Annotated in this window: 39 protein-coding genes (2 of these 39 only partly in view); 25 read left to right on the top strand and 14 right to left on the bottom strand. The window is 59.5% G+C overall.

Features of this window, described 5'->3' with window-relative positions; genetic code table 11:
- A protein-coding gene (locus HPT27_RS17780) for a S8 family serine peptidase (RefSeq protein WP_172246255.1) crosses the window boundary here: on the top strand, nt 1-1,894 show its 3' portion. It extends 236 nt beyond the left edge of the window; only the last 1,894 of its 2,130 coding nucleotides appear in the window; its start codon lies off the left edge, out of view; its stop codon occupies nt 1,892-1,894.
- Between the two features lie 317 nt (nt 1,895-2,211).
- Entirely contained in the window at nt 2,212-2,931 is a 720-nt protein-coding gene (locus HPT27_RS17785; RefSeq protein ID WP_172246257.1) for a type 1 glutamine amidotransferase, read from the top strand.
- Nucleotides 2,932-3,084: 153 nt separating this feature from the next.
- On the opposite strand, the gene HPT27_RS17790 is transcribed toward HPT27_RS17785, so the two are convergent.
- Nucleotides 3,085-5,661, bottom strand: a complete 2,577-nt coding sequence (locus tag HPT27_RS17790) for a TonB-dependent receptor (protein ID WP_172246259.1) — start codon at nt 5,659-5,661, stop codon at nt 3,085-3,087.
- Nucleotides 5,662-5,908: 247 nt separating this feature from the next.
- On the opposite strand from HPT27_RS17790, the gene HPT27_RS17795 reads away from it, so the two are divergent.
- The 4 genes from HPT27_RS17795 (at nt 5,909) to HPT27_RS17810 (ending at nt 11,077) form a co-directional block, all read left to right on the top strand.
- Entirely contained in the window at nt 5,909-6,589 is a 681-nt protein-coding gene (locus HPT27_RS17795) for a c-type cytochrome (protein WP_172246262.1), read from the top strand.
- A gap of 3 nt (nt 6,590-6,592) precedes the next feature.
- Entirely contained in the window at nt 6,593-8,233 is a 1,641-nt protein-coding gene (locus HPT27_RS17800; RefSeq protein WP_211198097.1) for a cytochrome-c peroxidase, read from the top strand.
- Entirely contained in the window at nt 8,230-9,735 is a 1,506-nt protein-coding gene (locus tag HPT27_RS17805) for a parallel beta-helix domain-containing protein (RefSeq protein WP_172246264.1), read from the top strand. Before HPT27_RS17800 ends, HPT27_RS17805 begins: the two co-directional genes overlap by 4 nt.
- 145 nt (nt 9,736-9,880) lie before the next feature.
- Nucleotides 9,881-11,077: a CDP-glycerol glycerophosphotransferase family protein gene (locus HPT27_RS17810; protein ID WP_172246266.1), complete on the top strand. Its 1,197-nt coding sequence runs from the start codon at nt 9,881-9,883 to the stop codon at nt 11,075-11,077.
- A gap of 65 nt (nt 11,078-11,142) precedes the next feature.
- On the opposite strand, the gene HPT27_RS17815 is transcribed toward HPT27_RS17810, so the two are convergent.
- Complete coding sequence (locus tag HPT27_RS17815; RefSeq protein WP_172246268.1) at nt 11,143-11,802, bottom strand: TetR/AcrR family transcriptional regulator; 660 nt, start codon at nt 11,800-11,802, stop codon at nt 11,143-11,145.
- A gap of 305 nt (nt 11,803-12,107) precedes the next feature.
- On the opposite strand from HPT27_RS17815, the gene HPT27_RS17820 reads away from it, so the two are divergent.
- The 5 genes from HPT27_RS17820 (at nt 12,108) to ligA (ending at nt 20,796) form a co-directional block, all read left to right on the top strand.
- Nucleotides 12,108-12,563, top strand: a complete 456-nt coding sequence (locus HPT27_RS17820; protein WP_172246270.1) for a hypothetical protein — start codon at nt 12,108-12,110, stop codon at nt 12,561-12,563.
- A gap of 99 nt (nt 12,564-12,662) precedes the next feature.
- A complete protein-coding gene (locus tag HPT27_RS17825; protein WP_328820722.1) occupies nt 12,663-13,808 on the top strand; it encodes a beta-ketoacyl-ACP synthase III in 1,146 nt (381 codons plus the stop codon).
- Between the two features lie 319 nt (nt 13,809-14,127).
- Nucleotides 14,128-17,625 carry a chromosome segregation protein SMC gene (gene smc, locus HPT27_RS17830; protein ID WP_172246274.1) on the top strand — a complete coding sequence of 1,166 codons (3,498 nt, stop codon included), beginning with the start codon at nt 14,128-14,130 and terminating at the stop codon, nt 17,623-17,625.
- Between the two features lie 130 nt (nt 17,626-17,755).
- Nucleotides 17,756-18,631 (top strand): cell division protein ZipA, encoded by an 876-nt coding sequence (gene zipA, locus HPT27_RS17835; protein WP_172246276.1) that lies wholly within the window; start codon nt 17,756-17,758, stop codon nt 18,629-18,631.
- A 101-nt stretch (nt 18,632-18,732) separates the two neighbouring features.
- The gene (ligA, locus tag HPT27_RS17840) at nt 18,733-20,796 is read left to right on the top strand and encodes an NAD-dependent DNA ligase LigA (RefSeq protein ID WP_172246278.1); all 2,064 of its coding nucleotides are present in this window, start codon (nt 18,733-18,735) and stop codon (nt 20,794-20,796) included.
- 67 nt (nt 20,797-20,863) lie between these two features.
- Here ligA and HPT27_RS17845 read toward each other — a convergent pair whose 3' ends face one another.
- Nucleotides 20,864-21,115 (bottom strand): SemiSWEET transporter, encoded by a 252-nt coding sequence (locus HPT27_RS17845; RefSeq protein WP_172246280.1) that lies wholly within the window; start codon nt 21,113-21,115, stop codon nt 20,864-20,866.
- Nucleotides 21,116-21,302: 187 nt separating this feature from the next.
- Between HPT27_RS17845 and HPT27_RS17850 the strand changes: the two genes are divergently transcribed.
- On the top strand, nt 21,303-21,779 hold the full coding sequence (locus HPT27_RS17850) for a TonB family protein (protein WP_172246282.1): 477 nt from the start codon (nt 21,303-21,305) through the stop codon (nt 21,777-21,779).
- A gap of 90 nt (nt 21,780-21,869) precedes the next feature.
- Here HPT27_RS17850 and HPT27_RS17855 read toward each other — a convergent pair whose 3' ends face one another.
- Together HPT27_RS17855 and HPT27_RS17860 are read right to left on the bottom strand one after the other, a co-directional pair.
- Nucleotides 21,870-22,679 (bottom strand): ParA family protein, encoded by an 810-nt coding sequence (locus tag HPT27_RS17855; protein WP_172246284.1) that lies wholly within the window; start codon nt 22,677-22,679, stop codon nt 21,870-21,872.
- Nucleotides 22,680-22,717: 38 nt separating this feature from the next.
- Entirely contained in the window at nt 22,718-23,170 is a 453-nt protein-coding gene (locus tag HPT27_RS17860; protein ID WP_172246286.1) for a hypothetical protein, read from the bottom strand.
- 152 nt (nt 23,171-23,322) lie between these two features.
- Between HPT27_RS17860 and HPT27_RS17865 the strand changes: the two genes are divergently transcribed.
- Nucleotides 23,323-23,538 (top strand): hypothetical protein, encoded by a 216-nt coding sequence (locus HPT27_RS17865; RefSeq protein WP_172246288.1) that lies wholly within the window; start codon nt 23,323-23,325, stop codon nt 23,536-23,538.
- A gap of 183 nt (nt 23,539-23,721) precedes the next feature.
- Here HPT27_RS17865 and HPT27_RS17870 read toward each other — a convergent pair whose 3' ends face one another.
- From HPT27_RS17870 to HPT27_RS17905, 8 genes are all read right to left on the bottom strand, one after another.
- Nucleotides 23,722-36,540, bottom strand: coding sequence for a tandem-95 repeat protein (locus HPT27_RS17870; protein ID WP_172246290.1), 12,819 nt, complete (start codon nt 36,538-36,540; stop codon nt 23,722-23,724).
- 272 nt (nt 36,541-36,812) lie between these two features.
- Entirely contained in the window at nt 36,813-37,415 is a 603-nt protein-coding gene (locus HPT27_RS17875) for a response regulator transcription factor (RefSeq protein WP_172246292.1), read from the bottom strand.
- Nucleotides 37,415-38,812 carry an HlyD family type I secretion periplasmic adaptor subunit gene (locus HPT27_RS17880; RefSeq protein ID WP_172246294.1) on the bottom strand — a complete coding sequence of 466 codons (1,398 nt, stop codon included), beginning with the start codon at nt 38,810-38,812 and terminating at the stop codon, nt 37,415-37,417. The genes HPT27_RS17875 and HPT27_RS17880 overlap by 1 nt, the downstream gene beginning before the upstream one ends.
- Entirely contained in the window at nt 38,809-40,980 is a 2,172-nt protein-coding gene (locus tag HPT27_RS17885; protein WP_172246296.1) for a type I secretion system permease/ATPase, read from the bottom strand. The genes HPT27_RS17880 and HPT27_RS17885 overlap by 4 nt, the downstream gene beginning before the upstream one ends.
- Nucleotides 40,981-41,061: 81 nt before the next feature.
- Nucleotides 41,062-42,426 (bottom strand): TolC family outer membrane protein, encoded by a 1,365-nt coding sequence (locus HPT27_RS17890; protein WP_172246298.1) that lies wholly within the window; start codon nt 42,424-42,426, stop codon nt 41,062-41,064.
- Nucleotides 42,427-42,972: 546 nt separating this feature from the next.
- A complete protein-coding gene (ypfJ, locus tag HPT27_RS17895; RefSeq protein WP_172246300.1) occupies nt 42,973-43,818 on the bottom strand; it encodes a KPN_02809 family neutral zinc metallopeptidase in 846 nt (281 codons plus the stop codon).
- Between the two features lie 61 nt (nt 43,819-43,879).
- Nucleotides 43,880-44,938, bottom strand: a complete 1,059-nt coding sequence (locus tag HPT27_RS17900) for a phosphotransferase enzyme family protein (protein WP_172246302.1) — start codon at nt 44,936-44,938, stop codon at nt 43,880-43,882.
- Nucleotides 44,939-45,302: 364 nt separating this feature from the next.
- The gene (locus tag HPT27_RS17905; RefSeq protein WP_172246304.1) at nt 45,303-46,181 is read right to left on the bottom strand and encodes a LysR family transcriptional regulator; all 879 of its coding nucleotides are present in this window, start codon (nt 46,179-46,181) and stop codon (nt 45,303-45,305) included.
- A gap of 152 nt (nt 46,182-46,333) precedes the next feature.
- Here HPT27_RS17905 and leuC point away from each other — a divergent pair, with 152 nt between their 5' ends.
- From leuC to leuB, 3 genes are all read left to right on the top strand, one after another.
- Nucleotides 46,334-47,737: a 3-isopropylmalate dehydratase large subunit gene (leuC, locus tag HPT27_RS17910; protein WP_172246306.1), complete on the top strand. Its 1,404-nt coding sequence runs from the start codon at nt 46,334-46,336 to the stop codon at nt 47,735-47,737.
- 97 nt (nt 47,738-47,834) lie between these two features.
- Nucleotides 47,835-48,482: a 3-isopropylmalate dehydratase small subunit gene (leuD, locus tag HPT27_RS17915; RefSeq protein ID WP_172246308.1), complete on the top strand. Its 648-nt coding sequence runs from the start codon at nt 47,835-47,837 to the stop codon at nt 48,480-48,482.
- Nucleotides 48,483-48,524: 42 nt separating this feature from the next.
- Entirely contained in the window at nt 48,525-49,592 is a 1,068-nt protein-coding gene (gene leuB / locus HPT27_RS17920) for a 3-isopropylmalate dehydrogenase (protein ID WP_172246310.1), read from the top strand.
- Nucleotides 49,593-49,632: 40 nt separating this feature from the next.
- Here the strand turns inward: leuB and HPT27_RS17925 are convergent, their stop codons facing one another.
- A complete protein-coding gene (locus tag HPT27_RS17925) occupies nt 49,633-50,223 on the bottom strand; it encodes a Maf family protein (RefSeq protein WP_172246313.1) in 591 nt (196 codons plus the stop codon).
- A gap of 233 nt (nt 50,224-50,456) precedes the next feature.
- On the opposite strand from HPT27_RS17925, the gene HPT27_RS17930 reads away from it, so the two are divergent.
- The 9 genes from HPT27_RS17930 to pabC form a co-directional block, all read left to right on the top strand.
- Nucleotides 50,457-50,828: a YceD family protein gene (locus HPT27_RS17930; protein ID WP_172246315.1), complete on the top strand. Its 372-nt coding sequence runs from the start codon at nt 50,457-50,459 to the stop codon at nt 50,826-50,828.
- Between the two features lie 73 nt (nt 50,829-50,901).
- Nucleotides 50,902-51,066, top strand: coding sequence for a 50S ribosomal protein L32 (rpmF, locus tag HPT27_RS17935; protein WP_172246317.1), 165 nt, complete (start codon nt 50,902-50,904; stop codon nt 51,064-51,066).
- 38 nt (nt 51,067-51,104) lie between these two features.
- Entirely contained in the window at nt 51,105-52,133 is a 1,029-nt protein-coding gene (plsX, locus tag HPT27_RS17940) for a phosphate acyltransferase PlsX (protein ID WP_172246319.1), read from the top strand.
- Nucleotides 52,134-52,202: 69 nt separating this feature from the next.
- Nucleotides 52,203-53,192 (top strand): beta-ketoacyl-ACP synthase III, encoded by a 990-nt coding sequence (locus HPT27_RS17945; protein WP_172246321.1) that lies wholly within the window; start codon nt 52,203-52,205, stop codon nt 53,190-53,192.
- Nucleotides 53,193-53,231: 39 nt separating this feature from the next.
- A complete protein-coding gene (gene fabD, locus HPT27_RS17950; RefSeq protein ID WP_328820729.1) occupies nt 53,232-54,161 on the top strand; it encodes an ACP S-malonyltransferase in 930 nt (309 codons plus the stop codon).
- Nucleotides 54,162-54,220: 59 nt separating this feature from the next.
- Nucleotides 54,221-54,967, top strand: a complete 747-nt coding sequence (fabG, locus tag HPT27_RS17955; protein ID WP_172246435.1) for a 3-oxoacyl-ACP reductase FabG — start codon at nt 54,221-54,223, stop codon at nt 54,965-54,967.
- 199 nt (nt 54,968-55,166) lie between these two features.
- The gene (gene acpP / locus HPT27_RS17960; RefSeq protein WP_172246325.1) at nt 55,167-55,403 is read left to right on the top strand and encodes an acyl carrier protein; all 237 of its coding nucleotides are present in this window, start codon (nt 55,167-55,169) and stop codon (nt 55,401-55,403) included.
- Nucleotides 55,404-55,505: 102 nt separating this feature from the next.
- A complete protein-coding gene (gene fabF / locus HPT27_RS17965) occupies nt 55,506-56,744 on the top strand; it encodes a beta-ketoacyl-ACP synthase II (RefSeq protein WP_172246327.1) in 1,239 nt (412 codons plus the stop codon).
- A 185-nt stretch (nt 56,745-56,929) separates the two neighbouring features.
- On the top strand, nt 56,930-57,671 hold the 5' portion of the coding sequence (pabC, locus tag HPT27_RS17970; RefSeq protein ID WP_172246329.1) for an aminodeoxychorismate lyase. 83 nt of this gene lie beyond the right edge of the window; the window shows 742 of its 825 coding nt (coding positions 1-742); its start codon is at nt 56,930-56,932; the stop codon falls past the right edge of the window.

Raw genomic sequence — 57,671 nt, forward strand, 5'->3', positions numbered from 1 at the left:
GCTGGCGCCCATCAGCTTTGCCGATCTGACCACGGCCCAAGTGGCGGAACTGACAGCGGCGGGTTATCAGGTGTCGCCGGTTGGCACCAAGAAGCTGCTTGAGACCCGGGTTTTTGCCGACACCATTCCTTACGGCATCGCCAAAGTGCGGGCGCCGGATGCGTGGCCGGTCAGCACCGGCGTTGGCAGCAAGGTCTGCATCATTGATACCGGCATTGATCTGACCCACCCGGATTTGGTGCCCAATTTTGTTGAAGGCATCAGTACCGTCGGGTCCGGCAGCAATGACCCGTCCGATACCCACGGTCACGGTACCCACGTTGCCGGCACTATCGCTGCGGCAATGAATGGCGCCGACGTGGTCGGTGTTGCACCGAATGCCAGTTTGTATATCGCAGCGGTGTTTGGCGCCGGTGGCACTGCGACTGACGAAGACATTCTCGAAGGTCTCGATTGGTGCCTGAGCAAAAACGCCAAGATTTTCTCGATGAGTTATGGCGGCAGTTCCAGCACACCGGTGGAAGAGGCGGCCTATCTGGCTGCGCATGATGCGGGCGTGTTGCTGGTCGCCGCTTCCGGTAACGATGGTCCGTCTGTGCCGATTGGTTATCCGGCGCATTACCCGTTTGTCGTGGCAGTCGGTGCGACCGATACCAATGATGCCATCGCCAGTTTCTCGCAGCGCGGTCCTGAACTGGATGTCGTGGCGCCCGGCGTCAGCGTGCTGTCGGCGCGGCGTGGTGGTGGTACCACGACGATGTCCGGCACATCGATGGCGACGCCGCATGTGTCCGGTGTCGCAGCCGGTTTGTTGGCGGCCAATCCCGCACTGAGCAATGATCAACTCGAAAACATCATCGAGCTGACGGCAACCGATTTGGGTACATCAGGGTTCGACAATGTTTACGGTAACGGTCGGGTCGATCTGGCGGCTGCGCTGGATTATGCGCAAACCGGCAACCTGCCGCCGCATGCGGCGTTCACGCCGACTGTGCTGACCAGCAGTCCGCTGCAAGTGTTGTTTACCGACAAATCAACGGACCCGAATGGCGATGCGATTGTGTCGCGGTTGTGGGATTTCGGTGATGGCACGAGTTCGACCGAGGTCAAGCCGCGGCATACCTATCCCAGTGCGGGTGAGTATTCGGCGGTGCTGCAAGTGACGGATGCGCGCGGTTCGTCCAGCCAAAGCACCAAGCTGGTCAAAGTGGGCCCGGTTGCCAACCCCTACCTGACCCGTGGCGTGCCGGTAACAGGCTTGAGTGGCGCCGCTGACAGCGTGCGCAAGTTCAAGCTGAAAGTACCGGCCAATGCCGAGAATCTGCGCTTCACCTTGGCCGGCGGCACCGGCGATGCCGATCTGTATGTCCGCTTCGGTGCCGAACCGACCGCAGATACCTTCGATTGCCGGCCGTACCTGAACGGCAACAATGAAAGCTGCGCGTTCTCGATTCCGACTACCGGGGTGTATTACGTGTCGCTGGTCGGTTTTACCGCTTACAGCGGCGCCAGCCTGGTCGCCAATTACGACATCGCCGGCCCCACCGGACCGAGCTTTGAAAACACCGCCGATTATCCGATTCCGGATGATGATCCGGCCGGTGTCGAGAGCCCGATCAATGTCAGCCGCAGCGGTCCGTCCGGCACGGTGAAAGTGGCGGTCAATATCGTCCATACCTGGATTGGTGACTTGATTGTCGATTTGGTTTCGCCATCGGGTACGGTATTCAATCTGCACAACCAGAGCGGCGGTTCGCAGGACAACATCAATGCGATTTACAACATTGATGTCGGCGCCGAAGAGTCGCAGGGCGTCTGGAAATTGCGGGTGTCGGATAACGCCTTCCTCGACAGTGGCTATATCGACAGCTGGAAGATTACCTTCCAGAATTGATGTGTTACGACGAACGGCAACAGGAAAAACGCGCGACTCGGGTCGCGCGTTTTTTTGTGCTGAAAAATCGCATTGCTCGGACTTGAACCTGTCTTTGCTACGTTGATCGGCGTCGGCCGCTTGGCTGGCTTCACCTGGTCTTGCCCGTGCATGGTGGCGGCCATGGCCGACGCATGTGACTGACGCAAGCCCCGACCGAACCATCGACCTCGGCGCGGCAATGATTCGTGCACGCACGTCTGGCTCCACCGTTGTCGCTGGCGCCAATTTGGGCTCATACTGAATCATCGATTCCCACTACAAGCCACTTTCCACGCATGGCGACCAAACCGGTTCTGATCATTCAACAAGCTTGGCATGACACGCCGGACTACTTTCTCGATTTCCTGAATCGGGAAGGTATTGCCATCGAGCTGCGCCGGATGGATCGTGGCGAGCCGGTGCCGCTGCGTGCCGTCGATTACGCCGGTATTTGCCTGCTCGGCGGGCCGATGAGTGCCAATGACGGCGCGACATTACCGTGGCTTGATCAACAAATTCAGCTGGCACGCGATGCGGTGCAGACGAACGTTCCGGTGATTGGTCATTGCCTCGGTGGACAGCTGCTGGCGAAGGCGCTGGGCGCGTCGGTGCAGGCCTCGCCGCAGCCGGAAATCGGTTGGAGTGAGATTGCCGTCAGATCGCATCCGGACAGTGCCCGCTGGTTTGGTGCAAGCAAGATCTTGCCGCTGTTTCAGTGGCATGGCGAAAGCTTCGCGATTCCCGCCGGAGCCAACTGGTTGGCCGAAACGGCGGCCTGTCCGCATCAGGCTTACGTGATCGACGGCATCCATTTCGGCATGCAGTTTCATTGCGAAATCAAAGCCGAGAAGCTGCGGCTGTGGCTTGAACATCACCATGACGAAATCGATGCCTGCGCGGCGGTCAGCAGCGTGCAGCAGGGCGAGGCGATACTGGCGGAATTGGATGCCAAGCTAACGGCAAGCCAGCGCGTGGCCGAGCGCATTTACCACGCCTGGATTCAGGCGCTGGCTTGATGAGAGGCGACTGGCAAAATAGCTTGTTCTCTTGCTGACCAGGCGATCTAAAAAAACGGAATCCCAGAAAACCTGCAGCGCCAAAAAAACCAGAAACCCCAGAAAAACCAAGGGCCGCATCGCGGCCCTTGGTTTTTCTACAGAACGCAAATATCAGAACGTGATATTGGCGCTGACCGAGACCATGCGCGGCTTGCCACGACGAACCAGCGGCGAGCCCAGCTGATCGCCCAGACCGCCGATGCTGATGGCATATTCTTCGTCGAGCAGGTTTTGCACTTCCAGCGCCAGTTCCCAGCCGCTGCTGCTCGGCATGTAACTCAGCCGGGTGTTGACCAGATCATAGCCACCAATTTCCGCATCGTAGCCACCGAGTCGGCTGATTTGGCTGCCGGTGTGGGTGTTGTTGAGATACCAGACGATATCGCCGCTACCCAAATCGGCTTGATAGGTGAAACCCAGATTCCATTTGTCCGGCGAGTTGCTCAGCGGATCGCCAACCGGGCTGTCATCTTCGGTCTGGCCCGGGAACTGGCTGACATCGTACTTGGTGATTTCGGTGTTCAGCTTGGAGTAGTTGCCGTGCAGCGTGAAGCCTTCGGTCAACTCCCAGCTGAATTCGGTTTCGTAACCGTCGCCTTCGGCATCAGCATTGCCGATGTTGTAGGTCGGGATCGTGCCGGGCGTACCGGACAGCACTAGCTGTTGCATGTCGGTGTAATCAAACTGGAAGAACGACAGGTTCCAGGTGAAGCGGTTGTCGTTCCAGCTTGATTTCAGACCGGCTTCGTAGTTCCAGATATCTTCCGGCTCGACCGCTTCCAGACGGTTATTGACGACATCGGCACCGAGGCTGTTGAAGCCACCGGATTTGAAACCATTGGCGGCGCTGACGAACGTCATGACGTTCGGCGACCATTTGTAATCAATCACCAAGCGGGGCGTGGTGGCGTCCCAATCGTTGGTGTTCTTGATGCCCGGAATTTCTTCGGCAAACACCAAGCCAAACGGCGTCGGTGCACCCGCCAACGGAATCAGGTTCAGATCGCCGCCGACAATATAGACATAGGTGCCGCCACCGGCATCAATACAGCCCGGCGCCGGACCACCGCAATTCAGCACGGTGCCCATGCCAATCGTGCCGCCCGTCAGATCCAGCGCGTTGGTATAGGCGGAATTGACTTCGAAGGTTTTCTTGTCGACGGTGTAGCGGACACCGAGCGTGATGTCCAACGCATCGGTAGCAGACCAGGTGAAGTCGGCATAGGCGGCATAGCTGCGGAAATCGCCTTCGTCGTGCATTTGTTCAAGCCAGGGATTGCCCAGATTGGCGACGCCATAAGCGGTCGCGGCGGCCAAGCCGGTCGGCAGACCCAAGGCGGTGGCGACACCGTCCCAAACGGCGGGATCTTGCAGGCTGTAGAACAAGCCGCCAATGCCAAACCCTTGCGGAATGCCGGGGATCATTTCGCCAGCTACGTCCATCGGCAAGCCGGGGCCAAAAGGCGGTTCTGCGGTCAAACTGGAGAACAGGAAGAAAGTGTCCAGCGTGTCGGTATTGGCCCAGACGTTGTGCGTCTGCTTGGCATGCTCGTCGGCGAACATCGCACCCAGCGACCATTTCAAGCTGTCGCTGCTGCCGGTCCAGCGGAATTCCTGACTGAATGCCGAGAACTCTTCCACGTTATTGGTGGCGAGATTGAAGCGCGGGCTGTTGCTGCCGTCTTCCTCTTCAAAGTTGTGACTGTCGAAAGTCCGGTAGGCCGTGATCGAGGTGAACTCGCTGTTTTCCATCCGGTGCGCAACTTCAACGCTGGCGCCCCACAGGTTACGGGCTTCTTCTTGCGGAATGTCGGTGCCATAGGTGCCAAACGGATCGCATTCGGAAATGGCGCAGTTGCTGCTGGCACCTTGCACGGCATCCTGCGCGGTGTGTTCGAATTCGCCGCGGAACAGCACGTCGGTATCGGCGCTGGCATTCCACAGCAATTGCAGACGGGCACCGTTGCTGTCTTCAACGCCGAGCCGCGTGTCGCTGCCTTCCTGATCGATGTAACCGTCGCGATGGTGATCGACAAACGATAGCCGGGCATGGACATCGTCACCGTTCGACAGATTGACTGCGCCTTCGACGGTCTGGCGACCGTATTCGCCGAGCGTCAGTCGCAGATTGCCGCCGGTTTCAGTGTCAGGTTTCTTGGTGATGATGTGAATGGCGCCGGCACCGGCGTTGCGGCCGAACAATGTGCCTTGTGGGCCTTTCAGAATTTCGACCCGGGAAATGTCATTGAAATTCATTTGCGCCGCACCGCTGCGGCCGACGTAAACGCCGTCGATATACACCGCGACCGCCGGGTCCGAACCAATGCCGAAGTCGGTGGTGCCGATGCCGCGCAGGTTGAATCGCGGCTGGGTCACCGAGAGGTTGTCGGCGTCCATACCCGGCGTGATGTTGCCGAGATCCTTGATGTTCAGGGCACCGAGATCGCGGGTGGTCTGCTCGTTGTAGGCATTCATGGTGATCGGCACGTCTTGAATGCGTTCGCTGCGTTTTTGCGCGGTCACTTCGATGACGTTGTCAGCGGTTTTGTGGCTTTCTTCGGTGGCTTCTTCATCGGCAGCCCAGGCTGCCGGCAGTGGCAGCAACGCCAGCATCAGCGCTTGAGTCAGGACAGAGCGGGTGAAACGAAGGGAAGCGGGCGGGGTTGTGCGGGTTTTGTTGTTATGCATTCCTGAGACTCCTGAGCGTACTGCTGTTTTTATTAGGACTTAAGTCCTCATTTGATAACCCAGCCGGTTGGACCAGCGCAATCGGATTGATTGTGGTCAGACCATTGCGCAGGAGACAGACCAGACGGTCGCGCCAACGCCTTGTTTGCACGGAAAAAATTGCTGCGCCGCAATATGTTTTTCTGACTCTTGCGGTGAGAAGCATGGCTCGTTAGTATCTCGTACTAAAGAGCGAGATAGTGCACAAATGAACCAGTCACAGTTGAGTTGCCGGCGCGTGAAGCCGGCTTTGCTGCGGTCCTTTTCCGGGTTGCTGGTGATGCTGGCTGCTGTCGGCTTGGCAGCTGCGTCCGCGACGAGCGGCGCTGCGGAAACGTCGCCGTTCAGTGCCTGCGCGACCTGCCACGGCAAGCAGGCAGAGGGCAATCCGGCTGTGCGGGCGCCGGCGTTGGCCGGCCTCGACGAAGTCTATTTGCTGCGTCAGCTGCAGCACTTTCGCGATGGCATTCGCGGTGTGCATCCGGATGACAAAGACGGCGCGGTGATGCGTGCCGCCGTGGTCACGCTCACCAGTGATCAGGCGATGCGCGAGGTCATTGCCAGCATCAAGACCTTCCCGCTGCCAGTGCCGGCTGCGGTTGCCGCCGGTGCCGATTTGACGGTCGGCCGCAATTACTACAATGGCATTTGCTCCGCCTGTCACGGCGGCAAGGCAGAGGGCATTCCGGCATTGAACTCGCCGCGCTTGGCCGGCCAGAGTGCAGAATATCTGCAGCGTCAGTTCAGCCACTTCCGTAATAAAGTTCGCGGTGGCCATGCCAGCGACAAGTACGGCATTCAGATGACCAAGATCACCAAAGCGATCGCGGACGACAAAATGGCCGCCGATGTTGCCGCCTACATTGTCCAGATGGCGCGGACGCCGTAGTTCATGAGCAAGCAGTCCATGAATCCGCAGTCGCCGACAACACAATCGGCGGCAACGCAATCGCTGACAACGCAATCGACGGCAACTCAGTCGATAAAACAACTGTCCATGAACCGGCTACTGAGGCAGCGGCGCTGGCGGAATGCGGGCGTCGGCGTGCTGTTGGCAGGCACGGCCGGTGTGTTGTTGTGGACGATCTACGCCGGCATGACCGCGACAGCGCCGGTACTGTCTGTGCGTTCCGGTTCTTCTGATTCAGTTTCTGCGGCGCCTGCTTTTGCCAGCGTGAATAACGGCGCGAATGCCGACGTGGCGCCAACGCCGGCAACCATCAGCTTGGCAACACATTGTCCGCCCGGTTTTGAATTGACGCCGGCCAATCGCTGCGAATTTCGCAGCCTGTATCAGCAGTATTCGTCGCTGACCGATCGCGGCGTTGGCGGCTTGAAAACCGCATTGCCCGCAGTACGTGATGGTTTCTCGCCGCAGCAAATCGATTTGGGTCGCTATCTGTTCTTTGATCCGTTGCTGTCGGCCGACGGTACGGTGTCCTGCGCCAGTTGCCATCAACCGGATCGCGGCTTCAGCGACGGCCGCCCGCACAGCATTGGCATCAAGCAGCAGGCGGTGACGCGCTCGGCGCCGAGCCTGTGGAATGTCGCGTTTCTGCAGCGCTTCTTTTGGGATGGTCGTGGTCATTCACTGGAAGAGCAGATGCAGGGACCGCTTTATGCCGGTCATGAAATGGGCAACAGCCGGGAAGCGCTGCTGAAGTCACTGAATGCCAATACTCACTACCGTCGCCTGTTTCGGGAAGCGTTTGCCGAGCCAGACTCGGCTGGCGGTGAGATTCGGCTGGATCAGGTTTACGGTGCGTTGGCGGCATTCGAAAGCTCGCTGATTTCGCTGAACAGTCGCTATGACCAATATGCCCACGGTTTTCACGATGCCCTGAATGCCCAGGAAATCGCCGGGTTGAATGTGTTCCGGTCCTTTGTTGCCCGCTGCGCCGAGTGCCACACACCGCCGCTGTTTACCAATCAGCAGATCGCCGTGATTGGCACGCCGGAGCCGGACGGGCTGCCGTTTGATGGTGGTGCCGGCAGCGTCAGCGGTGTCGCCAGTCAGCGCGGTGGTTTTAAAGTGCCGAGCTTGCGCAATGTCGCGTTAACCGCGCCCTACATGCATTCAGGACGATTCGGTTCCTTGCATGACGTTGCCGAGTTTTATACCAAGGGGCGCGGTCACGCCGTGCCGGCGGACGAAAAGCTGGTGCTGCATTGGCATATCTGGGAGCCAAAGCTGTCGGCCGCTGAGCTGGATCAGATCGTTGCATTTCTCGGCACGCTGACCGATGAGAGCTTTGTTCCCCGCGTTCCCAGCGTGTTGCCGTCGGGATTGAGCCCGGCGCTGCCGGTTGGCCAGGCGGTTGCCGGCTCAACGGCAGAAAAAAAGAGCGATGAAATACCAAGTACCAAGGCCCAGATTCTCACCGCAAAAATAGCGGAGCAGTCATTACCAGACGCGGCGGCACTTGCAGTAAATACCGCAGCAAGATTTTCAGCAAACCCTGAAGCAACGCCAGCAGCAAAACCTGAAGCAAGCCCAGTAGCAAATCTTGCGGCAAACGGAGCACAACAATGAAAAAGAATATTTTGATCCTGTTCCTGCTGATAGCGGCCGTCGGGCTCGGCTACTGGCAAGGTCAGCGCGGTCTTGATGCCCAGCGTGGCACGGTTGCGGTCGAGTCGGCCAATGAGCTGCTCAGCGCCGGCCGCGCCGGTGGCGGCACGGCCGACAATGCACTGAACCAGGTGAAGACCGCTGGCAAGGTGCACACCGTCAAGGATGGCGAGAGCATCCAGGCCGCCGTGTTGGCCGCGCAACCGGGCGATACCATTCGGGTGATGCCGGGCACCTATAAGGAAATTGTCTACATCGACAAGGATGACATTGCGATTGTCGGCGTGATCAGTGACAGCAAATGGCCGACGCTGGAAGGCGAGGGCACTCGCAACGATGCCATTCTCTACAGCGGCAATGGCATACGGATCGAGAATCTGAAAATTACCCACTACAAGGGTAATGCCATCATGGGCCAGGCCGGCAACAACTTCGTGATCCGGCACAACTGGATTGTCGATACCGGCGTTTACGGCATTTTCCCGCAGTTCGGTCAGAACGGCCTGATTGAATACAACGTGCTGACCGGTATCGAAGATGCCGCGATTTACGTCGGCATGTGCGACAACATTCATGTGGCTCACAACGAAGTGTTTGGCAACGTGGCCGGTATCGAGATCGAGAACAGCCGGCATGCCGTGGTCGAGAACAACACCGCCTACGACAATACCGGTGGCATTCTGGTGTTCATCACCCCGGGTCTGCCAATCAAGACCACGTTTGACGTGATTGTTCGCAACAACTTCATTTCCGGCAACAACCATCCGAATTTTGGTGCGCCGGGTTCGATCGTGTCGGGTTTGCCGGCTGGCACCGGCATCGTGGTGATGGCGGCCGATGATGTCATCATCGAGAACAACATCATTCGCGACAACAAGAACGTCGGCATCGTGATCACTGATCACGCGTCGTTTGCCAACGTGACCGCCGATCCGGAATCGGAACCGAACCCGGATCGGGTTCAGATTCTCAACAACATCATGACCGGCAACGGCACCGAGCCGATTACCGAAATCAAGGCGTTGATGACGTTGAACCTGACCACCGAAGCGCCGGACATTGTTGCGGTCGGCGGTGGCAAAGACAGCTGCATCATCGACCGTGCCCGCTACCGTTCGATTGGTCTTGGCAATTACACGGAATGCACCCGCACCAACACCAATGATGTCGCTAGCTATTTGCTGCCGCAGCCGGCCGAACGTCGGTCTACCGATACCGGCAACAAGGGCAAGCTGGCGTATTTCGCGATTTGTGCCGGCTGCCACGCCTACAACGCGCGCATGATCGGCCCGCCGACGCTGACCATTCAGGCGCTGTATGCCGACGATGCCCAGGCGATTGCCGACTACATTGCCAACCCGGTCAAGAAGCGGCCAGATTTCCCGGCAATGCCGCCGCAAAGCTATCTTGATGCCGCCACCCGGCTTGAGGTCGCCAAGTTCATGCTGACCGTCGACAAATAACCCGGCCGTAAGCTGAGCATTACTCGACAGGGAAACGGGGCCAGCAGGCCCCGTTTTTCTTGATCTGCTTTTCTTGGCCCCGCTTTTGTCGGCACGCTATCATGGCCGTCCTTTGATTTTGGGGCGTCAGCCGAGTGCACCAGCCATGAGATTGTTTGATCGGGTACGGGAGTTGGCCTGGGGCATTCCGATCACAGTTGCCGGGTGGTTCGTGCCACGGCAGCAGAAATGCTGGGCCGTGCTGATCGGCAAAACCAATCGCTACGAAGGCAATATCCGCTCACTGGCGCATTATCTCGCCAGCCAGCCCGATACCACGGTTTATGTGCTGAACCACAGCATCTATCCGCTGCCGGATTTGTCGGCCTATCCGGCGATAAAAGTGGTCAAGGGCCATACCTGGGCCGAGGCCAAGGCCCGTTTGCACGCCAAACATGTGGTGTTCACCCAGGCCAACAGCAAGGTCCGCTTGAACGGCCGCTACGTGCTGCTGACCGGCATCAATCTGATCAATGTCTGGCACGGAATTCCGTTGAAGGCGCTCGGCAATCTGATCCCCGGTTATCACGGTGGCACCCTGAAAAAGCGGATGCGCGAAGGCGGCGGCTTTCATTCCTTTTGCGTTTCGTCTTTGCTGGAACGTACTTTTTTTGCTGGCGCCTATTTCTTTGACGCCAGCCGGGTCGCGGTGACCGGCATTCCACGCAATGACTTCCTGATCAATAGCCAGATGGCTGATCGGGGGCAGCAACAGATCCAACAGGAAATTGCCGAGCTGCGCGCCGGTCGGCCGATGTTTCTGTATGCCCCTACCTGGCGCGATTATGACGAGTCGGCCATTGGCCTCACCCGCGCCGATTGCGAGCAGTTGTCAGCCTTGATGAAGGCGCATGGTGCGCTGTTGGCGTTTCGGCCGCATCCGCGCGATGACGCGTTATTTGATCAGCTGATTGCCGGCCTGCCGAATCTGCTGCTGGCGAATTCAAGCCGCTGGGAAGATACCAATGCGGTGCTGTCCGGCAGCAGCGCCCTGATCAGCGATTACTCCAGCATCATGATCGATTATCTGCTGCTCAATCGGCCGATAGTCGGTTACTTCTGGGACTATGAAAAGTACACCGCCGAGCGCGGCATGATGTTTGATTTGTCCAGCCTGTTTCCCGGCCCGATTGTCAGCACGGCCGCAGAGCTGACCCAGCAACTGCGGCAACTGCTGGAGAATGGTCTGGCGATGACGGAAATTAACTCGGCCCTGCATCAAAGCATGTTGAATCTGTTTCATGCCCATAAGGATGGCCGCGCATGTGAGCGGATTGTGACTCGCGCTTACACCGTCAAGTAGGTGCTGCGGACGGGATTGTGGCGGGCAGATTCGAAGGAAAAAAACGCGGCAAATGCCGCGTTTTTTCATTTCAGGATTTTCTCGAACAAGCGCCGCACCATGCGTGCGGTTTTCTGCCGTTCTTCCGGACTGTCTTTGGCCAGCACCCGGCGGTACTCCAGATGCAGCACGACGGCGAACAGCAGTTCGGCATCGGTTTCCGGATCGTCACTGCCGGCGGCGGCGAGCAATTTCTCGGCGGTGGCGAGCGTAACGCGATTGCTCTGGTGCAGCGCCTGCGCCAGTGGCGGGTCGCGCAACGCTTCCTGGCGAAAGGCATTTTCAACCAATCGGCGCTCTTCGGCTTTCACTTGATTGTCGATGTGACTGAGCAGAATCGCCGTGACGGCGGCGATCAGGCTCTCCTGCGAGCCCACCGACTGGCTGCCATCGGCAAGCCGCGCCAATGCCGCTTCCATGGCCTGGGTCAGGTTGCCGGTTTCGACCTGGCTCAGTTCCGCGAACGCATGAAACGCCTCCGCGATCAGTTCGTGAATATCGCGGAAGTAATAGGTGGTTGCCGACAGCGGCACCTCGGCTTCCTTGGCGACCGCCCGATGGCGCACGGCGCGCACGCCATCACGTGCAATGACGCGCAATGCGGCCGCCAATATCTGTTCGCGCCGGGCTTTGCCATCAACGCGCTTGGGCAGGCGGGCGCGGCTGGTTTCTGGACTATCCGTCATGACGTGTAATCGATCTTCACGAGTGGCTAAGTTTGCGGTTCGGTTGCGCTCGATACGCGGTATCCGCCCGCTCGCACCGGGGCAGCGGCATCGGCGCTTGACGGTACGTTGTGACCGTCTGTCTTGTGTTGTTTGCTATCAAAATACCGTCGTTAGTGCAGTTTAGTTTGAGAGCCGGGCGCTTGTCTGCAAATTCCGTGGTGACGCTCATCACGACATTGAGCAGGCGGGCCTATACTCAATGCAGATGGACTCTTGGTGTACGGCGGCCAGTCAGGATTCGGCACGGCGAGAAGAGGTCAATCATGCAACGGCGCATGCTGGCAGTGCTGATGGCAATTGCGGGCGTCTGTTCCGGCCACGATGACATTGGTGTTGGTGTTGGTTATGCCGGCATTGGCGATGCTGATGTTGGCAAAGACGGCGTGGGCAACGATGCCGTGTGGGGTTCGGATTGGATGCTGGGCGGTTACCACCAGCATGATCTCCAGCTCAGCGAACGCGTTGGCCTGGCGCTGGATTGGCAAGGCCGCAATATCGCCGGCATGTCGCTTCGTTATTCCTCTGCGTTTGCCAATCCTGTCGCCACGTCTGGTCTGGCCGGTGAAGAGCCTTTGACCTTCCGGTTAACGCTGCGCGGCTGGGAGTTGTTCGAGGCCGATGCCGATGGCGACACCGCCGCCTTTTTTTCTTTTGACCGGATTCGTGATCGGGAGATTCGCCAGCAGCTGGTGATGATTTCGATCAGCAAGCACTTTTAGCGGCGCGGCCGACGCCGACCAGCCGATATTGTCAAGCCTATGCCGGTCGGCTCAGCCGGGCTACCCTATACCAGTCTTTCCAGTCAGGGACTTTCTGTTGTGACCTCAAACGCGACCCATCACGCGACTCCCATTGTCATCAGCGGCACCGGTGTCTATACCCCGCCACACGCCATCAGCAACGACGAGCTGGTGAGCTCTTTCAATGCCTATGTCCGGCAATGGAATGCAGACAATGCCGCTGCGATTGCCGCCGGCTCGCTGGAGCCGCTGGCGGAATCGAGCGCCGAGTTCATCGTCAAGGCGTCCGGCATCCAGTCGCGTTTTGTCGTGGAAAAAGCCGGTGTACTCGACCCGGCCGTGATGGCGCCGCGGCTGCCCGAACGCAGCAATGACGAGCCGTCGCTGCTGTGCGAGATGGCGATTAACGCCGCCAATGAAGCGCTCCGGCAAGCCGGTCGTGAACCGGGTGAGATCGATTTTGTCATCGCCGCGGCGTCGAATTTTCCGCGACCGTATCCGGCCTTGTCAGTGGAAATCCAGCACTTTCTCGGCACCAAAGGCTATGCCTTCGACATGAATGTGGCCTGTTCGTCGGCGACGTTTGGCTTGAAAACGGCGTTCGATGCGCTGCGCAATGGCAGCGCCAAACGGGTGCTGATGGTCAATCCGGAAGTGTGTTCGGGCCATGTCAATTATCGCGATCGCGACAGCCATTTCATTTTCGGTGATGTGGCTTCGGCGGTGGTGATTGAGCGCGCGGACGACAGCAAGGCCAGGCAGCCGTTCGAGATCCTCGGCTGCAAGTTGATCACCCAGTTCTCGAACAATATCCGCAACAATTTCGGTTTTCTGAACCGGACCCATCCGGAAACCCGCGATGCCCGCGACAAGCTGTTTGTTCAGGAAGGTCGCAAGGTGTTCAAGGAAGTCTGTCCGATGGTGGCTGAGCTCATCGTCAGCCATGCCGCCGAACTGGGCTATCGCCCCGAGCAACTGAAGCGGCTCTGGCTGCATCAGGCCAATCTGAACATGAACCAGCTGATTGCCCGCAAGGTGCTCGGGCGCGATCCGGATGGCATCGAAGCGCCGGTGGTGCTGGACCGCTATGCCAACACCAGCTCGGCCGGTTCGATACTGGCGTTCCACTTCCACCGCGACGGGTTCGCCAAGGGCGAGCTCGGTCTCATCAGTTCGTTCGGCGCCGGCTATTCGGCCGGCAGCGTGTTGCTGCGGGCGGGCTGAGCCCGATCCGGGCTAAAACTGTGGCCCGGCTAACAAAAATCGACTTATCCACAGGCATACCGCGTTTTTCACACAGGGCTGTCCCTTCGACGGGACGGCCCTTTCCTTTAAACTACCCGCCTTTCGTTGGGGCGCTTTGTGGATAAGCGCTTGGCCCCCGCGCGACCCGGCCTGAAGGATCAGGGGCGGGTTGTCAGCCGGCCGACCTCATTGTGAGCCGCATGCTGGGTTCACCCGAGGCCCTGACTCAGACCTGCCGTGACTGTTTTCGCCATTGGCGCAGCAGCGGGCATTACATCGTTTGGAACTACACAACAACATGCGTCTGAAGCAGATAAAACTGGCCGGTTTCAAATCCTTTGTCGATCCGACCACGGTGCCGTTCCCGACCAACTTGACCGCAATCGTCGGCCCGAACGGCTGCGGCAAATCCAACGTCATCGACGCCGTGCGCTGGGTCATGGGGGAAAACTCCGCCAAGAACCTGCGCGGTGAAGAATCCACCGACGTGATTTTCAACGGCTCACAGGCGCGCAAGCCGGTGGGGCAGGCCAGCATCGAACTGGTGTTCGACAATTCTGACGGTTCGCTCGGTGGCGAGTGGGCCAATTACGCCGAAATTGCTATCAAGCGTTTGATTACCCGCGATGGCCAATCGAGTTATTTCCTCAACGGCACCCGTTGCCGTCGCAAAGACATCACCGACATTTTCCTTGGCACCGGCCTCGGTCCGCGCTCTTACGCGATCATCCAGCAGGGCACCATTTCGCGCTTGATTGAATCCAAGCCGCAAGAACTGCGGGTATTCATCGAAGAAGCGGCCGGCATTTCCAAGTACAAGGAACGGCGCAAGGAAACCGAAAGCCGGATTCAGCAAACCCGCGAGAACTTGAACCGTCTCGGCGATATTCGCCAGGAGCTGGATCGTCAGCTCAATACTTTGCAACGGCAGGCGCAAGCGGCCGCCAAGTTCAAGGAATTCCGTGAAGAAGAGCGCAGCCTGAAAGCAAAGCTGGCCGGTCTGCGTTATCACGAGCTGGATGAAAAAGTTAAGCAGCATGAACAGGCCATCGGCCATTTCAGTGTCGAAGTCGAAGCCAAGATGGCCGAAGTCACGGCGCTGGAAGCGGGCATGGAAGATGCGCGCAGCAAGCACATCGATCTGACCGATGCGTTCAACTCGGTGCAGGGCAAGTACCACGGCGTCAATGCCGAGATTGTCCGGCTGGAACAGTCGATCAAATACACCCGCGAACGTCGTCATCAATTGCGCGACGACTTGGTGCGGCTGGAACAAAGCCAGCGCGCGGCCAATGAGCACCTGAGTCTCGACAGCGAAAAAATTGCCCAGCTGACCATGGAGGTGGAAGACAACACCCCCGAGTTGCTGCGGCTGGAAGAAATTTCCAATGGCGGTCAGAGCAATCTGGCCGAGCATGAAACCGCCATTGCCGAGTGGCAGGTGCAGTGGGATGAGTTCAACCTGAAGGCGTCGGAAACTGCCCAGAAGGCGCAGGTCGAGCGGACCCGGGTCAGCCATTACGAAACGGTGCTGGCGCGCATCCAGCAACGCACCCAGCGCATTCAGCAGGAAATCGACGCGCTCAATGCCCAGCCGGGCAGCGAAGAAATCCTGCTGCTGGAAGAAAAGCTCGAAACCGCCGAACTGCATGCGGAAGACGTTCGCGCCGGTCACGTTGCCGGCGTCGAAACCATCAACCGGCTGCGCGAACAACGCCGCGAAATCGGCGCCAGCATCGACAGCCGGCGCAATGAGCTGAACCAGCTGCGCGGTCGCAAAGTCGCGCTGGAAGCGCTGCAAAAAGCGGCTCAAGGCCGCAATGACGAGAAATACCTCGGTTGGCTCAAACAGCACCAACTCGACAGCAAACCGCGCGTTGCCGACGGCTTGCGCGTGCAGTCCGGTTGGGAAGCCGCGGTGGAATCGGTGCTGACCGAACAGCTGCAGGCGCTGGTGGTCGACAATCTGGATCAGCTGCTGGGCGCGCTGCGTGAACGGCCGGAAAGCCGCATTCATCTGGTCGAAGCCCGGGCGGTCAATAGCAACAGCTCGCGGACCACGTTGGCCTCACTGATCACCTCTGGTCAGGTGCCGGCGTCGCTGCATGCAGTGTTCACTGCCAATTCGCTTGACGAAGCCTTGCGCCAACGCGACAGCCTCGCCGCTCACGAAGCGTTCGTCACCCGTGATGGCGTTGTGGTGGGTCGCAATTATCTGAAAGCCGGTCGCGGTGCTGATGGCCAGACCGGTGTGCTCGAACGCGCCCAGCAATTGGAAGTGCTGGCGGCCGAGCTGAATGAAAAAGAAGCGCAACTGGCCGAGCTGGAAGAGCAGAGCGAAACGCTGCGCGAGCAACTGCGTCAGGCCGAAGCCAACTGGAATGAGCTTCAGAAACAGCTGACCGAAGCGGAACGGGCCGTGGTCGAGTGCCGCTCGCAACTGCAGCAGTTGCAATCGCGCAACGAGCAACTGCGCCGGCAACGGGATCAGCTGGTCAATGAGCAAACTGATCTGCAGCGCCAGCGCGAAGAAGAAGAAGCCAAGCTTGGCCAGAGCCGGCTCGATTTGCAGAACGCCGTCGAGCAGATGGGTCTGGATACCGATCGGCGCGAAGAGCTGCAAGCCAGCCGGGAAGAATTGCGGCAATTGGTCGACACCGCCCGGCTGTCGGCACGCGATGCCAAAGATGTCTATCACAAGCTGGCACTGCGCATGGAAGGTCTGCGTGCCGAGCTGACCTCGACCCGTAACAGCGAGCAGCGGGTACGCGAACAGCTGGCGGTGATCACCGAGCGTCGTGAACAGCTGGAAATTCAGCTGGAAGACAGTGTCGAACCGCTGGCTCAGATGGAGTCGGATCTGGAAGCAGCGTTGAACAAACGCATCACCGTTGAAGCCGAGCTGACCGAAGCGCGCGAAGCGCTGTCGGAAGTCGATCAGATTGTCCGCGCCCACGAACGCCGCCGGCATGAAATCGAGCAAAACGCGCAGGGCGTGCGCAGCCGGCTGGAACAGCTGCGAATCGAGCGTGGCGAGCTGACGGCTCGCCGCGATCACCAGCTGGAATTCCTGGCCCAGGAAGAAAAAACACTGGAAGAAGCGCTGGCCTTGCTCAGCGAAGGTGATCAGGAGCACGAACTGGCCGGTCGCTTGAGCGAAATTGCCGAACGCATTCAGCGCCTGGGTGCCATCAACCTGGCGGCGATCGACGAGTTCACGGTGCAATCCGAGCGCAAGACTTACCTCGATGCCCAGCACGACGACTTGAACGCGGCGCTGGAAACGCTGGAAGACGCCATCAAGAAAATCGATGCCGAAACCCGGTCCAAGTTCAAGGACACCTTCGATTTCGTCAACAAGACCTTCCAGGAATTGTTCCCGAAAGTGTTTGGTGGCGGTCATGCCTATCTGGAAATGACCGGCGAAGATCTGCTCGATACCGGCATCACGCTGATGGCGCGGCCGCCGGGCAAACGCAACAGCACCATTCACCTGCTGTCCGGTGGCGAGAAAGCGCTGACCGCGATCGCGTTGGTGTTCTCGATCTTCCAATTGAATCCGGCACCGTTCTGTATGCTGGACGAAGTTGATGCACCGCTGGACGACGCCAACGTTGGTCGGTTCTGCAACCTGGTGCGCGACATGTCCAAGCAGGTGCAGTTCATTTATATTTCGCACAACAAGATTGCCATGGAAATGGGCCATCAGCTGTGCGGCGTGACCATGCAGGAACCCGGTGTGTCACGGATTGTCGCAGTGGATATCGAAGAGGCGGCGGCACTGGCAGAAGCCTGAGCCGTGGACACGTTGCTGGCCTGCGCGTGAGCGCCGGCCAGCCGTCCTGCGGGACGAACCACCGTGTGTATGCACTAACGTGGATACACGCTTTGGCTGACGTCAGAACCTGCTGGGTTGGAGTGAATACATGGATTTCGATTTTCGCCCGCTACTGGCCGTTGTTGGCCTGGGGTTGATCGGATATGTAGCCTGGGATGGCTGGCGCACGCGTGCGCGCAACAACTACAAATTCAAGCTGGAGCGGAACGTCCCGCCGGATCTGCCGGTGCGGCCCGACCGCGACGGTTTCACCCAGGATGGCGTTGGTCGGCCGCGCGTACGCGGTCATCGCGACGTGCGTCCTGCCGATGACTTTTCGGCGGCACCGACCAACGAAAAGCGTGCCCATGATAAACGCCATGTTGATGAGCATCGCGCCGAACCGGTCGAGCCCACCTTTGGTGATGCGGTCAGCGCCGTACGCAGCGATGCGATTGAGCGGGGCGTGACGCCGGATTTGTTTGGCGATACCGCGGCTGTCAGTCCGCCGCGCCCGGCCCGTACTGAACCGCCAGCGCGTCCGAGCCGCAAATCCGAACCGGATGTCATTGCGCTGATGGTGCTGGCATCGGAAGGGCAGATGTTTCGTGGCTCCGATCTGGTGCCGTGCATGCTGGAGCACGATCTGCGATTTGGCGACATGGATATTTTCCATCGCCACGCCGATGCCAGCGGTCAGGGCCCGGTACTGTTCAGCGTGGCCAATGCCTTGAAGCCCGGCACCTTCGAGCCGGATCAGATGGACAGCTTCCTCAGTCCTGGCATCAGCCTGTTCATGCAATTGCCCGGTCCGCAGGATCCCCGCTCGGCGTACAACCTGATGTTGAGCACCGCCGAGCAAATCGCCCAGGCAATGGGCGGCGAAGTGCGCGATGCGTCGCGCAAGGCTTTGAGCACCGAAGTCCGTTTGCGCCATCAGGAACTGTTGGCCGAGCACGAACGCCAACTGTTCGCTGGTGTTTGAAGTGAAACGGAATGAATCTGACAACGGCGTCTGCGGACGCCGTTTGTCTTGTTGATAGCGATCGCTTATTCGCTTAGTCGCGGCTGAGGTAAAACACGGCAATGTCGGTGTTCACATCCGATTCGGTATCTGATTCCATTACGCAGCAAGTCGAGCAGCTGCGCGCCAGCCTGCGTGAGCACAACTACAAATATTATGTGCTTGATCAGCCGTCAGTGCCGGACGCCGAATACGACCGGCTGATGGGGCAATTGCGCGAGCTGGAAGCGCAGCATCCAGAGCTGGTAACGGCAGACTCGCCGACCCAGCGCGTCGGTGGTGAACCGATTGCGGCGTTCAAACAAGTCAGGCATGCGGTGCCGATGTTGTCGCTCGAAAATGCCTTCAGCGACGATGAGCTGCGGGCATTCGTCCGCGGTATTCAGGAGCGACTTGGCACCACAGACGCGCTGGAGTTCAGCTGCGAACCCAAGCTTGATGGCCTCGCCATCAGCCTGATCTACGAGCACGGTTTGCTGGTGCGTGCGGCCACACGCGGCGATGGTGAAACCGGTGAAGATGTCACCCACAGCGTTCGCACCATCAAATCGATTCCGCTGCGGCTGAATCCGTCCGGTATCCCGCCTGCGCTGCTGGAAGTGCGCGGCGAGGTATTTATGCCGAAAGCCGCGTTCGAACGCTTCAATGCCAAAGCGCGCGCCACCGGCGACAAGTTGCTTGCCAACCCGCGCAACGCGGCCGCCGGCGCGCTGCGCTCACTCGATCCGAAAGTCGCTGCGACGCGCGAGCTGGCGTTTTACGCCTATGCTGCCGGTCAGGTGATCGACAGTCCGGACTGGCCGATCACGCCGGAGCAAACGCATACCGGTCGCTTGAACATCCTGAAAGCCATGGGTTTGCCGGTTTCAAAAGAAATGGCCGTACGCCATGGCGACGAGGGCTGTCTGAGTTATTACCGCGAAATTGGCGAGCGTCGTAACCGGTTGCCGTTTGAAATTGACGGCGTGGTCTACAAACTCAACCGCATCGACTGGCAGGAGCAGCTCGGCTTTGTTTCGCGCGCGCCGCGCTGGGCCATTGCCCACAAGTATCCTGCGCAGGAGGAGCTAACTGTGCTGGAGGGCGTGGATTTTCAGGTTGGCCGCACCGGCGCACTGACCCCGGTCGCGCGACTCAAACCGGTGTTTGTAGGCGGCGTCACGGTCAGCAACGCGACCCTGCACAACATTGATGAAATCGAACGGCTGGATTTGCGGGTCGGCGATACGGTCATAGTCCGTCGCGCTGGCGACGTGATTCCACAAGTGGCCAGTGTGGTGCTGGAGCGGCGGCCGGAACATGCGCTGCATATTCAGATGCCGAGCGCTTGTCCGGTCTGCGGTGCCGAAACCGTGCGCGAAGAAGGGCAGGCGGCGGTGCGCTGCTCGGCCGGCATTTCTTGTCCGGCTCAGCGTATCGAAGCCATTCTGCATTTCGCTGGCCGGCGTGCGATGGATGTGGAAGGTCTGGGCGACAAGCTGGTGGAGCAGTTGGTCGAACGTGAACTGATCCATACGCCAGCCGATTTGTATGCGCTGTCACCGCAAACATTGGCCGAACTGGAGCGGATGGGCGACAAGTCCGCCATCAAGCTGCATAACGCCATTGAGAAAAGCAAAAGCACGACGCTGCCGCGTTTTCTGTTTGCCTTGGGCATACGCGATGTCGGCGAAGTAACCGCACAGACACTGGCCAACGAGTTTGGCGATATCGATGCCATCATGGTTGCCGATGTCGAGCGCCTGCAGCAGATTCGCGACGTTGGCCCGGTGGTCGCGCAGCGGGTGCATCAGTTTTTTGCCAATGCCGCCAACCGGGAATCGGTCGCGGCGTTGCGTGCGGCCGGCGTGCACTGGCCGGCGGTCGCAGTAATCGACAAGGCCGTGTTGCCGCTGAATGGCAAAGTGTTTGTGCTGACTGGCACGCTGGTAGCGTTCAGTCGTGATGAGGCGGCGGAAAAATTGCAGGCGCTGGGGGCCAAGGTGACCGACAGCGTGTCGAAAAAAACCTCGGTGGTGGTGGCCGGGCCGGGCGCCGGCAGCAAGCTGGCCAAGGCAACGGAGCTGGGGGTTGAGGTCTGGGACGAACAACAGTTGCTGGCGCTGTTTGGCGAACACGGGCTGTGAGTGCTGACGTCTGCGATCTGACGCCGCTTTGCCGTTATACCGACGTCTTTTCGCGCCGCAACCGTTGTTAACCGTAGCGCAGCTTCAACACCAGCACGGTGCCGGCCAGCAGCAAGGTGACCAGATTGGCAATCGTCATCGGCCAGTTGTTGATTTGCAAACCGTAGATCAACCAGAACAGCACGCCGGTAACAAAGACCAAATACATCGGCAGTGAAATGGCGCGGGTGTCGCGGGATTTCCAGGCTTGCCACACTTGCGGCAAAAATGCGCCGGTGGTGCAGCAGGCGGCGAGGTAACCGAGCAGATCGGCGGGCATGAGGGGGTCTCCTGTTGCGGGCTGCGGGCCGTGTTGTCGCCAGCGTTATATTGGCTTTTTTGCTTTTTTGCTTTTTTGCTTTGTTGTTATGTTGAATGGCTTCGTAGAAGCGTTCCACCATAGTAAATGACTGGCGTTGATTCCGCAGCGCCAGTCGCGCCGTCGAATGAAGTAAACAGGGGTTGCCATGAGAGAACGGATGCTGTTGTTGCGCAAAACCATTGCCGCGTCGGCGGTGTTGCTGCTGGCCGGTTGTGCCGCGGATATGCCGACCGAGAACAGTCCGGTTGCCGGTACGCCGGCGCGCGTGTTGCCGATCATCAGCATTGCGCCGGACCAGCTGGCGGATTACTGGCAGTTGGAGGATGAGCCGGAAGTGCGGGCGCCGGTGACCGGTGGCCGCAATCTGCAGTTTGGCTGCGTGCAGGTGAATTTTGGTATTGATGCCGACGGTCGCCCGTTTGATATCCAGATCCGCAAATCGTATCCGCAGGGGCGCTTTGCCGATCATGCGGTGGCGCTGATCAAGGACTGGCAGTTCGAGGCGGTTGCCGGCAATCCGATGCATCAGCCTGTGCGGACGGGCCGCTTGTTGACATTGCAGGCAATGGACAGCGATGTGCGTCTGGTCGGTGCCGAACATGTGGCGAAATTCTGCCGGTGAAACGGCGTTGATCTTTTCTTGTTGGCTATCGCAGCAACCAAAAAAAACGCCGGCATCGCCGGCGTTTTTTATTTCAACAGTGATCTGGGTTCAGGCGCTTTCAGCCGCGCCATCATTGACCACGGCCAGTTCCACCGGTGGCCAGGCGGTGTGATTGATTTGGGCGTCGAGCCAGAGCAGCAGCAGTTTCCAGTCATCGCGATCGCGAGCATAGACTTCGCCTTTGCCGTCGCAGACACCGAGGCTTTCGCCATACAGGCGAACATAGTTCTGGGTGTCGCGCAGGGCGCCGACAAACGGAATATTCAGGCTCAGCAGGAATTTCTGCAGCCGGTCCCAGGCCTTGGTCTGCTGCTTGACCCGGTTGGCAACGACGGCAATCGGCCGGCGCTTTTTGCGCATGGCCGGGCATAGCAGCAATTCGCCAATGAAACGGGCCGAGGCGCGGATATCGATATCGGAAGGCAGCACCGGAATGACGATCAAGTCGTGATCGAGCACCATGTCATCGAGGGCGGGGCCGGTCAGGCCGGGTGGGGCGTCCGTGATCAACCACTGGGTATTGCGCGGCGCTCGCCACTGGAAGCTGCGGGTCATGCGCGCGCTGTTGCCGACCTTGATGCCGTACACCGACGGCAGGGTATTGGGCCGATGCTCGCACCAATGGTGCGAGGAGCCCTGCGGGTCGGCATCGACCAAAGCGGTGGCGCCGCGCCGGGCCAGCCAGGCCGCGAGGTTGGTGGCCACGGTGGTTTTGCCGGCGCCGCCTTTGCTGTTGATCACGAGCACGCGAGTGGCGGTAAGCACCTGCACCGAAACCAAAGGCTCGCCTGTCACCGGCCGCGATGGCAGCGGTGTTATCGAGGGTAGCCCCGAGTCATTGCTTTCCGTTTCATCCATAGCAGGAATCCCTGTCCAACATCGGCGACAGCAGGCTGTCAGGCCGACCGGCGAAGTGCCGCATACCGGCCAGTATAGCGGCAGGCGTCTGATTGGTGGGAATCGCGCTGGGGCAGGGTGGGCAGGATACGGCCCATTTCGCGGCGGACAAACAGTTCGCTGTCCGGCCGGGTTTCCACCGGACCACGTTGCTGCTCGGCCAGGTTCTGCAGCACTTCCTGCAGGGCATAGAGGGACGCGGGGATATCGAAGTCAGAGAAGGTGATCAAGCGTGCCAGTAATTCGCTACCGGCTTGTGGCGCCAATTGGTTACTGCGTACCGCATGAAGCAGCTGGGCGCCGAACTGGGTCAGCAGGCTGGTCAGCGCTGCCGGTTCCAGCTGGTGCTTGCTTTGCCACTGCGCGGCGGCGGCGGCGCATTCGTCGGGCAGGCTGTCCTTGAACGGACGCGTTTGCAACAACGCCAATAATTCCTGACTCGCGACGCGCATGGTGGCCACTCAACAACCGATAAGGCAGTGGGGCAAGTATGGTCGGTTTTTTCGTTCGTATCCTTGCGCCGGTTGGTGGGTCGAGCGTGCGCCAGTTCACGCTTGTGTCATACTGACCGTAACAGATTGTACAAAGTGGCACCCGAGCCCAGATGAGCAAACATCCTGACGACGAAGCGATAGTCTGGACGCCCAATATGCCAGACCGGCGCTTGAATGATCGCCGAGGTGGTATTGATCGCCGAGCCGTGAACGGTCGTCAGGTGACGGTGCCGGATGTGCGCAGTGCGGATCGGCGCAATGAAGATCGTCGGCGGGTGCGGTTGACGATTACCGGTCGGGCGATGGATGTCGGCGAGGGTGATTGAGGGCGCGGTGCGCCGTCAGCAACGGTTGGCTATCAGTGAAATCACCTCGTCGAGACCGCATTTGCGAAACAGAAAAAGCCAGAGATTCTCAATACTAAAAATTCGCAAAACGCAAAACAGAAAACCCGCAAAACAGAAAACCCGGCATTGGCCGGGTTTTCTGTTTTCAGTGCTCAGCGTCGCTTACGGTCCGCCATCCACCCGCAGCCGACCTTGCAGCAACATCTGGTTGATGATGTCGGTATCGCTCAGGGTGCCGTTGGCGGTCAGATCAACGCCGGTCAGATCGATAATCTGATTGGCGCTATGGCTGTGGTTGCCGTCGGTCCAGACTTCGATACGGGTATTGCCGGCACCGTCGGTGCTGAAGTGCAGATACTGACTCAGCGTGCCTTGGGTTTCGCCTTGCAGCAGCGATGACAGATCCAGCACATCGCCTTGGGCGCTGCTGAAATCGGTAACGGTATCAACCGGTGCAGCGCCTGTGCCCTGATCGCCCAGCTGCCAGACAAACACATCAGCACCGGTGCCGCCGGTCAAGCTATCGCTGCCGGTGCCACCGACCAGCCGATCATCGCCGGCGTCGCCGCGCAAGATGTCGTTGCCAGCCTGGCCATACAAGCTGTCGTTGCCGTTGCCGCCGTTAATCGTATCGACGCCGTCACCGCCGTAGACCAAATCATTGCCATTACCTGCATTGATGGTGTCGTCACCGGTGAAGCTGTTGATCAGATCACTGTTGTTGCCGGGCGCCGTAATGGAGTCGGCGCCAGACGTGCCGAGAATATTGTTGCTGGTGCTGGCGACGGTGACCACAATGTCCTGCGCTACCGAGCTGGTCGTGCCGGTGGCAATGTCGGTGGCCGTTGCCGTGACATGCAGATTGATGTTGCCGGTGAAATTGTCTGCCGGCAGCAAATACAAACCCGCCAATTGCGCCGCGGTGAAACTCCAAACACCACTGCCGAGATTGGTGCCGGCGCTGAACAGGGCATTGGTCGGCACGCCGCTGACTGTTACCTGCATGGATTCCGACCCATCGGTATCACCGAGCGCCGCATACAAGGTAATCGGCACCGCCTGGGCATAGTTGTTGCCACCGGAAACGAAGTTGACATCGGTGATGTTCAGCGTCGAATCCTTGTTGCCGTCGACGCCGTTCAGCACCAGCCAACTGAACTGATAGGTACCGGTCTGAGTCGCGGCAAAATTGTAGGCGCCACTGGTGTTGAGACCGGCGCCAGCCTGTTCCGACGAGCTGATCAAGATACTCTGCCGAGTGCCGTCCGGTGCCGTCACGATCAGGACAACCAGATCGTTGTAGCCGCTGTTGATTTCACTTTGGGTATTTTCCCCGTTGGTGAAATTCCAGCTGAACGAGACGTTGTTGCCGCTGTTCAGGTTGTAGACGTAGTTGGTCAGCTGGCCATCAAACACATCGACAGTGCCCGGATCACTGCCGGCCGGATTGAAACCGTCGAGCGTACCGGCACTGAGGCCGAGCGACGTTTCCAGTTGAGCCTGGGTTTGTGCGCCCGTCGTGCTGATTTGACCGGTGCCCGGGACCAAACTGAAAACACTGGCCGGTACCGTCAGCGTCGGGGTATCGACAACGGAACTGATGTTGACGTTGACGGTGACATCCTTGCTACCGCCGTGACCGTCGGACACCGTCACGATAAAGCTGTCGGTGCCGCTGAAGTTGGTTGCCGGTTGGTAGCTGTAGCTGCCATTGCTATTCAGCGTCACGGTGCCGTGTGCCGCATTGCCGGTCAGGGAATAGCTCAGTGCATCGCCGTCGACATCGGACGCAACGATGGCACTGGCCACGGTCGTATCTTCCGCGGTGTTCAGCGTCTGGTTGTTGGCGGTTGGCGCATCATTCACGGCCGTGACGTTGAGCGAGGCGGTGCTGCTGCTGGTCAAGCTGCCATCGGACACGGTGTAGTTGAACGACACGTTGCCATTGAAATTGGCCGATGGCGTGAACGTCCAGGTGCCGTTGCCGTTGTTGATCAGCGTGCCGCTGCCGGAAGCGAGAGACAACGCGGTGATGCTGAGTGGAGTGCCATCGACATCGCTTGCGCCGCTGAGCAATTCGGCGGCGGTAATCAGCCGTGAACCGTCTTCGGCAACTGCGGTCAGCGTGACCGGGGTGGCGACTGGCGCATCGTTGACCGGGGTGACGTTCACCGTCACGGTCGCGGTGCTGGTGCCACCATTGCCGTCGCTGATCACATAGGTGATGGTATCGCTGCCGTTGTAATTGCTGTTGGGCAGGTAAGTGATGCTGCTGTCCGCATTGATCACCACGATGCCGTTACCGGCTACCGCATGCGTGACGGACAAGGCGCCGCCGTCGATATCGCTGTCGTTGGCCAGCACGTTTACCGTAATGCTGCCGTCTTCGTTGACGCTGGCGCTGTCGTTGCTGGCGACCGGGGCATCGTTCACCGGCGTTACGCTGAGTGACGCGGTGCTGCTGCTGCTGGCGCTGCCATCGGACACCGTGTAGTTGAACGACACGCTGCCATTGAAGTTGGCCGCCGGTGTGAATGTCCAGGTGCCGTTGCCGTTATCCACCAGCGTGCCGCTGCCGGAGGCGAGCGAAAGCGCCGTGATGCTCAGGCTGTCGAAATCGACATCACTGCTGCCGGCCAACAATTCCGCTGCCGTGATCAGTCGTGAGCCATCTTCAGCCATGGCGGCCAATGTGACGGGCGTGGCGATCGGCGCATCGTTCACGGCGGTAACGTTGAGTGAAGCGGTGCTGCTGCTCGCGGCACTGCCATCAGACACGGTATAGCTGAACGACACGCTGCCATTGAAGTTGGCCGCCGGAGTGAACGTCCAGCTGCCGTTGCCGTTATCCACCAGCGTGCCGCTGCCGGAGGCGAGCGACACGGCCGTGATGCTCAGCGCATCGCCATCGACATCACTGGCGCCAGCGAGCAAGTCCGCGGCGCTGATGGTGATGCTGCCGTCTTCGGCAAGATCTGCCAGCGTCACTGGCGTCACGGTAGGAGCGTCATTGCTGCCGTTGATGCTGATGCTGATGACCTGGCTCGTACCGTCGGCGCTGGTAATGGTAATGCTGTCGGTAATCGACTCGCTGTCATCCAGTGCCTGCACCGCCAGCGTGCTGTTGGCCGTCAAGCTGTAGGTCCAGTTGCCGCTGGCATCCAGCACTAAACTGCCGAAGCTGCCGGTGTAGGTTCCGGCGGTGAAGCTTTCCTCATTGCTGCCGTCGATATCGCTGATGCTCAGCGAGCCGGTTGCGGTCAGTTGAGAATCTTCGGTGACGACACCGCTACTGCTGCCACCAATCACGGCGGCATCGTTGCTGCCGGTGACGGTAATTGTGACCGCATGGCTGGTGCCATCAACGCTGTTGACGGTGAACGTCTGAACGCTATTTTCGCCCTGAGCCAAACCTTGCACGGCAGAGCCGGCGTTGTCGAGCGTGAAGCTCCAGTTGCCATCGGTGGCGAGGGTAAACGTGCCGAATGCATTGCTGATGGTTTGCGGGTTGAAGGCTTCTTCGCTGCTGCCATCGGCATCGCTGATGGTCAGGGTGCCGCTGGCGACATGGCTGCCACTGTCTTCAGCAACCGCACCGGTATCAACACCAGCAATTTGGGCGGCATCGGCGCTTGCCGTCACGGTCAGTGACGCTGTGCTGTTGCTGCTGGCACTGCCATCAGACACGGTGTAGTTGAATGACACGCTGCCGTTGAAGTCGGCCGATGGCGTGAACGTCCAGGTTCCGTTGCCGTTATCGATCAGCGTGCCGCTGCCGGAGGCGAGCGAAAGCGCCGTGATGCTCAGCGGGTTGCCATCGACATCGCTAGCGCCGGCCAGCAAATCAGCGGCGCTGATGATGAGGCTGCCATCTTCGGCAACATCACTCAGAGTGACCGGTGTGGCGAGCGGCGCATCGTTGACGGCCGCGACGTTCAGTGACGCGGTGCTGCTGGCGGAATTGGCGCCATCGGACACGGTGTAATCAAGCGATACCGTGCCGTTGAAATTGGCGGCCGGGGTAAACGTCCAGGTGCCGTTGCCGTTATCAATCAGCGTACCGTTGCCGGTAGCGAGGGTCAGCGCGGTGACGCTCAGGCTATCGCCATCAACGTCGCTGGCACCGGCCAGCAGATCGGCCGCGGTAATGATGAGACTGCCATCTTCGTTGATGTCACTCAGGGTAACCGAGCTGGCGACGGGCGCATCACTCTGCGCCGAAACGGTGAGCGAAGCGGTGCTGCTGCTGGTTGCCGTGCCATCGGACACGGAATAGCTGAAGGCGACGTCACCGTTGAAGTCAGCGGCCGGCGTAAACGTCCAGCTGCCGTTGCCGTTATCGATCAGCGTGCCGCTGCCCGTGGCCAGCGTCAGCGACGTGATGCTCAACGCGTCGCCATCGACATCACTGGCGCCGGCAAGCAATTCAGTGGCACTGATGATGAGGCTGCCATCTTCGGCAATGCTGGCCAGCGTTACCGGACTGATATCCGGTGCATCGTTGGTGCCATTGATCGTGATGGTGATGACGTGCGTCGTGCCATCGACACTGCTGACGGTGACACTGTCGGTAATCGACTCGCTGTCATCGAGTGCCTGCACGGCCAGCGTGCTGTTGGCGGTCAGCGTGTAAGTCCAGTTGCCGTTGGCATCGAGCGTCAGGCTACCAAAGCTGCCATTGCTGGTGCCGGCAATGAATGCACTCTGTGCGTTGTCGGCATCGTTGATCAACAGCATGCCGGTCGCGGTCAATTGTGCGTCTTCGGTCACCACAACACTGCCGCCACCGGTGATGACGGCGGCATCATTGCTGCCGGAAATTGTCACGGTAACGACATGGCTGGTGCCATCGATGCTGGTAACAGTGAAGGTTTGCAGGCTGTTCTCGCCCGCGGCGAGGCCCTGAACCGCCGGGCTGCTGTTGTCGAGCGCGAAGCTCCAGTGACCATTGCTGTCGAGCGTGAACGTACCGAACGCATTGCTGATGGTTTGCGGGTTGAAGGCTTCCTCGGTGCTGCCATCGGCATCGCTGATGGTCAGCGTACCGCTGGCGGTGGCCAGGCCGACATCTTCAGCCAGCGCACCGGAATCGGTGCCGCCGATGAGGGCCGGTTCGGTGACCGGATTGACCGTGACATTGACGGTGATGGTATCGGTACCGCCACGACCATCGCTGACGGTCACGATGAAGCTGTCATTACCAAAGTAATTGCTGCTCGGCGTGTAGGTGTAGCTGCCATCGGCATTGACCACGACGCTGCCGTGGCCCGGACCGGTAGCAAGCGTGAACGTCAGCGGATTGTTTTCCGGATCGGTGGCGCCGAGGTTGCCTGAAACGGACGTGTCTTCATCGGTGCTGACGGTTTGATCGACACCGACCGGCGCGTCATTGACGCCGGTGATATTGACGGTGATGGTGCCCGTCGTGGTGCGGGCGCCACCCGCGCCTTGCGCGCCGGCATTGCCATCGCTGAAGACAAAACCGATGCCGACCGAAGCCGGCGGATTGTCACTGCTGTTGCTGTAAGCCAGCCGTTGCAGCACGCCGTTCACCTGGGCATTGGTGACGCCATTGTTGAAGGTAATCACCAGCTGACCATTGGCATAAGCCGTCGTGTCGTAGCTGCCGATGGTGACACCGGCCAACACGACATTGCCGCTGCTTAGCGTCAGTGTCCCGGTACCGCTGAACACGTCGCTGGCATTGGCGCCGCCGTTACGGCTCAGCGTCAGTGTGCTGCCGCCGTAGTTGTTGTTGATTGCCAGTTCGCGGTCGGAAATGGTGGCATTGTTATCGAGCACAACGGCCGCGCCACCTTCGACGTGGGTGCGCGTGCCTGACAAACCGGCGAAGGCCGGTACGTCATTGGTCGATACCACATTGACGGTGACCGTGCGTGTTGTGCTGTCGCTGCCGCCGTTGGCGGTGCCGTCACCATCATTGATCGTGAAGGTGATGATGCGAGCGGTCGTATCCGGCAGTTGCGATGAGTTGCCGTAGTTGATCCGCTGCACCAGTGCATCGACCGCTGCTGCCGTCGCGGCACTGTTGAACGAGACCACCAATGGTGCACCGGCAGTGCCGCCGATAAACGTGCCGATGATGACGGCACCGCTACCGAAGTTGTACAGCACGTTGCTGCCGGAGACACTGATTTGGCCGACGCCGGTGCCCTGGTTGCTGATGCCGAGCAGATCCTGGTTCGCAACCGCATTGGTGATGTTGACGGTCAGCGAGCCGCCAGCAAAATTCGGTGAATCACCGTCAGTGATCACGACATTGCTGTCGATGATGGTTCGGGTGATGGTTGCCGCGCTGGACTCGGTATAGGTCACGCTGGTGGCAAGGCCGGTGAAGCCGGGCGCATCATTGACCGATGTTACGGTCAGCGCTGCGGTACTGCTGGCGCTTGCCGAGCCATCACTGACGGTGTAGTTGAAGCTGACATTGCCGTTGAAATTGGCGGCCGGTGTAAACGTCCAGGTTCCGTTGCCGTTATTGACCAGCGTGCCGCCGACAACGCCGCCTGCCAGCGTCAGCGATGTGATCGTCAGCGGATCGCCGTCGACATCGTTTGCGCCTGCCAACAAATTGGCTGCGGTGATGGTGAACGCACCGCTGTCTTCCAATACCGCACCCAGATTCACCGCTGTTGCGGTCGGAGCATCATTGACCGGCGTGACCGCGACATTGACCGTGATGACGTCGCTGCCACCGTGGCCGTCATTGACGGTCACGGTAAAGCTATCGCTGCCGTTGAAATTGGCATTCGGGGTAAATGCATACGTTCCGTCAGCATTGACGGTAACGCTGCCATGCGCCGGGCCGGTGGCCAAGGCAAAGCTCAGTGCGTCATTTTCAACATCGGTGGCCAGCAAGGTGCCTGTGACCACCGTGTCTTCGTTGGTGGTAATGCTGGTATCAACGCCAACCGGGGCATCGTTGACCGGATTGACGGTGACATTGACGGTGAATGTGTCGGTACCACCATGACCATCACTGACCGTAACGGTGAAGCTGTCATTGCCATTGAAGTTGGCGTTTGGCGTGAACGCATAGGTGCCATCGGCATTGACCACGACGGTGCCGTGCGCAGCGCCTGTGGCCAGCGCGTAGCTCAGCGTGTCGTTGTCGACATCCGATGCCGCCAGGCTGCCGGTCAAGGTGCTGTCTTCATCCGTGCTGACATTGACATCCGCGGCGACCGGGGCGTCGTTAATTGCTGCGACATTGACGGTGACCGTCACGTCCTTCGTGCCGCCGTTGCCGTCGCTGACCGTCACGACAAAGCTGTCGTTGCCGTTGAAATCCGTATTCGGCTGGTAGCTGTAGCTGCCGTCGGCATTGAGGGTCACGGTGCCATTGGCGGCCGCAGTGCTCAGCGAATAGGTCAGCGCATCGCCTTCGGCATCGGACGCGACGATGGCGCCGGTAACCGTGGTGTCTTCATCGGTCGAAATTGTTTGATCGGCCGCTACAGGCACATCGTTGACGGCGCCGACGTTGACGGTGACCGTCACGTCCTTGCTGCCGCCGTTACCATCAGAAACCGTCACGACAAAGCTGTCGTTGCCGTTGAAATCCGTATTCGGCTGGTAGCTGTAGCTGCCATCGGCATTGAGGGTCACGGTGCCGTTTGCGGCCGCAGTGCCCAGTGAGTAAGTCAGCGTATCGCCATCAACGTCCGTCGCGACGATGGCGCCGGTAACCGTGGTGTCTTCATCGGTGGCAATAGTTTGATCAGCGGCGACCGGGGCGTCGTTGACGGCACCGACATTGACGGTAACCGTTACATCCTTGCTGCCACCATTGCCGTCGTTGACGGTCACGACAAAACTGTCGCTACCGTTGAAGTCAGCATTCGGCTGATAGCTGTAGCTGCCGTCGGCATTCAAGGTAACGCTGCCATTGGTGGCAGCCGTGCTCAGCGAATAGGTCAGCGCATCACCGTCGGCGTCGGTCGCAACAATGGCGCCGGTGACGGTGGTGTCTTCATCGGTCGAAATCGTTTGGTCGGCCGCGACAGGGGCATCGTTGACGGCGCCGACGTTGACGGTGACCGTCACGTCCTTCGTGCCGCCGTTACCATCAGACACTGTCACGACAAAACTGTCACTGCCATTGAAATCAGCGTTTGGCTGGTAGCTGTAGCTGCCATCCACATTCAGGGTAACGGTGCCGTTGGCGGCCGCAGTGCTCAGCGAATAGGTCAGCGCATCACCATCGGCATCGGTCGCGACGATGGCGCCGATAACGGTGGTGTCTTCATCGGTGCTGATGGTTTGATCGGCGGCAGTAGGAGCGTCGTTGACGGCGCCGACGTTTACGGTGACGGTAACGTCTTTCGTGCCACCGTTGCCATCAGAAACGGTGACGACAAAACTGTCGCTGCCATTGAAGTCAGCATTTGGCTGATAGCTGTAGCTGCCGTCCGCGTTGAGGGTAACGGTGCCGTTGGCGGCAGCGGTGCCCAGTGAGTAAGTCAGCGCATCACCATCGGCATCGGTCGCGATGATGGCGCCGGTGACAGCGGTGTCTTCGTCGGTCGAGATCGTTTGATCGGCGGCAATTGGCGCGTCGTTTTCAGCCGTCACGGTGAGCGATGCGGTGCCATTGACCGAAGCCGTACCATCAGACACGGTGTAACTGAACGACACGCTGCCATTGAAGTTGGCGGCCGGAGTGAACGTCCAGGTGCCGTTGCCGTTATCCACCAGCGTGCCGCTGCCGGAGGCGAGCGACACGGCCGTGATGCTCAGCGCATCGCCATCGACATCACTGGCGCCGGCGAGCAGATCGGCGGCGCTGATGGTGAGGCTGCCGTCTTCGGCAAGATCTGCCAGCGTCACTGGCGTCACGGTGGGAGCGTCATTGCTGCCGTTGATGCTGATGCTGATGACCTGGCTGGTACCATCGGCGCTGGTAACGGTAATGCTGTCGGTAATCGACTCGCTGTCATCCAGTGCCTGCACGGCCAGCGTGCTGTTGGCCGTCAAGCTGTAGGTCCAGTTGCCGCTGGCATCCAGCACTAAACTGCCGAAGCTGCCGGTGTAGGTTCCGGCGGTGAAGCTTTCTTCATTGCTGCCGTCGATATCGCTGATGCTCAGCGAGCCGGTTGCGGTCAGCTGGGAATCTTCGGTGACGACACCGCTGCTGCTGCCACCAATCACCGCGGCATCGTTACTGCCGGTGACGGTAATTGTGACCGCATGGCTGGTGCCATCAACGCTGGTGACGGTGAACGTCTGAACGCTATTCTCGCCCTGTGCCAAACCTTGCACGGCGGCGCCGCTGTTATCGAGCGTGAAGCTCCAGTTGCCATCGGCAGCGAGGGTAAACGTGCCGAATGCATTGCTGATAGTTTGCGGGTTGAAGGCTTCTTCGCTGCTGCCATCGGCATCGCTGATGGTCAGGGTGCCGCTGGCGACACTCACGCTGTCATCTTCAACCAAGGTACCGCTGTCGATGCCGCCGATCTGGGCCGCATCAGCGACCGGATTGACAGTGACATTGACTGTCAGCGTATCCGTACCGCCATGACCATCTGAAACGGTTACGGTAAAACTGTCGCTGCCATTGAAATCGGCGTTCGGAGTAAAGCTGTAACTGCCATCGGCGTTGACGACTACCGTGCCGTGGTTAGCGCTCGTGGCGAGACTGTAGCTGAGCGTGTCGTTGTCGGCATCACTGCCAGTCAGGGTGCCTGTCAGTACCGTGTCTTCATCGGTGCTGACGCTGAGATCATTGCCAACAGGCGCATCATTAATGGCTGCGACGTTCACGGTAACCGTCACATCTTTGCTGCCGCCGTTATCGTCGCTGACAGTCACAACAAAACTGTCGCTGCCATTGAAATCAGCATTGGGCTGGTAGCTGTAGCTGCCGTCCGCGTTGAGCGTGACGGTGCCGTTGGCGGCAGCGGTGCTCAGCGAGTAAGTCAGCGTATCGCCATCAACGTCCGTCGCGACGATAGCGCCGGTAACCGTCGTGTCTTCATCGGTTGAGATCGTTTGATCTGCGGCGACCGGCACATCGTTGACGGCGGTGACGTTCACGGTAACCGTCACATCTTTGCTGCCGCCATTACCGTCGCTGACGGTCACAACAAAACTGTCGCTACCGTTGAAGTTTGCATTCGGCTGATAGCTGTAGCTGCCATCAGCATTCAGGGTAACGGTGCCGTTGGCGGCCGCGGTGTTCAGCGAATAGGTCAGCGCATCACCGTCGGCATCGGTCGCGATGATGGCGCCGGTGACGGTGGTGTCTTCATCGGTAGCGATAGTTTGGTCGGCCGCAACCGGGGCATCGTTGACGGAACCGACGTTGACGGTGACGGTAACGTCTTTCGTTCCGCCATGACCGTCAGATACCGTCACGATAAAGCTGTCGCTGCCGTTGAAGTCAGCATTTGGCTGGTAGCTGTAGCTGCCATCAGCATTGAGGGTAACGGTGCCGTTGGCGGCAGCGGTACTCAGCGAATAGGTCAGTGCATCACCGTCGGCATCGGTCGCGATGATGGCGCCGGTGACGGTGGTGTCTTCATCAGTGCTGATCGTTTGATCGGCGGCGATCGGGGAATCGTTGACGGAACCGACGTTGACGGTGACGGTAACGTCTTTCGTTCCGCCATGACCGTCAGATACCGTCACGACAAAACTGTCGCTGCCGTTGAAGTTTGCGTTCGGCTGATAGCTGTAGCTGCCGTCGGCATTGAGGGTGACGGTGCCGTTGGCGGCAGCGGAGCTCAATGTATAGGTCAGTGCATCACCTTCGGCATCGGTCGCAACAATGGCGCCGGTAACGGTGGTGTCTTCATCGGTCAAAATCGTTTGATCGGCCGCGACTGGTACATCGTTGACGGCACCGACGTTGACGGTCACGGTAACGTCTTTCGTTCCGCCGTTACCGTCAGAAACAGTGACGACAAAGCTGTCACTGCCATTGAAATCAGCATTTGGCTGGTAGCTGTAGCTGCCATCAGCATTGAGGGTCACGGTGCCATTGGCGGCAGCGGTGCTCAGCGAATAGGTCAGTGCATCACCATCGACATCGGTCGCGATGATGGCGCCGGTGACGGTGGTGTCTTCATTGGTCGAAATCGTTTGATCGGCCGCGATCGGCACATCATTGACGGCGGTGACATTGACGGTGACCGTCACGTCCTTGCTGCCGCCATTGCCGTCGCTGACGGTCACGACAAAACTGTCGCTGCCATTGAAGTCGGCATTGGGCTGGTAGCTGTAGCTGCCGTCCGCGTTGAGCGTGACGGTGCCGTTGGCGGCAGAAGTGCTCAGCGAATATGTCAGCGCATCACCGTCGGCGTCGGTCGCGACAATGGTGCCGGTGACGGTGGTGTCTTCATCGGTAGCGATAGTTTGGTCGGCCGCAACCGGGGCATCGTTGACGGAACCGACGTTGACGGTGACGGTAACGTCTTTCGTTCCGCCATGACCGTCAGATACCGTCACGATAAAGCTGTCGCTGCCGTTGAAGTCAGCATTTGGCTGGTAGCTGTAGCTGCCATCAGCATTGAGGGTAACGGTGCCGTTGGCGGCAGCGGTACTCAGCGAATAGGTCAGTGCATCACCGTCGGCATCGGTCGCGATGATGGCGCCGGTGACGGTGGTGTCTTCATCAGTGCTGATCGTTTGATCGGCGGCGATCGGGGAATCGTTGACGGAACCGACGTTGACGGTGACGGTAACGTCTTTCGTTCCGCCATGACCGTCAGATACCGTCACGACAAAACTGTCGCTGCCGTTGAAGTTTGCGTTCGGCTGATAGCTGTAGCTGCCGTCGGCATTGAGGGTGACGGTGCCGTTGGCGGCAGCGGAGCTCAATGTATAGGTCAGTGCATCACCTTCGGCATCGGTCGCAACAATGGCGCCGGTAACGGTGGTGTCTTCATCAGTGCTGATCGTTTGATCGGCGGCGACCGGGGCATCGTTGACGGCACCAACATTGACGGTAACCGTTACGTCTTTGGTGCCGCCATGGCCGTCGGAAACGGTGACAACAAAGCTATCACTACCATTGAAGTTGGCATTGGGTTGGTAGCTGTAGCTGCCATCGGCATTCAGCGTGACGGTACCGTGGGCGGCTGCAGTGCTCAGTGTGTAGGTGAGAGTGTCACCATCTACATCGGTCGCGGCAATCGCGCCGGCAACAGCAGTGTCTTCTGGGGTCGGAACCGTCTGATCCGCTGCGACTGGAATATCGTTGATCGAATTGACGGTGACGTTGATCGTGATTGCTGTCTCACCGCCGCGGCCATCACTGACGTTGACCACAAAGCTGTCACTACCGTGGTAGTTGGCATTCGGAACATAGGTGTAGATGCCGTTGATACTGACCACGACCACGCCATGCGCTGGCGGTGTTGCCAACACATACTCGACCTGATCTCCATTCGGGTCGGCCGCAATAATCTGGCCAGAGAACGGAGTATCTTCGTCGGTGCTGATGTCTTGTTGCGGTACTACAGGCGCCTGGTTTTCATCGTCAGCACCAGCCGCAAACGGAATTTCACGGTCAGGCGCCGCATTGATGGTGTTATCCAGTTCTGCTGGCGGCAATTGTTCCGAGATTCGCAGCAGGCGGACAAAATCATGACCACCGCCGCTGGAGCCACCGGCCGCGGTCGCTTCGAGCAGCAAGGTCGGGTCGGCGCCGGCCTGGATTTTTTGCAGAATGGTGTCGAGTTCCGAGCCGCTGGCCAGTTTGGCTTCATCTCCGCTCGCCGGTTCCTGATGATTGGCCGGTGAGCGCATGTCGGTGCTGACCAGTACCTGCTCGCCGGGTGGAATGGTGAACGGCGATTCGTTGCCCATCGCCAGCTCGATGTAGCCGTCTTTGCCGGTCGAGATGAACTCGTTGGCATACACCGGTTCGCCCAGTTTCAGTTGGCGACTGCTGCCATCGCTGCGCTTGGCAAACACTTCACCACGCAGAATTTTGACGTATGCGACGATCTCGGCCATGACTACTCCAGTAACCGCTTGGCGGTGAACAACCCGAGCCTGGCTTGGCCATGTCTCGGTTTGCGAAAAAAAGACCCGCTGTCGACTGACAGCCTATTGGGGGTATTGCTCGCGAGGGTAAGGCAGTCAAGAGGGTGACTGCATCGTACTGAGGTACAGGTAGGGAGCTGCTTTTGCGGTCGTTGATGCGATGGTTGTGCTGGGGCGGGTGATAACGGAGAAACGCCGAGAAGGGCGGGCCGTTCGGGACAGACGGTCGAAGGGCGCCGGTGCTATTGCCGCAAGCGCGCGACCAGCTGCAGCCGATCGCGGACGCCGAGTTTTTCGAAAATGGTGGTCAGGTGGGCCTTGACCGTGCGCACCGTGATGGCCAGGCGCTCGGCAATTTCCTTGTTGGCGAGGCCTTCGACCACCAGTTTGGCGACGCTCTGTTCGCGCTCGGTAAGTTCCGCCATGGCCTCGGTGTTGACCGTCGGCAATTGCTTCTGCACGGCACTGAGCAGACGCAGCATCAAATCGCGCCCAACCCAGAGCTCGCCGGCCGCCAGCACGGCGATGATTTGCCGCAACTGCTCCGGATGACAATACAGATGGCAGTAACCGACGCAACCGGCTTGCAGGGCATTCAGACCCGATTCGTCGGTTGGTGCCGGATCGGCCCACAGCACCCGATGCCTGCGCAGGATGGGTTGCCAGTCCGGATCGGTGCTGAGTTTTTTCAGCAGCGTGACATTGGCTTCGATGATCAGGATCGACGGCGGCGCCTGCATCACGGCGGCGCGGCCACCCCCGTCAACAAAACGATGTTCGCTGAGCGCCGTCTGCCAGCGATCTTTCAGCGTTATGTTACCGAGCCAGCACAGAACCGTTGCCATCAGGCTTCACCCATCGCCCGCTGCGTCGCGCGCAGTACCGGTTTGAGCAGGTAAGACAACACGGTGCGTTTGCCGGTCAGCAGATCCACTTCGGCAACCATGCCGGGAATGATCGGTAACCGCGCGCTACCGAGCCAGGCGGTTTTGGTGCGGACTTTGACGATATAGAAAGCGTTGCCCTTGTCGTCGGTCACGGTATCGGCGCTGATCTGTTCAACGGTGGCATCCAGGCCGCCATAAATCGCGAAATCGTAAGCGGTGAATTTGACCAGCGCTTGCTGACCCGAGCGAATGAACGCGATGTCCTTCGGCAGGATGCGCACTTCCAGCAGCAAGCTGTCTTCCAGCGGCACAATTTCGATGATGCTTTGCGCCGGTTGCACCACGCCGCCAAGGGTATTGACGTGCATCTGTTTGACGGTGCCACGCACCGGCGAGCGAATTTCGGTGTGCTTGACCCGGTCAGCCAGGGCGCCGCTGCTTTCGGTCATGCCTTTGAGTTTGGCTTGTACATCGGACAATTCGGCGCCCATCTCATTGCGGAAATTCAAGCTGACTTCATCGAGTTTGCCTTTGGCTTCGCCGACTGCCGCTTCCAGGCGCGGGATCTGGGCTTCGCTGGCCGCTTTTTCGCCGCGTAGCCGCGACACCTCCCGTTCCAGTCGCAACAACTCGACCGGCGACACCGCGCCGGTACTGACCAGCGGCTTGGTGACTTTCAATTCCTGTTCGGCCAGATCAAGCCCTTCGCTGGCTTGCTTGTTGCGGGCACGGACTTCGGTCAGCTCCTGCTCGCGCTGCTTCTGCTGGTCCAGCGCAATGCCGAGGTTGTTGCGCAGGCCGGCCAGGCTCGATTCGTACAACGAGCGCTCCTGGGCAATCAACGCCGCATCGGCTTGCTGCAAACCCGGTGGCGGCGTAAACGGCTTGTTGTTGACCAGCGCTTCCAGTCGCGCGGCTTTCGCTTGCAAGGCCTCGACCTGCACCGTGGTTTCGCGCAGCGTGGAGTTAAACCGGGTCGGATCGATACGAAGCAGCAACTGGTTCTTGTCGACGATGGCGCCTTCGCGCACCAGAATTTCTTCCACCACGCCGCCGTCGTAACTTTGCAGGATCTGGATCTGTGAGGAGGGAATCACCTTGCCTTCGCCACGCGCGACTTCGTCGATGCGGGCCATGCTGGCCCAGAGCAGCAGAATCAGCGCCAGAATGACGCAGCTCCAGATCACCGCGCGCAGACCGCGCTCGTCCTGGGCGAGAATCTCGGCGTCGGCGTCTTCGAGAAAATCCATGTCGCCAGCAAGCTCACGATGCTCGCGCCATTCGCGGATGTTTTCCAGCTGGAACGCCAGCCAGCCGCGCAGCTGCCGCCACAATTGCACCGGCGAGAGCGTCATGATGTGGCTCCCTTGATGCGGCCTTCTTTCAGCGCTTGCAGCACCTCGTCTTTCTTGCCATCGGCGATCAATTTGCCGTTGTCGAGCACCAGCAGGCGATCAACAAAATCGAGCAAGGCGGTGCGGTGGGTGATGACCAGCACGGTGTGGCCGCTGATTACCGGTTCCAGCTGCCGCTTCAGCCGTTCTTCGCTGATGAAATCCATATGGCTGGTTGGCTCGTCGAGCAACAGCAGCGGCGGCGTCAGCAGCAAAGCCCGGGCAATGGCGACCGATTGGCGCTGACCGGCAGACAAACCTTCACCGCGCTCGCCGACCTGCATGGCAAAGCCGGACGGATGACGGTTGGCGAAATCGGCAACGCCGGCGCGGAACGCAGCGCTCAAAACCTGCGCGTCGCTGGCATGTGGCGCGCCGAGCGTAATGTTGTCGCGCAAGCTGCCGAACACCAGCCCCGGATCCTGCGGCACATAGCCGATGGCGCGGCGCAGCTCGACCGGATCGAGCTGGCGAATGTCGATGCCGTCGATCAGGATCGAACCTGTGGTCGGTTGATATAACCCGGCAATCAGGCGCTGCAGCGACGACTTGCCAGAACCGATACGGCCGATGATGCCGACCCGCTCGCCGGGCAAGATGCGGAAACTCAGCTCACTGAGGGCATCCTGTTCGGTGCCGGGATAACGCAAGCTGACATGGCGAAATTCGATACCGCCTTCAAACCGCTCGCGGCTGATGAATTGACTGTCCGCCGGCCGCTCAACAGGCGTTTCCATCATCGTGTTTAGTGATTGCAGTGAGGTTCGGGTTTGTTGCAACTGGGTCAGCAAAGCAGCAACCTGACCCATCGGCGCCAGACAGCGCGCTGACAGCATCATTGATGCGATTAATCCGCCTTGAGTCATCTCGCCTTCGGCGAGCAGATACACGCCGAGGATCAGCACGGCAACCGAGGTCAGTTGCTGCCAGCTCATCGTGAACGCGACCGTGCGCTGACTCAGGCTGCGAATGCGGCCATTGATGTGGCTCAGAAAACGGGTGGCGGTTTCCCAGCGGGCCTGGATCTGGCCGGCGGCGTTGAACGCGCGCAGCGTTTCCAGATTGCTCAGCGCTTCCACCAGCGTGGCGCTGCGCTGGGCGCCGGCGCGATGGGTTTGTTCGGCGAGCTCGGCCAGGCGCTGATGACTCCACCAGGCATGCAGCGTGATCACCAGAATGCCAATCAGCGGCGGGATCACCAGCGGCCAGCTAATCACCGCCAGCACCACCAGAAAAATGATGCCGAACGGTACGTCAATAAACGTTGTCACCGACGCCGTGGCGATAAAGTCGCGCACTGCTTCAAAGGCGCGGACGTTGTTGGCAAACGAACCGACCGACGCCGGCCGGTGCTCCAGCCGCATGCCGAGGATCTGCTCCATCATCCGCGCCGACAATTTGTTGTCGATGCGTTTGTTGGCCAGCTCCAGTACCCAGGTGCGCAAATTGCGCAGCAGATAATCGAACGACAGCACCAGCAGCGCGCCCAGTGCCAGCACCCAGAGCGTGGCAAAGGCGTGATTGGGCACGACCCGGTCGTAAACGTTCATCGTGAACAGCGGCATGGTCAAGGCCAGCAAATTCAGCACGAACGCGAGCAGGAAAATGTCGCGATACAGATGACGCGCGGAAAAAATGGCGGACCAGAACCAGTGCTCGCTTTTTGCCTGCGACTGCTCGCTGGTGCGCCGATCAAACAGGAATTTGGGCCGGACATAAATGGCGACGCCGGCGTAGCGCTCGGCCAGTTCGCCGTCGGTCAGGGTCAGCACATCATTGCTTTGTTCCGGAAAGACGACCTCGGCCAAACCGTCGCGGTTCCAGCCCATCAGCACGCAGGCTTGATTGTCTTTCAGCAGCAGCAGACAGGGCAGCAGGGCGCCCGGAATATGCGAGAACGGTCGCCGGGCGAGCCGGGCGTGCAGACCGGCGCGACGGGCTGCGCGGGTGACCAGTGATGGCATCAGCCGTCCGCCTTGCAACGGCAATCCGGCGGTCAGCGTCAGCGCCGAGCGGGCGCGGCCGTGATGACGACACAGATAGAGCAAACCCGACAGCAAGGGATCGCTGCCCGGTTCGAGTGCCCAGCTGGCAGGGGTTTCGTGACTGCTGTCGACACGGTCGGTCATGCACAGACTCGGCGGCAAGGAACCACAGCAACATACCGGTATGGCGGTTGCCCTGTCATCCCTTTATGCCGCGTGATTGACTCAATTCAGCGCCGGCACGGTGCAGCCGGTAGCGACCACATTCGGCGCCGCATCGGCCACTTTCTCAGTGTTGATGCGCAGCGCGTTCAGCAATTGACCGCGTGGTGCCAGCACCCGGGCCGCTGCCAGTTCCAGATCGTAACGGCCGTTGATCAGGGCCCGCTGGGCCTGGAACAACTCGTTTTCGGTGTCGAGCAAGTCGAGCAGACTGCGCTGACCGAGCTGGAATTGTTGGCGATAGGCTTCGCGGACTTTGGTCATCGATTGCACATGCTGCTCGAGCGACGCGATTTGCTCGCGCAGGGTCAGCAGATCGCTCCAGGCGACCGCGACGATTTGACCGACTTCCCGGCAGCTGGCATCACGGCGTGATTGGGCGGCGGCAAGTTGATTGGCAAATTGCCGATCACGGGCCCGATCAGAACCGCCGGCAAACAGGTTGTAACTCAGCACCACGGCAACCCGGGTGGTTTCCTGATCGCCGGTCACGCCATCGATGTCATTGCCGTCATCGCGGCGGGCCTGCAATTCCAACGACGGGTAGTAACCGGCCTGGGCACCTTCATGGGCCCGGCGGGCGGCGTCGGTTTCGGCTAGCGTGGCCAGCAGTTGCGGCGCGCTGTCGAGCGCACCGGTGCCAACCGCGCCATCCGGAACGGCGCCGGTAATGCTTGGCAGCGGCTTCAGTTCAGCCGCCGGGCGGCTACCGACCACGCGCTGAAAGCGGGTGTTCACATCCTGCAGGTTGCTGCGTTCGGTCAGCAGATTGCTGCGCGCCAGCGCCAGCCGGCCGATGGCCTGCTCGCGATCGACGCCTTTGCTGACGCCGGCACCCACTCGCTCTTCAATTTGTTTCAGCGTGGTTTCATGCGCTTTCAGATTCTGTTCGGCCAGGCTGTTCAGCTCCTTGAACCGGAGCAGATCCAGAAACGCGCGGCTGGCTTCCAGCGCGGTTTCTTCGGCGCTTTGCCGCCAGCGGTAATAGGCAGCGACCGACAGGTGATCGAGGCGACCGACTTCTGCCGGGGTGGCAAAGCCGTCGAATATCATCTGGCGCAGCACCAGAGCGTAGCTGTCGCCATCCAGATCACTGGTCGAAGTGCCGAACAGGCCGGGCCGTTCGCGCTTTTCCTGAACCCAGTTGGCTTGCAGATCGACCCTTGGCAGGTAGCCGCCGAACGCCGCTTCACGGGCATCGAGTGAGGCTTGAAATTCAAACCAGCTGTTGCGGGTCAGCGGTTGATTGGTGACGGCCATGGTGACCGCGCCGCGCAAATCGTCGACCTCGTTCTGGGCGTAAGCCGGCGCGGCGAGCAAGAACAGGCAACACAACAGTTTCGCCAACGGGCGCGGTTGGAATGGCATGGTCACTTTCGTCTCTCTGGGTCCACAAAGCCACCGACAGCTCGGCTGGTGGCGGCAAAAGTCTGAGTGTTGTTGCCATTCCTTGGCATCCGGTCACTGTCAGTGGTGCTGACGGGTGCTCGGACCTTTGCAGCACTTGGGCAAGAAGTGTGCCGCGATTCCCCTATTGCTTGCTGTCAGGAGAGCTGGACGCTTGCAGCCTGCGCCAATGCTGATGATTCCTGAGGTTTTCTGGTACCGACCAGCCGCGTGCGGCAAACGAACGCCTACGCTGCGGCGCGATGCTGGCCTGACAAAATACGGCACATTACGCCATTTGCGGTAATTCCCGCCAGCGACAAAGCAAATAAAAACAGAGGCTTGTAGGGGATCTTTACAGCCACTTGCAAAGAGTTGGCGGAAATTTGGCGTGTCGGATCATCGGCAGAGGGGGGCCGGGCGGTTGTGACCGGAACCTCTAGCGGGCGCTCAAGGCGGCGCTCCAGTGCGCCACCGAAACCGGCGATTGACAGTACAGATAACCGCCGGTCCTAATCAGCAACCGGCTCAGTTGAAGGTATCGCAGGCGGACAGCTGGCCCTGCTCCAGCCCGGCCCGGAACCAGTGCACCCGCTGCTTGCTGCTGCCGTGGGTGAACGACTCGGGCACGACCCGGCCACCGGCCTGTTGCTGCAAGCGGTCATCGCCGATGGCGGCGGCGGCCGTCAGCGCTTCTTCGACATCGCCCGACTCAAGAAACGGCAGGCGTTTCTCGGCATGGTGCGCCCAGAGTCCGGCGAAACAATCGGCCTGCAATTCCAGTTTGACCGAGAGGGCATTGCTGTCTGCTTCCGACAAGCGCTGCCGCGCCTTGTGCACTTGTTCGGACAAACCCAGCAAATTCTGCACGTGATGGCCGACTTCGTGCGCGATGACATAGGCTTGGGCGAAATCGCCGGGCGCGCCAAAGCGCTGGCTCAGATCGCGATAGAAACCCAAATCGATGTAAACCTTTTCATCGGGCGGGCAATAAAACGGCCCCATCGCCGATTCGCCCATGCCGCAAGCGGTTGCGGTCGAGTCGGTGAACAGCACCAGCGTTGGCAGCCGGTATTGGCCGCCTTCGCGCTGAAACACGGCGGTCCAGACATCCTCGGTATCACCCAGCACATGGGCAACAAAATCGGCTTGCGGATCCTGACCTGGTTGCAAGGCCGGACCTTGTTCGGTCGTGGCACTGCCGGCGCCGGCCATTTCGGCGCCTTGCATCAGCAATTGCGGATCGACACCAAAATACATTGCGATCAGCAGCAACACGATGCCGCCAATGCCGCCACCAACCAGACCTTTTCCTGCGCGCATGCCGCGCCGATCTTCCACATTGCTGCTACGCCGAAAACCTTCCCATTTCATGTTCGGTTCTCCTGAATCAATGGCCGGACTGGCTCCTGCCCATTGCGAGAATGGCAAGCTTTCAGAGCCGCAAAAACCGCCGCAAGTTTTTCTGTTCCCGTTCGAATGCCTGCGCCAGCGCCAGTTGTACCGCCGCCCGGCGCAGGTTGTCACCGGATTGTTCGACCCGGAAGTAATGATCGCCATTCAAATGATCGGTCAGGAAGCGAATGGCGAGCGTTGCGGTTATCGCCAGAGTCGAGGGCAGCAGGGCTTCACGTTCGACCCGGACGAGCTCGCTATCCAGCACCGATAAAAAGCCATCGGCAAGGGCGCGGAACAGTGGCGTCGACACGGTCACGGCATCGGGCACACTGTGCTCGCCGGCCGGATTGCAGTAGGACCGCGCCATGTCGGCGAAATCGAAGACCAGACTCGATACCATGACCGTGTCCAGATCGAGCACGGCCAGTGCTTTGGCGCCGTTCTGGTCAAACAATACATTGGCGATCTTGGTATCTCCGTGAACAAAGCGCGCCGGCAAGCGGCCGCTGACGCATTGCTGTTCCAGATGTTCAAGCTGCGGCAGGAAATGCTCGCAGCCGGCGATGACGCTGGCCGCGTGCTGACGCCGGCCCAGTCGATCACTTTGCACGGCTTCCCGTAGCGCCTGAATGCGGTTGGACAGCTGATGGAATTCCGGCAGCGCCGGCTGGTAATGGCGGGGATTGAAATCGCGCAGTGCCAGCAAAAACGCGGCAATGGCTCGCGCCCCTTCGCGCGCGACCGCCTCGCTGCCGACCCGATCATGATTGATGCCGTTTGGAATGAACCGGGTGGCACGCCAGTAACCGCCGTCGATCAGGGCGGCGTAATCACCGTTCTTGCTGGCGATCGGTTGCAGGACCTGCTCACGATAGCTGAGGTCGGCAACATGGTCGGCCAGATGCTGGCAAACCTGCACCACGTTTTCGATTACGCGCTGCGGCTGGGGAAACACCGCAGAGTTGATCCGCTGCAGCACGACATCGCCAATGCGCAAACTGATATTGATACGGCTTTCTTCGCCGCCCAGCGCTTGCGCCGGTGATGCCGGCAATTGCCAGGCAGCGCGCAAGGCGGACACGGTTGCGGCGGGCATCAGGCTGGGAGAATCCATCGGCATCGTCAAATCTTTCTGGTCCGGCCCTGAGGCGTTAGCGGCGTCAGTGGCTTGAGGTGGCGTGGGTTTGTATGAGCTTGCGTGCGGTGCAATCAAAGTTCACTAGCTTGAAGTCTTGGCAGCAAGTCGCAAAAGGGACTGCAATTCAAGGCACTGCAATTCAAGTCCCTGCAATTCAAGTCCCTGCAATTCAAGTCACTTCAGTTCAGCTCGTCGCAACAAACGGCGCGTAGCGTGGTCGCGGTGGCGCTGCCTGTCAAGCAAGGCATATTCGTAGCGAGCCGTGCATCCGCAATTTGGCGGCAGGTCCGACCGCATGCAATCGAACGTTGCCCGTGCTGACTCATGGACTGGCCGCTTCGCTGAGCAATTGCACCAGGGCGCGGCCGGCATTCGACAACGTGCGTTCGCGGTGATGCACCACGCCCAGTGAACGCTCGATGGCGATGGCCGGCAGCACATTCAGCGCGACCAGTTCATCGCGGACCATGATGTCGGGCAGCAGCGCCCAGCCCTGGCCGGCGGTCACCAGCATCGCGATGGCTTCCAGATAGCTGCTACTGGTTCGGTCGTGTAGCGTGACCTGATGCTCGGCAAACATCTGATCGACTTTTTGCTGGGTAAAGGTATGGCCCCCGAGCAACACAGCCCGGTGCTGACCGAGTTCGGCAATGGCGACTGTTTTCTTTCTCGCCAAGGGGTGCTGGCGCTGGACACAGGGGATCAGGCGTTCGCGCCAGACCGGTACCGCGGCGACGCTCGCCTCCGGCTGATCGGGCAGGGTCACGATAGCCAGCTCGCGCAGGCCTTGTTCGACATCACGGTAGGCCTGTTCGGAATCGACAAAATCGAATTCCAGCGTCACCTCTGGATAGCGGCGGGTGTAGTCGCTGAGCAGGGCCGGCAGTCGGCGCAGGCCGATGTGGTGGCTGGTGGCAATGCGCAGCGGCCCGGCGACCCGACCGGTGAGATTGCTGAGCGCGGTGCCGGCGTCTTCCATGTCGAGCAGCAGTTGCCGCGCGCGCGGCCACAGCGTTTGCCCAGCCGGGGTCAGGTGCACGGCATGGCCGACCCGATCGAACAGGCGCTGGCCAAGCTCGGTCTCCAGATTGGCGATGCGTTTGCTGACCGCCGGTTGGGTCAGGTGCAGGCTGTCGGCCGCGCGCGAGAACGACTGACTGTCGGCGACGGCGACAAACGCTTTTAACTGGGCATGGTCCACACGGTTGCCAGAGGCGGTTGGGGTGAGCCGGCACTGTGCTGCATTCCATATTGGAATGCAATTCATAAAAAAACGAAATTGGAGTTATTGGAGGCCCGGCGGCTATGCTTGGCCATCCCCAATGCCGGGGCTTTTCTTGGAGAACGACCGCAATGGCCCGCACCCTGTACGACAAACTCTGGGACGAGCACGTTGTTCTGCGCGCTGACACCGGCGCCGAGCTCATCTATATCGACCGTCAGCTGCTGCACGAAGTCACCAGCCCGCAGGCGTTCGACGGCCTCAAGCTCAACAAGCGCAAACCCTGGCGTATCGACGCCAATCTGGCGGTGCCGGATCACAACGTGCCGACCGAGGGCCGCATTCGCGGCATCGCCGATCCGATCTCGCGCCTGCAAGTGGAAACGCTGGACAAGAACTGCGACGAATACGGCATCGTTGAATTCAAGATGAGCGATGTTCGCCAGGGCATCGTGCACGTCATCGGCCCGGAGCAAGGCGCGACGCTACCGGGCATGACCATTGTTTGTGGTGACTCGCACACTGCGACCCATGGCGCCTTCGGTGCGATTGCTTTTGGTATCGGCACTTCGGAAGTCGAGCACGTGCTGGCCACCCAATGCCTGTGGCAGAAGAAAAGCAAAAACATGCTGGTGAAAGTCAGTGGCAAGCTCGGTGTCGGTGTCGGCGCCAAAGATATCGTGCTGGCGGTGATCGGCAAAATCGGCACGGCCGGTGGCACCGGTTATGCCATCGAATTCGGTGGCGATACCATTCGCGGCCTGTCGATGGAAGGTCGCATGACTATCTGCAATATGGCCATCGAAGCCGGTGCCCGCGTTGGCATCGTGGCGGTCGATGACATCACCATCAACTATCTGAAAGACCGACCGTACGCGCCGAAAGGCAGTGACTGGGACAAAGCCGTCAGCTACTGGAAAACCCTGACTTCGGATAGTGCTGCCCAATACGATGCCGTTGTTGAACTGCAAGCCGAAGACATCGAACCGCAAGTGACGTGGGGCACTTCACCCGAGATGGTCGCACCGGTTTATGCCAAGGTGCCGAACCCGGCCAATGAAGCCAACGCCACCAAGCGTGAAGGCATCACTCGTGCGCTCGAATACATGGGCCTGAAAGCCGATCAGCCGATCACCTCGATCAAACTGGATCGTGTTTTCATCGGCTCCTGCACCAACTCGCGCATCGAAGATCTGCGCGAAGCCGCGGCTGTTGCCAAAGGCAAGAAAGTTTCGCCGACCATCAAGCAGGCGATGGTGGTGCCGGGTTCTGGCTTGGTGAAGTTGCAGGCCGAAAAAGAAGGTCTGGACAAGGTTTTTCTGGCAGCCGGTTTTGAATGGCGCGAGCCGGGTTGCTCGATGTGTCTGGCGATGAACGCGGACCGTTTGCAGGCTGGCGAGCATTGCGCCTCGACCTCGAACCGCAACTTCGAAGGCCGGCAAGGGCAGGGCGGTCGTACGCACTTGGTCAGCCCGGCGATGGCGGCGGCAGCTGCGATTGCCGGTCACTTCGTCGACGTACGCACATTCAACTAATCGTTTGTAGGGTGGATCAAGGCGCATAGCGCCGGATCCACCACGGACACAAACGGTGGGTCCGCTACGCTTGACCCACCCTACGACGGAGCAAACCGTGGAAAAATTTACCGTACTGAAAGGCTTGGCTGCCCCGATGGATCGCGCCAACGTTGATACCGACGCGATTATCCCGAAGCAATTCCTGAAGTCGATCAACCGCACCGGCTTCGGTCCGAACCTGTTCGATGAATGGCGCTATCTGGATCAGGGCGAGCCGGGCAAAGACAACAGCTCGCGGCCGCTGAACAAGGATTTCGTGCTGAATCAACCGCGGTTTCAGGGCGCGCAAGTGTTGCTGGCGCGCGAGAATTTCGGCTGCGGCTCCTCGCGTGAGCATGCGCCGTGGGCGCTGCTGGACTACGGCTTCCGCTGCATTCTGGCGCCGAGCTATGCCGATATTTTCTTCAACAACTGCTTCAAGAACGGCATTCTGCCGATTGTGCTCGGCAATGACGTGATGGATACGCTGTTCGCCGAATGCGCGGCCAACGAAGGCTATACGCTGACGGTTGATTTGCCGAACCAGACCATCACCAGCTCGGCCGGCACCACATTGAAATTCGACATCGACGCGCCGCGCAAGCACGTGCTGGTCAACGGTCTCGACGACATCGGTATGACCTTGCAGCATGTCGACGCCATCAAGACGTTTGAAGCCCAGCGCAAGGCCGAGCGGCCGTGGCTGTTCGGTGCGATTCGCTAAATCCACGTAATCAAAGCCAGTTTTATCCAACAGGAATTGAACATGAGCAAGAACGTATTGCTGTTGCCGGGTGACGGCATTGGTCCGGAAATCATGGCGCAGGCCGTGCGCGTGCTGGACGCGCTGAAGAAAGATGGTCTGAAGATTGAAACCGAAACCGCGTTGATCGGCGGCTGTGCCGTTGATGCCACCGGCAAGCCACTGCCGGACGAAACGCTGAAGCTGGCGCTCGCTGCGGATGCGGTGTTACTCGCCGCCGTCGGCGGTCCGAAGTACGACACCCTGCCACGTGAGCAACGCCCGGAGCGCGGTCTGCTCGGCATTCGCAAGGCGATGAACGTGTTCGCCAACCTGCGGCCGGCCAGCGTCTATGCCGAACTGGCCGATGCTTCGACGCTGAAACCGGAAGTGGTGGCCGGGCTCGACATCATGATCATCCGCGAGCTGGTCGGCGACATTTATTTTGGTGAGCCGCGTGGCATCGAAGTGCGCAACGGCGAGCGGGTCGGCTTCAATACCATGATCTACAGCGAGAGCGAGATCCGTCGCATCGCCCACGTCGCCTTCCGCACCGCCCAGAAGCGCAACAAGAAAGTCTGTTCGGTCGACAAGATGAACGTGCTCGAATGCACCCAGCTGTGGCGTGATGTCGTCATCGAAGTGGGCAAGGAGTATCCGGATGTCGAGCTGTCGCACATGCTGGTTGACAACGCTGCGATGCAGCTCATCCGCAACCCCAAGCAGTTCGACGTCATGGTCACCGGCAATATTTTCGGCGACATCCTGTCCGACGCCGCGTCGATGCTGACCGGTTCGATCGGCATGCTGGCCTCGGCCTCACTCGATGAAAACAACAAAGGCTTGTACGAGCCGATCCACGGTTCGGCACCGGATATCGCCGGCAAGAACCTCGCCAACCCGTTGGCAATGATCCTGTCGGTGGCGATGATGCTGCGCTATTCGCTGAACGAAGTTGCTGCGGCTGATCGCATTGAAGCGGCCGTCAGGAAAGTGCTGGCACAGGGCTATCGCACCGGTGATATCTACACCGAAGGCAAGACCAAGGTCGGCACCAAGGAAATGGGCGACGCGGTTCTGGCTGCGTTGTAAGTCTCGGTTGTCGGCAGGAGCGGGCACGCCCGCTCCTGCATCAAGGGATTGTGGTCGGGTTGCAGCCGGCCTCTCTCAGCAGCCGGCAAAGCCCAATCAGGGGCAAGCCAATCAGCGCGCTGGGGTCGTCCGAGCGTATCCAGTCAAACAGGCTGATGCCGAGTCCTTCGACCTTGAAGCTGCCGGCGCAATCGAGCGGTTGCTCCTTCTTTATATAGGCAGCAATTTCAGCCGGGCTCAGTTGCCGCAGCTGGACGGTGGTCGTGACATTGACCCGTTCGGCCTGGCCGTCCGGCGCCAGCAGGCAGAGCGCGCTGTGGAACAGCACGGTTTTGCAGGACATTTGTTCCAATTGAGCCTGTGCCCGTTCTGCGCTGCCGGGTTTACCCAACAGCAGGCCGCCGCAATCGGCCGTCTGGTCACTACCGATTACCCAGGCCTTCGGCCAGTTTCTGGCGACCGCGCGGGCTTTGTCCTCGGCTAGACGCAGCGCCAGATCGGCCGGCGGTTCGCCGGCCAGCGGCGTTTCATCGACATCCGGGCGTACAATCTCGAACGTCAGCCCCAACTGGGATAACTGACGGGCCCGGTACGGTGAACCGGAGGCCAGAATCAGTGGAATCGGGGTCATGGTCAGCAAGTCCCTGTTTGGCAATTAGTTTTGACGAAAGGGGGGGCCATCGCTACAATCGCGCCCCTATGCGTGACCAGCGGCCCCCGGAGCGCCTTGCGCCCCACAAGTTTGCCAGCCAAAACGCCGTGTGTTCCGGTGTTTGGCCACTCGCGCAGTTTGACCGGTTATTGCCTTCGCTGACCAGCGAAGACGGCGAGGTCAAATGTGATTTGCGCGGAGCATTGGACGGCATGCGCCGGCCGTTGCTTGTCGCGCATGTGCAAGCGGATTTGCATTTGCAATGCCAGACCTGTTTGCAGCCAATGCTGCATCGCGTTGATCACGAATTCACGCTCTGCGTGGTGAAAGACGATGATGAAGCCGACGAACTCAGCGAAGATCTGGATCCGCTGATTCTCGAAGACGATAACGAAGAAATCAGCACCCGCGATTTGTTCGAAGACGAATTGATTTTGAGTCTGCCGGTCGTGGCCAACCATGAACCGGGAGCTTGTGGAGTCGCAGTGCCCGCACTGCAGTCTGCCGCAGAAGAACCGAAAGCATCGACCAAAGAGAATCCGTTCGCGGTTTTGGCCGGGCTGAAGAAACCAGGCCAATCGTAAGGCGACCGTAGCGGTCACAACGATTTGCCGTTATTGAATTGCAGTTACTGAATTGTAGTGAGGAGTTAAAGCCATGGCCGTTCAACAGAACAAAAAGTCCCGTGCGCGTCGCGACATGCGTCGTGGTCACGACAAGCTGACCAACCCGACTCTGTCGGTTGACCAGGAAAGCGGCGAGACTCATCGTCGTCACCACGTCACCGCCGACGGTTTCTATCGCGGTCGCAAAGTCATCTAACTGGCTTTTACGTAAAACAACAACAGAGATTAGCCAACGTGACCCAAGTCACTCTGGCGATCGACTGCATGGGGGGCGATTACGGCCCCCCAGTTACTATCCCCGCAGCGTTGACCGCGCTCGACAAGCACCCGGATCTGCAGCTCGTCCTTGTAGGCGATGAGGCAGCGATTCGGGCTTTGTTGCGTCAGCGCAATGCGGAGCAGCACCCACGTCTCCGGATCCGTCATACGACCGAAGTGGTGCTGATGGATGACAAGCCGTCGGTCGCGTTGCGTTCGAAAAAAGATTCGTCATTGCGCGTTGCCCTGCAAATGGTTCGCGACGGCGAGGCTCAGGCCTGCGTGTCGGCTGGCAACACTGGCGCCCTGATGGCGCTGGCGCGCTTTGTCGTCAAAATGCTGCCGGGAATTGATCGGCCTGCGATTTGCACCAAGCTGCCGACCATGACCGGTCACTGCCACATGCTCGATCTGGGCGCCAACATCGATTGCGATGCTGAAGCTTTGTTCCAGTTCGCGGTGATGGGCTCGGTCGTTGCCAGCGCCGTGGATGGTTTGAGTTCGCCATCGGTCGGCTTGCTGAATGTTGGCGAGGAAGAAATCAAAGGCAATGAGCAGGTGAAAAAGGCCGCTCAATTGCTCGGCAATACGCCAGCGATTCGCTACATCGGTTTTGTCGAAGGCAACGGCATTTATGCCGGTGAAGCCGATGTGATTGTCTGTGATGGCTTTGTCGGCAATGCCGTGCTCAAAGCCAGCGAAGGCATCGTCAAACTGGTGATGGCGAAACTGAAAGACGAATTTACCCACAGCTGGATCAGCAAGATTCGTGCTGCGGTCGCGATGCCGGTATTGAAGTCATTTCGTAACCGGTTGAACCCCGACCAGTACAATGGCGCCAGTCTGGTAGGCTTGGATGGCATCGTCATCAAGAGCCACGGCGGTGCCAATGAGGCCGCAACGGTCTGCGCTATTGAAGAAGCGATCAAGGAAGTCCACTACAACGTGCCGCAGAAAATCCGCAGCGAAATCGAAGCGCTTCTGGTGAGCCGAGCCGTTTCCTGAGACGGCTTGGCTACAGCAGCCTGCTTTGCCTGTGCAAGTAGCTTGAACATCAACCGGCGTGAAGACAGCGTGACAACTCAAAAATCGACCTACAGCAAGATTCTGGGCACCGGTAGCTTTCTTCCGGAGAAAGCACTGACCAATTTTGATCTGGAAAAATTGGTCGAGACCAACGATGCCTGGATTGTTGAACGCACCGGTATCCGCAAGCGTCACGTCGCCGGCGCCAATGAATCCGCGTCAACGATGGGTACCGAAGCGGCCAAACGGGCGATTGCCATGGCTGGTATTCGCACCGAAGACATCGGCATGATCGTGGTGGGTACTGCGACGCCGGATCGGGTGTTCCCGAGTGTGGCGGCGTTGGTTCAACGCAATCTGGGCTTGGCCGGTATCCCGGCGTTTGATTTGACGGCGGCCTGTTCCGGTTTTGTTTACGGCCTTAGCGTTGCCGATCAATACATCAAATCCGGTGCAATCAAATACGCACTGGTCATCGGTGCCGAATGCCTGACCCGTATCATCAACTGGCAGGACCGGACCACCTGTATTCTGTTCGGTGATGGTGCCGGCGCGGTTGTCCTGGGTGCTAGTGAAGAACCGGGCATTCTGTCGACCCATATCCATGCCGACGGCTCTTACGAAGATCTGTTGTACTGTCCGAATCCGCTGCCGAATGATCCGGAGCGGGACGATCCGAAAGACAAAGAACGGTTCATCGTCATGCGTGGCAATGAAGTGTTCAAGGTTGCGGTTCGTACGCTCAGCAACATCGTGGATGAAACGCTGACGGCGAATGGACTCAGCAAGTCCGATATCGATTGGCTGATTCCGCATCAAGCCAATATGCGCATCATTCAGGCCATTGCCAACAAGCTGGACATGCCCATGGAGCGCGTTGTGGTCACCATCGGTGACCATGGCAACACCTCCAGCGCCTCGATTCCGTTGGCACTCGATGCTGCGGTCCGTGACGGTCGGGTTCAGCGCGGCCAGACCTTGTTGATGGAAGCCTTTGGTGGCGGTTTCACCTGGGGCTCGGCACTGGTCCGGTTCTGATTTTTCCTATCGAAGTTCGATGAAATTCTCACTGGCGTGATTGCAATGACTACAGCTTTTGTCTTTCCCGGTCAGGGTTCGCAAAGCGTCGGCATGTTGTCGACGTTTGCCGATGAAAATGTCGTGCGCGAAACCTTCGCCGAAGCCCGCGATGCCCTCGGCTACGATCTGTGGGCGCTGTGCCAGCACGGCCCGGAAACCGATTTGAATGTGACCTGGCGGACCCAGCCAGCCCTACTGACCGCCAGCGTGGCGTTGTATCGCCTGTGGTTGTCGCGTGATGGCGCCCAGCCGGCGCTGCTGGCCGGACACAGCCTCGGCGAATACTCGGCGCTGGTCTGTAGCGGCGCGCTGGCATTTGCCGATGCCGTGAAGCTGGTCGAAGCGCGTGGCAAGTTCATGCAGGAAGCGGTGCCGGAAGGGCAGGGCAAAATGGCCGCCATTCTCGGTCTCGATGATGCCGACATTCAGGCCGCCTGCGATGAAAGTGCGCAAGGCGAAGTGGTCGCGCCGGTCAATTTCAATTCGCCCGGTCAGGTGGTGATTGCCGGTAATGCAGCGGCGGTTGAGCGGGCGATGGAAGCGTGCAAGGCCAAAGGCGCCAAGCGGGCGTTGCCGCTGAATGTCTCGGCGCCGTCGCATTGCCTGTTGATGAAACCGGCGGCCGAGCGGCTTGCCACACTGCTGCAACAAATCACGATCAACATGCCGGCCATTTCAGTGATCAATAACGTCGATGTCGCCATCGAAACCGATCCGGCAAAAATTCGCGATGCCCTAGTTCGCCAGCTGTATCGTCCGGTGCGTTGGACCGAAAGCGTGCAAGCCTTGGCGGCCAGTGGTGTCACCCGGCTGATTGAGTGCGGTTCAGGCGCGGTACTGGCGGGGCTCGCCAAGCGCATCAACAAAGAATTGACTGCCACCAGCGTGCAGGACAAAACGGCATTTGACGCCGCGTTGGCCGGCTGAGCGGGGCGCCGCGGCAATCTGCCAGCGGGTTAATTGAGCAAAAGGAAGCGAACATGAATCTGGATCTGAACGGCAAGCTCGCGCTGGTCACCGGCGCCAGCCGTGGTATCGGCAAAGCGATTGCCTTGCAGCTTGGCAAGCAAGGCGCGACTGTTGTTGGCACTGCGACCTCGGACGCCGGCGCAGACAGCATCAGCCGCTACTTCGCCGAGCATGGCGTCAAGGGTAAGGGGCTGATGGTCAACGTTGCCGATGCCGCGTCAGTGGAAGCGCTGATGACCGCCATCGAAAAAGAATTCGGCAAAGCGCCTGATGTACTCGTCAACAACGCCGGCATCACCCGCGACAATCTGCTGATGCGGATGAAAGATGATGAGTGGGATTCGATTATCAATACCAATCTGTCGTCGATTTACCGGCTCAGCAAAGCCTGCCTGCGCAGCATGATGAAAGCGCGCTGGGGCCGCATCATCACCATCGGTTCCGTCGTGGGTACAATGGGCAACGCTGGCCAGAGCAATTACGCGGCCGCCAAAGCCGGTGTCATCGGTTTTTCGAAGGCCTTGGCCCGGGAAGTCGGTTCGCGCGGCATCACCGCCAACGTGGTGGCACCGGGCTTCATTGAAACCGACATGACCCATGCGCTTTCTGAAGAACAGAAAGAAAAGCTGTCGACCCAGATCCCGCTGGCCAAACTTGGTCAGGCGGAAGACATCGCGGCGGCGGTCGGTTTCCTGGCCTCAGAAGCGGCCGGTTACATCACCGGCGAGACTTTGCACGTCAACGGTGGAATGAATATGGCGTAAGTTCGTCGGTTCGTTGCTGCACCGCTTTGGTGCGAAAACATCCAGAACTTGCGCTAAGTAGTTGTTAAATCGCCGCATTTCGACAAGAATGTGGCGGTTTTTCTGGTCGAACCAGCAGCCGACCGGCGGTGCCCAAGCTTGCAAATGGGGGCCGAATCCATAAACTAGCTGCCTCGCTTGTCTAGAGGAATGTATTTCCATGAGCACTATCGAAGAACGCGTCAAGAAAATCGTTGTGGAGCAGCTTGGCGTAAAAGAAGAAGACGTCAATGCCGAAGCTTCCTTCGTTGACGATCTGGGCGCCGATTCGCTGGACACCGTTGAATTGGTTATGGCGCTGGAAGAAGAGTTTGATCTGGAAATCCCGGATGAAGAAGCCGAGAAGATCAGCACTGTTCAAGCAGCCATTGATTACATCAAGGCCAACAGCAACTAAGTCTTCGTTGCGACTGCGCTTTGTCTGTAACAAATAAAAAAAACGGGCGGCTTTCCAGTCGCCCGTTTTTCACTTGAAGACATCTCCCAGGGAGGACCGCACGTGGTCAAACGACGCGTCGTGGTGACTGGCCTTGGCATGCTCTCGCCGCTTGGCCTCACCGTCAATGAAAGCTGGGACGGCATCAAAGCCGGCCGCAGTGGAGCTGCCTCCATTGAAGCTTTCGACACCACCAATTTCTCGACCCGCTTTTCCGCTTCGGTAAAAGGCTTCAATCCGGAAGCTTACATGCCGGCCAAAGATGCCCGTCGGATGGATTCGTTCATCCAGCTCGGCATGGCTGCCGGTGTGCAGGCCTTTCAGGATTCCGGCTTGGTTGTCACCGAAGAAAATGCTGCTCGCATCGGGTGCCTCGTTGGCGCCGGTATCGGCGGTCTCGGCACCATTGAACAAAATCACGATGCGCTCCGCGATGGCGGTCCGCGCAAAGTGTCGCCGTTCTTTGTGCCGGGTTCGATCATCAATATGGTGTCGGGCAATCTGTCGATTCAGTTCGGCTTGCGCGGCCCCAACCTGGCGATCGTTACGGCCTGTACTTCCGGCGCGCACAGCATCGGTCACGCTGCCCGCATCATCATGTACGGCGACGCCGATGTCATGGTGGCCGGTGGCGCCGAAGATGCGACCACGCCGCTCGGTCTGGCCGGTTTCGGCGCGGCCCGGTCGCTGTCGACCCGCAATGATGAGCCGACCAAGGCTTCGCGGCCTTGGGATCGCGATCGTGATGGTTTCGTGCTCGGTAACGGCGCCGGTGTGCTGGTGCTGGAAGAGTACGAACACGCGAAAAAACGCGGCGCGAAAATTTATGCAGAGCTGATCGGCTTCGGCATGTCGGGTGATGCTTACCACATGACCTCACCGCCGGAAAATGGTGCCGGTGCGGCTTTGTCGATGGCCAGCGCGTTGAAAGATGCCGGTCTCAATCCGGACCAGATCGATTACATCAACGCCCATGGCACCTCGACCAAAGCGGGCGATGCCGCCGAGACGATGGCGATCAAGCATGTGTTCGCTGCCGAAGCCAAGAAGGTGATGGTCAGCTCAACCAAGTCGATGACCGGCCATTTGCTGGGTGCGGCGGGTGCAGTCGAAGCGATTATCAGCATCCTGGCTTTGCGTGATCAGGTGGTGCCGCCGACCATTAATCTGGATAATCCGGATGAAGGTTGCGACCTCGATTATGTGCCTCACACGGCGCGGCAAGCGAAGCTGGATGTCGTCATGTCGAACTCGTTCGGATTTGGCGGTACCAACGGCACGCTGGTCTTCAAAAAGATCTAAGGCGTACGCGGCTATCGGTATCGATACCGCTGCTGACGCCGTTGTCTTTGACGTGTGTAACGCCCGGTCAGGCTCTGCCTGCCCGGGCGTTTTGATTTTCTGCCCGGACACGAGCGCAGATCGTGGCAAACCCTGCACCGAAATCGGCAACCGATGGCGAATGAAAACGGACCGTGGACCAACACATGACTGACAGCTGGCTGGATGGCATTCCGTGCGACCGCATTGCGGTGGATGATCGCGCGCTGCTGTTTGGCGACAGCTGTTTCACCACGATTGCCGTCCGTGATGGCCAGCCAGAATTGTGGCCACGCCACCGCGAGCGGCTGCAACAGAGTCTGCTGCGACTGCAATTTCCGGTGCTGGATCTGAACCTGCTGACGCAGGAAGTCATGGCGGCGTGTGCAGGCGTTGAACGCGCGATTTTGCGGGTGACGCTGACCCGGGGCGCTGGTGGCCGTGGTTACGCCTTGCCCGTTGCAGGCAACGTCCGGCGGCTGCTGCTGCGACGGGATTGGCCGGCGGACATTGATCAGCGTGGCCGCGATGGCGTGCAATTGCGCTGGTGCGAAACGCAGCTGTCGGAACAACCGCTGCTGGCCGGATTAAAACACGGCAATCGGCTGGAGCAGGTGTTGGCGCGTGCCGAGTGGCAGGACGCCCGCATCGCCGAAGGCTTGATGTGTGATCGCAACGGTCATGTGATCGAAGGCACGACCAGCAATCTGTTTTTCTGCAATGCTGATGGCCATTGGTGCACGCCAGCGCTGGATCGCTGTGGCGTGGCCGGGGTCATGCGCGCCGAGTTGCTGGCGCGGTTTCAGGCGCAGGGCATCAACGTAGCGCAAGGTGATTATTCGATGGCCGATGTGCAGACAGCGACCGAAGTGTTTATCTGCAACAGCATCATCGGCTTGTGGCCGGTGC

Source organism: Permianibacter fluminis (genome assembly GCF_013179735.1).
GTDB classification, from domain to species: domain Bacteria; phylum Pseudomonadota; class Gammaproteobacteria; order Enterobacterales; family Permianibacteraceae; genus Permianibacter; species Permianibacter fluminis.

What these genes read in the sequence shown, in the direction of transcription:
- HPT27_RS17785 (WP_172246257.1), top strand. Translation starts at nt 2,212, where the DNA reads ATGGCGACCAAACCGGTTCTGATCATTCAACAAGCTTGGCATGACACG.
- HPT27_RS17790 (WP_172246259.1), bottom strand. Translation starts at nt 5,661, where the DNA reads ATGCATAACAACAAAACCCGCACAACCCCGCCCGCTTCCCTTCGTTTC.
- HPT27_RS17795 (WP_172246262.1), top strand. Translation starts at nt 5,909, where the DNA reads ATGAACCAGTCACAGTTGAGTTGCCGGCGCGTGAAGCCGGCTTTGCTG.
- HPT27_RS17800 (WP_211198097.1), top strand. Translation starts at nt 6,593, where the DNA reads ATGAGCAAGCAGTCCATGAATCCGCAGTCGCCGACAACACAATCGGCG.
- HPT27_RS17805 (WP_172246264.1), top strand. Translation starts at nt 8,230, where the DNA reads ATGAAAAAGAATATTTTGATCCTGTTCCTGCTGATAGCGGCCGTCGGG.
- HPT27_RS17810 (WP_172246266.1), top strand. Translation starts at nt 9,881, where the DNA reads ATGAGATTGTTTGATCGGGTACGGGAGTTGGCCTGGGGCATTCCGATC.
- HPT27_RS17815 (WP_172246268.1), bottom strand. Translation starts at nt 11,802, where the DNA reads ATGACGGATAGTCCAGAAACCAGCCGCGCCCGCCTGCCCAAGCGCGTT.
- HPT27_RS17820 (WP_172246270.1), top strand. Translation starts at nt 12,108, where the DNA reads ATGCAACGGCGCATGCTGGCAGTGCTGATGGCAATTGCGGGCGTCTGT.
- smc (WP_172246274.1), top strand. Translation starts at nt 14,128, where the DNA reads ATGCGTCTGAAGCAGATAAAACTGGCCGGTTTCAAATCCTTTGTCGAT.
- zipA (WP_172246276.1), top strand. Translation starts at nt 17,756, where the DNA reads ATGGATTTCGATTTTCGCCCGCTACTGGCCGTTGTTGGCCTGGGGTTG.
- ligA (WP_172246278.1), top strand. Translation starts at nt 18,733, where the DNA reads ATGTCGGTGTTCACATCCGATTCGGTATCTGATTCCATTACGCAGCAA.
- HPT27_RS17845 (WP_172246280.1), bottom strand. Translation starts at nt 21,115, where the DNA reads ATGCCCGCCGATCTGCTCGGTTACCTCGCCGCCTGCTGCACCACCGGC.
- HPT27_RS17850 (WP_172246282.1), top strand. Translation starts at nt 21,303, where the DNA reads ATGAGAGAACGGATGCTGTTGTTGCGCAAAACCATTGCCGCGTCGGCG.
- HPT27_RS17855 (WP_172246284.1), bottom strand. Translation starts at nt 22,679, where the DNA reads ATGGATGAAACGGAAAGCAATGACTCGGGGCTACCCTCGATAACACCG.
- HPT27_RS17860 (WP_172246286.1), bottom strand. Translation starts at nt 23,170, where the DNA reads ATGCGCGTCGCGAGTCAGGAATTATTGGCGTTGTTGCAAACGCGTCCG.
- HPT27_RS17865 (WP_172246288.1), top strand. Translation starts at nt 23,323, where the DNA reads ATGAGCAAACATCCTGACGACGAAGCGATAGTCTGGACGCCCAATATG.
- HPT27_RS17870 (WP_172246290.1), bottom strand. Translation starts at nt 36,540, where the DNA reads ATGGCCGAGATCGTCGCATACGTCAAAATTCTGCGTGGTGAAGTGTTT.
- HPT27_RS17875 (WP_172246292.1), bottom strand. Translation starts at nt 37,415, where the DNA reads ATGGCAACGGTTCTGTGCTGGCTCGGTAACATAACGCTGAAAGATCGC.
- HPT27_RS17880 (WP_172246294.1), bottom strand. Translation starts at nt 38,812, where the DNA reads ATGACGCTCTCGCCGGTGCAATTGTGGCGGCAGCTGCGCGGCTGGCTG.
- HPT27_RS17885 (WP_172246296.1), bottom strand. Translation starts at nt 40,980, where the DNA reads ATGACCGACCGTGTCGACAGCAGTCACGAAACCCCTGCCAGCTGGGCA.
- HPT27_RS17890 (WP_172246298.1), bottom strand. Translation starts at nt 42,426, where the DNA reads ATGCCATTCCAACCGCGCCCGTTGGCGAAACTGTTGTGTTGCCTGTTC.
- ypfJ (WP_172246300.1), bottom strand. Translation starts at nt 43,818, where the DNA reads ATGAAATGGGAAGGTTTTCGGCGTAGCAGCAATGTGGAAGATCGGCGC.
- HPT27_RS17900 (WP_172246302.1), bottom strand. Translation starts at nt 44,938, where the DNA reads ATGCCCGCCGCAACCGTGTCCGCCTTGCGCGCTGCCTGGCAATTGCCG.
- leuC (WP_172246306.1), top strand. Translation starts at nt 46,334, where the DNA reads ATGGCCCGCACCCTGTACGACAAACTCTGGGACGAGCACGTTGTTCTG.
- leuB (WP_172246310.1), top strand. Translation starts at nt 48,525, where the DNA reads ATGAGCAAGAACGTATTGCTGTTGCCGGGTGACGGCATTGGTCCGGAA.
- HPT27_RS17925 (WP_172246313.1), bottom strand. Translation starts at nt 50,223, where the DNA reads ATGACCCCGATTCCACTGATTCTGGCCTCCGGTTCACCGTACCGGGCC.
- HPT27_RS17930 (WP_172246315.1), top strand. Translation starts at nt 50,457, where the DNA reads ATGCGCCGGCCGTTGCTTGTCGCGCATGTGCAAGCGGATTTGCATTTG.
- rpmF (WP_172246317.1), top strand. Translation starts at nt 50,902, where the DNA reads ATGGCCGTTCAACAGAACAAAAAGTCCCGTGCGCGTCGCGACATGCGT.
- acpP (WP_172246325.1), top strand. Translation starts at nt 55,167, where the DNA reads ATGAGCACTATCGAAGAACGCGTCAAGAAAATCGTTGTGGAGCAGCTT.